The organism is Halomonas kalidii (assembly GCF_030010475.1).
GTDB classification, from domain to species: domain Bacteria; phylum Pseudomonadota; class Gammaproteobacteria; order Pseudomonadales; family Halomonadaceae; genus Halomonas; species Halomonas heilongjiangensis.
In genome coordinates, this window is record NZ_JASCQN010000008.1 from 1 (window position 1) to 57141 (window position 57141).

The 57141-nt window shown below is 66.9% G+C and carries 49 protein-coding genes and 1 pseudogene (1 of these 50 only partly in view); 18 read left to right on the forward strand and 32 right to left on the reverse strand.

Going from position 1 to position 57141, the window contains the following annotated elements:
• Positions 1-454 (reverse strand): LysR family transcriptional regulator (locus tag QLQ85_RS00565; protein WP_282737239.1); only part of this gene is annotated, 454 nt, incomplete at its 3' end.
• A gap of 105 nt (positions 455-559) precedes the next feature.
• Here QLQ85_RS00565 and QLQ85_RS00570 point away from each other — a divergent pair.
• A complete protein-coding gene (locus tag QLQ85_RS00570; RefSeq protein WP_282737240.1) occupies positions 560-1357 on the forward strand; it encodes a TraX family protein in 798 nt (265 codons plus the stop codon).
• 2 nt (positions 1358-1359) lie between these two features.
• On the opposite strand, the gene QLQ85_RS00575 is transcribed toward QLQ85_RS00570, so the two are convergent.
• On the reverse strand, positions 1360-3723 hold the full coding sequence (locus tag QLQ85_RS00575) for an EAL domain-containing protein (protein WP_282737241.1): 2364 nt from the start codon (positions 3721-3723) through the stop codon (positions 1360-1362).
• Between the two features lie 336 nt (positions 3724-4059).
• On the opposite strand from QLQ85_RS00575, the gene QLQ85_RS00580 reads away from it, so the two are divergent.
• From QLQ85_RS00580 to QLQ85_RS00590, 3 genes are all read left to right on the forward strand, one after another.
• The gene (locus QLQ85_RS00580) at positions 4060-5499 is read left to right on the forward strand and encodes an ethylbenzene dehydrogenase-related protein (protein ID WP_282737242.1); all 1440 of its coding nucleotides are present in this window, start codon (positions 4060-4062) and stop codon (positions 5497-5499) included.
• Positions 5496-6047, forward strand: a complete 552-nt coding sequence (locus QLQ85_RS00585) for a hypothetical protein (protein WP_282737243.1) — start codon at positions 5496-5498, stop codon at positions 6045-6047. Before QLQ85_RS00580 ends, QLQ85_RS00585 begins: the two co-directional genes overlap by 4 nt.
• Positions 6048-6224: 177 nt before the next feature.
• The gene (locus tag QLQ85_RS00590) at positions 6225-8249 is read left to right on the forward strand and encodes a PhoX family protein (RefSeq protein WP_282737244.1); all 2025 of its coding nucleotides are present in this window, start codon (positions 6225-6227) and stop codon (positions 8247-8249) included.
• 87 nt (positions 8250-8336) lie between these two features.
• Here QLQ85_RS00590 and QLQ85_RS00595 read toward each other — a convergent pair whose 3' ends face one another.
• A complete protein-coding gene (locus QLQ85_RS00595; protein ID WP_282737245.1) occupies positions 8337-9449 on the reverse strand; it encodes a 5-(carboxyamino)imidazole ribonucleotide synthase in 1113 nt (370 codons plus the stop codon).
• A gap of 22 nt (positions 9450-9471) precedes the next feature.
• A complete protein-coding gene (gene purE / locus QLQ85_RS00600) occupies positions 9472-9984 on the reverse strand; it encodes a 5-(carboxyamino)imidazole ribonucleotide mutase (protein WP_282720262.1) in 513 nt (170 codons plus the stop codon).
• 251 nt (positions 9985-10235) lie between these two features.
• Here purE and QLQ85_RS00605 point away from each other — a divergent pair, with 251 nt between their 5' ends.
• On the forward strand, positions 10236-10661 hold the full coding sequence (locus QLQ85_RS00605; RefSeq protein WP_282737246.1) for a hypothetical protein: 426 nt from the start codon (positions 10236-10238) through the stop codon (positions 10659-10661).
• Between the two features lie 72 nt (positions 10662-10733).
• On the opposite strand, the gene QLQ85_RS00610 is transcribed toward QLQ85_RS00605, so the two are convergent.
• The 3 genes from QLQ85_RS00610 to QLQ85_RS00620 are packed head-to-tail and all read right to left on the reverse strand — an operon-like array spanning position 10734 to position 14351.
• Positions 10734-12743, reverse strand: a complete 2010-nt coding sequence (locus QLQ85_RS00610; RefSeq protein ID WP_282737247.1) for a TRAP transporter permease — start codon at positions 12741-12743, stop codon at positions 10734-10736.
• 11 nt (positions 12744-12754) lie between these two features.
• Positions 12755-13363 (reverse strand): DUF1850 domain-containing protein, encoded by a 609-nt coding sequence (locus QLQ85_RS00615; RefSeq protein WP_326521362.1) that lies wholly within the window; start codon positions 13361-13363, stop codon positions 12755-12757.
• A 28-nt stretch (positions 13364-13391) separates the two neighbouring features.
• A complete protein-coding gene (locus QLQ85_RS00620) occupies positions 13392-14351 on the reverse strand; it encodes a TAXI family TRAP transporter solute-binding subunit (RefSeq protein WP_282737248.1) in 960 nt (319 codons plus the stop codon).
• A 436-nt stretch (positions 14352-14787) separates the two neighbouring features.
• On the opposite strand from QLQ85_RS00620, the gene ybaL reads away from it, so the two are divergent.
• Positions 14788-16515 carry a YbaL family putative K(+) efflux transporter gene (ybaL, locus tag QLQ85_RS00625; RefSeq protein WP_282737249.1) on the forward strand — a complete coding sequence of 576 codons (1728 nt, stop codon included), beginning with the start codon at positions 14788-14790 and terminating at the stop codon, positions 16513-16515.
• Positions 16516-16630: 115 nt separating this feature from the next.
• On the opposite strand, the gene lhgO is transcribed toward ybaL, so the two are convergent.
• The 3 genes from lhgO to QLQ85_RS00640 form a co-directional block, all read right to left on the reverse strand.
• Complete coding sequence (gene lhgO / locus QLQ85_RS00630) at positions 16631-17827, reverse strand: L-2-hydroxyglutarate oxidase (protein ID WP_282737250.1); 1197 nt, start codon at positions 17825-17827, stop codon at positions 16631-16633.
• 101 nt (positions 17828-17928) lie between these two features.
• The gene (gene glaH / locus QLQ85_RS00635) at positions 17929-18909 is read right to left on the reverse strand and encodes a glutarate dioxygenase GlaH (RefSeq protein ID WP_282737251.1); all 981 of its coding nucleotides are present in this window, start codon (positions 18907-18909) and stop codon (positions 17929-17931) included.
• Positions 18910-19061: 152 nt separating this feature from the next.
• Positions 19062-20501, reverse strand: coding sequence for an APC family permease (locus QLQ85_RS00640; protein ID WP_282737252.1), 1440 nt, complete (start codon positions 20499-20501; stop codon positions 19062-19064).
• 407 nt (positions 20502-20908) lie between these two features.
• On the opposite strand from QLQ85_RS00640, the gene QLQ85_RS00645 reads away from it, so the two are divergent.
• Positions 20909-21187, forward strand: coding sequence for an XRE family transcriptional regulator (locus tag QLQ85_RS00645; RefSeq protein WP_282737253.1), 279 nt, complete (start codon positions 20909-20911; stop codon positions 21185-21187).
• 96 nt (positions 21188-21283) lie between these two features.
• Here the strand turns inward: QLQ85_RS00645 and egtD are convergent, their stop codons facing one another.
• Complete coding sequence (egtD, locus tag QLQ85_RS00650) at positions 21284-22246, reverse strand: L-histidine N(alpha)-methyltransferase (protein WP_282737254.1); 963 nt, start codon at positions 22244-22246, stop codon at positions 21284-21286.
• Between the two features lie 97 nt (positions 22247-22343).
• Between egtD and selD the strand changes: the two genes are divergently transcribed.
• The gene (gene selD / locus QLQ85_RS00655; protein ID WP_282737255.1) at positions 22344-24641 is read left to right on the forward strand and encodes a selenide, water dikinase SelD; all 2298 of its coding nucleotides are present in this window, start codon (positions 22344-22346) and stop codon (positions 24639-24641) included.
• Positions 24642-24649: 8 nt separating this feature from the next.
• On the opposite strand, the gene senB is transcribed toward selD, so the two are convergent.
• Complete coding sequence (gene senB, locus QLQ85_RS00660; protein ID WP_282737256.1) at positions 24650-25642, reverse strand: selenoneine biosynthesis selenosugar synthase SenB; 993 nt, start codon at positions 25640-25642, stop codon at positions 24650-24652.
• Between the two features lie 43 nt (positions 25643-25685).
• Here senB and senA point away from each other — a divergent pair, with 43 nt between their 5' ends.
• From senA to QLQ85_RS00680, 4 genes are all read left to right on the forward strand, one after another.
• Positions 25686-27035, forward strand: a complete 1350-nt coding sequence (gene senA / locus QLQ85_RS00665) for a selenoneine synthase SenA (RefSeq protein ID WP_282737257.1) — start codon at positions 25686-25688, stop codon at positions 27033-27035.
• Positions 27036-27138: 103 nt separating this feature from the next.
• Positions 27139-28011: a putative selenate ABC transporter substrate-binding protein gene (locus tag QLQ85_RS00670; RefSeq protein ID WP_282737258.1), complete on the forward strand. Its 873-nt coding sequence runs from the start codon at positions 27139-27141 to the stop codon at positions 28009-28011.
• 5 nt (positions 28012-28016) lie between these two features.
• Positions 28017-28664: an ATP-binding cassette domain-containing protein gene (locus QLQ85_RS00675; protein ID WP_282737259.1), complete on the forward strand. Its 648-nt coding sequence runs from the start codon at positions 28017-28019 to the stop codon at positions 28662-28664.
• Between the two features lie 2 nt (positions 28665-28666).
• Positions 28667-30154 (forward strand): PhnE/PtxC family ABC transporter permease, encoded by a 1488-nt coding sequence (locus tag QLQ85_RS00680; RefSeq protein WP_282737260.1) that lies wholly within the window; start codon positions 28667-28669, stop codon positions 30152-30154.
• A gap of 78 nt (positions 30155-30232) precedes the next feature.
• On the opposite strand, the gene ilvD is transcribed toward QLQ85_RS00680, so the two are convergent.
• From ilvD to QLQ85_RS00695, 3 genes are all read right to left on the reverse strand, one after another.
• On the reverse strand, positions 30233-31921 hold the full coding sequence (gene ilvD, locus QLQ85_RS00685; protein WP_282737261.1) for a dihydroxy-acid dehydratase: 1689 nt from the start codon (positions 31919-31921) through the stop codon (positions 30233-30235).
• 115 nt (positions 31922-32036) lie between these two features.
• On the reverse strand, positions 32037-32732 hold the full coding sequence (locus tag QLQ85_RS00690; RefSeq protein ID WP_282737262.1) for a TenA family protein: 696 nt from the start codon (positions 32730-32732) through the stop codon (positions 32037-32039).
• The gene (locus QLQ85_RS00695; protein ID WP_282737263.1) at positions 32729-34135 is read right to left on the reverse strand and encodes a sodium:solute symporter family transporter; all 1407 of its coding nucleotides are present in this window, start codon (positions 34133-34135) and stop codon (positions 32729-32731) included. The genes QLQ85_RS00690 and QLQ85_RS00695 overlap by 4 nt, the downstream gene beginning before the upstream one ends.
• A gap of 227 nt (positions 34136-34362) precedes the next feature.
• Between QLQ85_RS00695 and QLQ85_RS00700 the strand changes: the two genes are divergently transcribed.
• A complete protein-coding gene (locus QLQ85_RS00700; RefSeq protein ID WP_282737264.1) occupies positions 34363-35043 on the forward strand; it encodes a hypothetical protein in 681 nt (226 codons plus the stop codon).
• 24 nt (positions 35044-35067) lie between these two features.
• Entirely contained in the window at positions 35068-36009 is a 942-nt protein-coding gene (locus tag QLQ85_RS00705) for an HNH endonuclease (RefSeq protein WP_282737265.1), read from the forward strand.
• 6 nt (positions 36010-36015) lie between these two features.
• Here QLQ85_RS00705 and QLQ85_RS22840 read toward each other — a convergent pair.
• The 5 genes and pseudogenes from QLQ85_RS22840 to QLQ85_RS00730 all read right to left on the reverse strand — a co-directional run.
• A pseudogene (locus tag QLQ85_RS22840) lies at positions 36016-36159 on the reverse strand (peroxidase-related enzyme); the annotation flags it as partial.
• Positions 36160-36434: 275 nt separating this feature from the next.
• On the reverse strand, positions 36435-37013 hold the full coding sequence (locus QLQ85_RS00715) for an antibiotic biosynthesis monooxygenase (RefSeq protein WP_102627182.1): 579 nt from the start codon (positions 37011-37013) through the stop codon (positions 36435-36437).
• A 38-nt stretch (positions 37014-37051) separates the two neighbouring features.
• Positions 37052-37993 (reverse strand): pirin family protein, encoded by a 942-nt coding sequence (locus tag QLQ85_RS00720; RefSeq protein WP_282737267.1) that lies wholly within the window; start codon positions 37991-37993, stop codon positions 37052-37054.
• A gap of 104 nt (positions 37994-38097) precedes the next feature.
• Positions 38098-38721 (reverse strand): isochorismate family cysteine hydrolase YcaC, encoded by a 624-nt coding sequence (ycaC, locus tag QLQ85_RS00725; RefSeq protein WP_240567032.1) that lies wholly within the window; start codon positions 38719-38721, stop codon positions 38098-38100.
• A gap of 77 nt (positions 38722-38798) precedes the next feature.
• Entirely contained in the window at positions 38799-39668 is an 870-nt protein-coding gene (locus QLQ85_RS00730) for a pirin family protein (RefSeq protein ID WP_282737268.1), read from the reverse strand.
• Between the two features lie 122 nt (positions 39669-39790).
• Here QLQ85_RS00730 and QLQ85_RS00735 point away from each other — a divergent pair, with 122 nt between their 5' ends.
• Complete coding sequence (locus QLQ85_RS00735) at positions 39791-40747, forward strand: LysR substrate-binding domain-containing protein (RefSeq protein WP_282720287.1); 957 nt, start codon at positions 39791-39793, stop codon at positions 40745-40747.
• A 28-nt stretch (positions 40748-40775) separates the two neighbouring features.
• Here the strand turns inward: QLQ85_RS00735 and QLQ85_RS00740 are convergent, their stop codons facing one another.
• From QLQ85_RS00740 to QLQ85_RS00780, 9 genes are all read right to left on the reverse strand, one after another.
• Positions 40776-41366, reverse strand: coding sequence for a malonic semialdehyde reductase (locus QLQ85_RS00740; protein WP_282737269.1), 591 nt, complete (start codon positions 41364-41366; stop codon positions 40776-40778).
• Between the two features lie 140 nt (positions 41367-41506).
• On the reverse strand, positions 41507-43012 hold the full coding sequence (locus QLQ85_RS00745) for a CoA-acylating methylmalonate-semialdehyde dehydrogenase (RefSeq protein WP_282737270.1): 1506 nt from the start codon (positions 43010-43012) through the stop codon (positions 41507-41509).
• Positions 43013-43135: 123 nt separating this feature from the next.
• The gene (locus tag QLQ85_RS00750; RefSeq protein WP_282737271.1) at positions 43136-43993 is read right to left on the reverse strand and encodes a hypothetical protein; all 858 of its coding nucleotides are present in this window, start codon (positions 43991-43993) and stop codon (positions 43136-43138) included.
• A 90-nt stretch (positions 43994-44083) separates the two neighbouring features.
• Entirely contained in the window at positions 44084-44482 is a 399-nt protein-coding gene (locus QLQ85_RS00755; RefSeq protein ID WP_282737272.1) for a YciI family protein, read from the reverse strand.
• Positions 44483-44513: 31 nt separating this feature from the next.
• A complete protein-coding gene (locus QLQ85_RS00760) occupies positions 44514-45833 on the reverse strand; it encodes a TRAP transporter large permease (RefSeq protein WP_282737273.1) in 1320 nt (439 codons plus the stop codon).
• A gap of 3 nt (positions 45834-45836) precedes the next feature.
• A complete protein-coding gene (locus QLQ85_RS00765) occupies positions 45837-46373 on the reverse strand; it encodes a TRAP transporter small permease subunit (protein ID WP_282737274.1) in 537 nt (178 codons plus the stop codon).
• Between the two features lie 200 nt (positions 46374-46573).
• Positions 46574-47659 carry a C4-dicarboxylate TRAP transporter substrate-binding protein gene (locus QLQ85_RS00770; protein WP_282737275.1) on the reverse strand — a complete coding sequence of 362 codons (1086 nt, stop codon included), beginning with the start codon at positions 47657-47659 and terminating at the stop codon, positions 46574-46576.
• 125 nt (positions 47660-47784) lie between these two features.
• Positions 47785-48723 carry a 2,4,5-trihydroxytoluene oxygenase gene (locus QLQ85_RS00775; protein WP_282737276.1) on the reverse strand — a complete coding sequence of 313 codons (939 nt, stop codon included), beginning with the start codon at positions 48721-48723 and terminating at the stop codon, positions 47785-47787.
• A 188-nt stretch (positions 48724-48911) separates the two neighbouring features.
• On the reverse strand, positions 48912-49763 hold the full coding sequence (locus QLQ85_RS00780) for a fumarylacetoacetate hydrolase family protein (protein ID WP_282737277.1): 852 nt from the start codon (positions 49761-49763) through the stop codon (positions 48912-48914).
• A 324-nt stretch (positions 49764-50087) separates the two neighbouring features.
• Here QLQ85_RS00780 and QLQ85_RS00785 point away from each other — a divergent pair, with 324 nt between their 5' ends.
• Complete coding sequence (locus QLQ85_RS00785) at positions 50088-50711, forward strand: TetR/AcrR family transcriptional regulator (RefSeq protein WP_282737278.1); 624 nt, start codon at positions 50088-50090, stop codon at positions 50709-50711.
• 141 nt (positions 50712-50852) lie between these two features.
• Here the strand turns inward: QLQ85_RS00785 and QLQ85_RS00790 are convergent, their stop codons facing one another.
• From QLQ85_RS00790 to QLQ85_RS00800, 3 genes are all read right to left on the reverse strand, one after another.
• Positions 50853-51440 (reverse strand): peroxidase-related enzyme, encoded by a 588-nt coding sequence (locus tag QLQ85_RS00790; protein ID WP_282737279.1) that lies wholly within the window; start codon positions 51438-51440, stop codon positions 50853-50855.
• Between the two features lie 101 nt (positions 51441-51541).
• A complete protein-coding gene (locus QLQ85_RS00795) occupies positions 51542-53398 on the reverse strand; it encodes a diguanylate cyclase (protein ID WP_282737280.1) in 1857 nt (618 codons plus the stop codon).
• 131 nt (positions 53399-53529) lie between these two features.
• Positions 53530-55029 carry a CoA-acylating methylmalonate-semialdehyde dehydrogenase gene (locus QLQ85_RS00800; protein WP_282720300.1) on the reverse strand — a complete coding sequence of 500 codons (1500 nt, stop codon included), beginning with the start codon at positions 55027-55029 and terminating at the stop codon, positions 53530-53532.
• Between the two features lie 206 nt (positions 55030-55235).
• On the opposite strand from QLQ85_RS00800, the gene QLQ85_RS00805 reads away from it, so the two are divergent.
• A complete protein-coding gene (locus QLQ85_RS00805; protein WP_282737281.1) occupies positions 55236-56177 on the forward strand; it encodes a LysR family transcriptional regulator in 942 nt (313 codons plus the stop codon).
• Between the two features lie 228 nt (positions 56178-56405).
• A protein-coding gene (katG, locus tag QLQ85_RS00810; RefSeq protein WP_282737282.1) for a catalase/peroxidase HPI crosses the window boundary here: on the forward strand, positions 56406-57141 show its 5' end (the start). 1433 nt of this gene lie beyond the right edge of the window; 736 of the gene's 2169 nt are visible here — the first part of the coding sequence; it begins with the start codon at positions 56406-56408; its stop codon lies off the right edge, out of view.

Genomic DNA, 57141 nt, shown 5'->3' on the forward strand with positions numbered 1-57141 from the left:
CGTCGGAGATGATGATGTCGACATGTCGCGTCAGCAGCGAGTGGCCATGCATATGGGAGAGCCCGGTGGTCAGCGTATAGTCGCCGGTATGGCGCCTGATGACCTCGATCAGCGGCTGCCCCACCGCGGTGGCCAGCGAGTCGACCAGCGCCATGCGTACCTGGTGGAGCTGGCCGAAGGCGCCCGACACCAGTTCGCGACGGGTGGAGCGGGCATCGTCGAGCAGGTGCCTGGCCCGGTCGTAGAAGAAGCGCCCCGCGCCGGTCGGCTCGAGCGGCCGTGAATGGCGCTTGAACAGCGCCACGCCCAGCGCCTGTTCGAGGTTGGCCAGGCTCTGCGAGACCGACGACTGCTTGAGTCCCAGGCTGCGCGCCGCGGCACTCTGGCTGCCCTGCTCGAGCGTCTCGACGAAGATCTCCATGCTGCGCAGGTCGAATCCGAAACCGTTCCGCATCGACGCTCTCCCGCTCGAGCCACGGCCGCCGGCAGGGAACTCCTGCCCCGGCCCTCGGTCCACCGTCACTGTCGTCACCACTGTCATCACCACATGGAGGTCACGATGACCGCCCAGGCCGCCGCTGCCACCGCCGACCGCCCCTCCTCGACCTGGACCGGCTGGGGACAATGGCTGGCACTCGTCACCATGACCATCGACCACCTGACCCGCTATGCGCTGCCCACCGGCTGGGAGCTCGACTGGGCCGGGGCCTCGATCGGACGCATCGCCTTCCCGCTGTTCGCCGCCATGGTCGCCTGGCACGGGCTCTTCAACACCCGCAACCCGCTGCGCTACGCCCGGCGCATCCTGGTGATCGGCCTGGTCGCCCAGTTGCCCTACATGATGATGCCCCGGGCTTCGGATGCGTTCATTCTCAACGTCTGCTTCACCCTGGCCACGGGGCTGGCCTGGGGCGCCTGGCTACACGACCTGCTAGCCCGCCAGCGCCGTGGCGAGCTCGAGGCCTACTGGTTCGTGCTCGGCGTCGCGGTCTCGCTGGCAGTCTGGCAGCTGCTCGGTCACTGGGTCGAGTACGGTCACCGCGGCCTGCTGCTGATCCCCCTGTTCATGCTCGCCATGCACTGCTTGCACCAGGCCGGCGACACCCTGACCGAGCGCCTGACGGCGGTGGCCTTCACGCTACCGGTGCTGGTGGTGGCCGGGCTGATGAACAGTTCCGACATGGCCAAGTCGTTCACCGTCGCCACCTGCCTGGTGATCCTATGGCTGGCCGCCGGGGCCCATCGCCTGACCCCCGGGGTACCGAGCGCCATGCCGAGACGGCTATGGCTTGCCTGGTACCCGGGCCACTTCGCGCTGATCGCGCTGTGGCTGTGGGCCAGCGGCGCCATCGGATGAACTCAGGCCGGCGGTGGCACCTGCACCCGCTCGCCCAACAGGCGTGCCAGCGCCGGCTCCGGCATCGGCCGGTAAAAGTGGAAGCCCTGGAAACAGCGACAGCCTCGCGCCGCCAGGAAGGTGAGCTGGGCCGCGTTCTCGACCCCCTCGGCCACCACCGCGAGCTTCAGGTGACGGGCCATGGCCAGCACCGTCTCGACGATGGCGGCGTCGCTGGCGTCGGTCTCGATGTCGCTGACGAAGCTGCGGTCGATCTTGAGCTCGTCCAGCGGCAACCGTTTCAGGTAGCTGAGCGACGAGAAGCCGGTGCCGAAGTCGTCCAGCGCGATGCGCGCTCCCAGCGCCTTGAGCGCCCGCATGCGCTCGGCGGCGGCGTCCAGGCTGTCGATCATGATGCTCTCGGTGAGCTCCACGGTCAGCCGCCCGGGGTCGACCCGATGGGCCTCGAACAGGCGCATCAGGGTCTCGACGAATTCCGGCTGGGCGAAGTGCCGGGCGCTGATGTTCACCGAGAGCCGCGGCAGGCACGCCTCGGGCTGGCGGGCCAGCAGGGCACAGCAGGTATCGAGCATCCAGGTCTCGAGCTCGACGATCAGGTCGCTCTCCTCGGCAATGGCGATGAACACCCCCGGCGAGACGACACCGTGGTCCGGATGGGTCCAGCGCATCAGCGCCTCGACCCCGACCAGGTGCTCCCGTTCGTCCACCTGGGGCTGGTAGTGGAGGGCCAGTTCTCCCGCCAGCAGCGCCCGGCGCAGGGCCTGCTCCATCTCGAGCCGCCAGGCCACCCGCGCCTGCATGGCCGGCTCGAAGTGGCAGATCCGTGCCCGCCCCAGGGCCTTCGCCTGGTACATGGCGGTATCGGCGTGGCGCAACACGTCGCCCACCGCCTCATCGCCGAAGGGAAACAGCGTGTAGCCGATGCTGGGGGTCACGCTGATCCGGCGGCCATCCAGGTCGTAGGGCTGACGCACCGCCGCCAGCAGATCACTGGCGCGCGCCTCGGCCAGGGCCAGCAGGCCGGCCCCGTCACCAGCCGGATCGGCGCGTGAGAGCCGCGGCACCAGCACCACGAACTCGTCGCCGCTGAGCCGGGCCGCCATGTCGTCCTCCTCGAGGCAGGCCCGGAGCCTGGCGGCCACCTGGCGCAGCAGTTCGTCGCCGATCGCATGGCCCAGGGAGTCGTTGATCATCTTGAAGCGATCGAGGTCGAGGAAGATCACCAGCCCCTGCCCCGCCGACCCGCGACGGGTGGCGATGGCCGTCTCCAGCGACTCGATCAGCAGGCGGCGGTTGGGCAGGTCGGTGAGGGGGTCGAAATAGGCCTGGCGGTGAATGGTCGCCTCGGCCCGCTTGCGCTCGGTGAAGTCCTCGATGATCGCCACCCCGCCGGTCACCCTGTCGTCGGCGTCCCGCATGGCGTTGTAGAAGGCGCGCAACGGCGTGGTCTTGCCACTCGCCAGGGCGCGGTATTCGCCCTCGAAGACACCGGAACCGTTCTCCAGGGCATCGCTCACCGCACGGACGACCCGGGGATCCTCCACTTGCTCGAGCAGGTTGAGGCCCAGCAGGCGGGAACGACGGATGCCGAGAATCGCCAGGCAACGGGCGTTGCAGTCGAGCACCCGGCCATGGCGGTCGAAGTGCATCACCCCCAGCGGCGAATGACGGAAGATGGTGCGATAGCGGCTCTCGCTCTCGCGCAGCTGCTGCTCCCGGGAGGCCATGGTAAGGCGCAGCTCGAGGTTGTCGGAGATGAAGCGATACAGACGGTTGCTGATCACCATCACCAGCACCAGGAAGAGCACCACCAGCACCGCCAGCAACCAGGCCAGCGGAGTGCCCTGCAGCAGGAACTGCACCAGCAGCGGCAACATGGTCGGCAGCACGAAGGCCGGTGCCACCCACCAGACGGCCGAGAGGGTGGTGACACCGCCGGCGGCGATGCCGGTCAGCACGATGGTCAGGGCCGCCAGCTGGCCGTGGTGCTCCATGGTGAACATCACCAGGCCGGCGATGCCCCATACCCCACCGGCGACCAGGGTGCCGAGGGCGAAGCGCCACAGCCAGCGACGCTGGCGGCGGCGCCAGCCGGGCAGTTCCTGGAAACGCCGGGCCAGCCAGAGGCGCAGCCCCGACACCACCAGCACGGCCCCCAGCCAGCCCAGCAACGGCTCGGCCGGCAGCACCGGCCACATGGCCGTCACCAGCAGGACAGCCGCCAGCACGCTGCAGAGCACCGGCTGCCACAGTCGCTCGTAGAGCATATGGACCTGTTCGCCCACCAGCAGATGGGCACGCTCGACGTCCGTGGCGGCGACGCGATCGCTGTCGCCTGCGGCGGCGGGCCTGGGTGGCGTGGACATGCGGGAGTTCCCGGCCGTGGTTGTCGTTGTTGATCCAGTACCTTTACCGCATATCCTGCCCGATGGCGAGCCTCCCCATCCTGACCCGGATCAGGGCCAGCTGTAGACACCGCGGTCGAGGCCGTCGCGAATCGCCGGGATCCTCGATGCCGATGCGCAGCAGCGTGTCATCGGGCCCCGCCTCTCGCCTGCCGCTCATTGTTGCGGATCGGCCGGCACATTCAACCGATGTGGCGGATTGTCACGCCCGACTTGATCTGTGTCAGGTCGTTCATGCGTGCGTGGTCCACACTGACACCAGGACACATCCGTTTACCCCATGATGCAGGAGATCACATGGCGAGTCATGACAAGGGCGCCGGCCCGTGGCTGGTCCTCGGCCTGCCGATTGCCCTCGGACTGGCCTGGGTCACCCAGGGCACCGGGGTGGTCGGCAACGACCTCGAGCGCAACATCTGGATTCCCGACGACCTGACCATGCCGCTGCAGGTACAGGCCGCCTATAATGGCGAGCGGATCTTCTTCCGCTACCGCTGGCCCGCCGAGCGCGCCCACGTCTATCACGACATGTTGCGCTTCGAGGATGGCGAATGGATCCGTCACGGCAACTCCCGAGCCGGCCCCGATCCCGACGGCACCTACGAGGACCGGGTAGCCATGCTGGTCGACGACGGAGGCGTGCCGGACTTCGGCCGCTACGGCGGCTACGTCACCGTCGGCGACCGAATGCGCTTCTTCAGCGACTCGGCCTCGCCGGCCGAGGTCACCGCCCATCCGCACCTGGGCGAGCGGCTCGGCCAGAGCGACGTGCGCAAGTACCTGCCGGGCACGCGGTCGGACCAGCACGACTGGCGCAGCGTGGAGGATGCCGAGACGCTCGCCGCCCAGCGCGAGGCCGGCTACTTCCTCGACCTCTGGCACTGGCGCGCCGGACGCTCCAACCCCATCGGCGCCTCCGACGACCAGTGGATCGGCGAGTATCGCAACAGCGACGCCGGCACCGGCCCCTACACCACCAACTGGGACGCCGACAACAACCGCCCACTGTGGATGCTCGACCCCGAGCAGACCGGCCAGCGCGCCCTGCGCTGGGAGGACGTGACGTCCGGCCAGGTCGACTTCGACGGCCTCTACTACCTGTCCGAGGCCAACCGCACCGACTTCGACCCCGATCACGACTGGCAGAACGGCGACGTGATCCCACGCCGCCTGCTGCGTGAGCCACAGGGTTCCCGGGGAACCATCGCCGTCCATGGCGACGCACGCTGGCAAGACGGCTACTGGGACGTGACCCTGGTGCGCGACATGGATACCGGAAGCCCACTGGACGACAAGGCCTTCCGCGAACAGGGCGTCTACGACATCGCCATCGCCGTGTATCGCAATGCCACCGGCAGTCGCTGGCACTACGTCTCGCATCCCCATTCGCTGGGGCTCGGCCGCCACGCCGACATCCTGGCCCAACGCATCGACGGCGACTCACCGGACTGGAGCGACGACTGGTTCGAGATGACCCTGTTCTACCCCGGCCAAGTGGACTGGCCGCTGCTGACCAGCCGCGCACACGCCGGGGCCGAGGACATCGCCGCCGGCAAGCCGGTCCGGCCCCGTCACAGCGAGAAGCAGCTGGCGCTCTACGGCGTGGAGAGGGAGTTCAACGACGCCATCACCACCCGCTGGTGGATGACCCTGATCGCCGGCCTGCTCGCCATGCTAGGCGTGACCCTCGCCCTGCTGCCCAGCTTCCGCCCGACTCGCCGAGGAGACCGCTCATGACCGGTATGCATCATATGCTCGTCCATTTCCCGGAGGCGTTCTGGGCGCTGGCCACCCTGATGATCCTGATCGGCGCCCTGCTGCCCGGCCGCCTGGCCGAGCTCAGCCGCGCCGCCCTGCTGCCGGTGCTGGTGCTCAGCCTGCTCGGCGCCCTGGCTGCCATCGTCACCGGCAGCCTGGTCTGGCCGCTGGAGGCCAACCTGGCAAGCCCGATGGTACGCAACCATGTCCTGATGGCGCTGTGGACGCTGGGCCTCTACACCATGCTCACCGTGCTGGTGTGGCGTGCCGGCGCGGCCGCCTTCGACGGGGGCCGGCGCTGGGTGCTGGTGATCCTGGCACTGACGGGCGGGCTGCTGTTCGCCACCACCGGCACCCTGGGAGGCCACCTGGCCGGCGCGACGACCCGGTTCTCCGAACTGCTGCGGCTCACCGGCTGGGAGGTCTACACCACCTTCTACAGCCCGCTCTGGGTCATCGCCGTGATGGTGCTCATCGGCCTGGCCTGCGCCGCCCTGGGCATCATGACTCGACGCCAGGCCCGCTGACGCTTCGGCCGACACGCTCCGGCAGTACGCCGAAGGTCCCACACGCGGGGCCTTCGGCATTTCGGTCGTCTCTCGACGTGACACCGGGCCGTCACGATATCGACTCTATTCGTTCATGCCGATGCAATATCCCCTGCCGACCATGGAGCTCCCCGTGACGTCATGTGAGGCAGCAAGATGAAACAGCCCCGGTACATCGGCACCACCGACCCGATTCTCGCCGCCGGCGACGAACCCGCGAGCAACACATCGCCCAATGCCTACTTCGGCGACATCCTCGACGCGCGCGTCAGCCGTCGGGCCCTGCTGCGCGGCAGCCTGGCCGCCGCCGTGGCCGGCGCCATGGCCACCAACCTGCCCTTCGGCGGCGCCTTCGCCGCCACCGGTGGTCGCGCCACCGCGCCGAGCCTCGGTTTCAAGGCGATCCCCGTGAGCGCCGCCGACAGTGTGGTGGTGCCGGAAGGCTACCGGGTTCAGGCCTTCATACCCTGGGGCACGCCGATCAGCGGCGACATGCCGGCCTTCTCGCTGGACACCAGCGGCGAGGACCAGGCCCAGCAGATCGGCAGCCACCACGACGGCATGCACTTCTTCCCCCTCGACGGCAGCTCCCGCGACGGCCTGCTGGTGCTCAACCACGAGTACGTCGAGCCGCGCTACCTGCACGGCGCCGCCCGGGGCCTGGCGCTCGACTCGGAGGGCTTTCCACAGCACGAGGACGGTTCCCGCGACCCCGACCAGGTGCTCAAGGAACTCAATGCCCATGGCGTCTCCGTGGTTCGCGTGCGACAGGGCGCCGACGGCCACTGGCAGGTGGTCGAGGACGCCCACAACCGTCGCATCACCGGCCTCACGCCGATGCGCCTGGCCGGACCGGTGGCCGGCACCGAGCACGTGGTGACGAAGTTCAGCCCCGACGGCACCATGACCCGTGGCACCCTCAACAACTGCTCCAGCGGCGTCACCCCCTGGAACACCTATCTGGCCGCCGAGGAGAACTGGGCCGGCTACTTCGTCAACCAGGACACCGAGATCGACCGCCGCCAGGCCCGCTACGGCATCCAGACTCGCGACACCGGCCGCTACCAGTGGCACCGGGCAACGGGCGGCGCCGACGAGACCCTGCGCTTCGATGCCAGCTCCCGCGGCGCCTCGGCCCGCGAGGACTATCGCAACGAGCCCCACGCCTTCGGCTGGATGGTCGAGATCGACCCCATGGACCCGCAATCGATGCCGGTCAAGCGCACCCACCTGGGGCGCTTCGCCCACGAGGGGGTGATCTTCGCCCCCGCCGTAGAGGGCCAGCCGGTGGTCTGCTACTCCGGCGATGACGCCCGCTTCGAGTACATCTACAAGTTCGTCTCGGCCCGGCCCTATCAGGCCGCCAGCGCGGACGGCTCGCTGCTCGACGAGGGTACGCTCTACGTGGCCAGGTTCAACGAGGACGGCAGCGGCGAGTGGCTGGCCCTGGCCCCGGGCGAGAACGGCCTGACCCCGGAGAACGGCTTCGCGGATCTGGCCGACATCCTGGTCAACACCCGCAGCGCCGCCGACCATGTCGGCGCCACCAGGATGGATCGCCCCGAGTGGGGCGCCGTGGACCCGGTCACCGGCCAGGTCTACTTCACCCTGACCAACAACACCCGCCGGGAGCCGGGCCAGGAACACGCCGCCAACCCGCGGTCCGACAACGGCTTCGGTCATATCATCCGCTGGCAGGAGGACGGCTCCCACGCCGGCACGCACTTCGCCTGGGATCTCTTCGCACTGGGCGGCGACCGGGAGCACGGCCGCAACCTGGCCGGCGAGGCCCTGAGCGAGGATGCCATCTTCGCCAGCCCGGACGGCCTGTGGATCGACCCGGACTGCCGCGTCTGGATCCAGACCGACATCAGCGAGTCGGTGATGAACAACGGCATCTTTGATGTATTCGGCAACAACCAGATGCTGGCCGCCAATCCCGAGACCGGCGAGATCAAGCGCTTCCTCACCGGCCCCGTGGGCCAGGAGATCACCGGCATCGCCATGACGCCCGACCAACGCACCCTGTTCGTCAACGTCCAGCACCCCGGCGCCACCACCGGGGCCGAGGCCTTCGCCGCCGGCGACTTCGCCAGCCACTGGCCAGAGGGCGGCAGCGCCGTTCCCCGCTCCGCCACCCTGGTGATCACCCGCGAGGACGGCGGCATCGTCGGTGCCTGAGCGCGACCCCGCTACTGACCGGCAAGACCACGAAGGCCCCGCCATGGCGGGGCCTTCGTCGTCGAGGGCAGTACCGGGCAGCGTTCGCTATTCGAAACTGAAGCGCGGCTCGGGCGCCTCGGGCAGCAGCGCCGCACAGGCGCGCACCTTGTCGAGCAGCGCCTCGTGAGTCGGCGCCAGCAGGTTGACGTGGGCCAGCTTGCGGCCGGGGCGCTCGGCCTTGTCGTAGCGATGCAGGTGGGCGTCCTGCACCGCCAGGATCGCGGCCGGATCGCCCTCGCGCCCGATCACGTTGACCATGCAGGTGGGCATCCGCGCCGCGGTATCGCCCAGCGGCAGGCCCTGGATGGCCCGCAGGTGGTTCTCGAACTGGCTGGTCACCGCCCCGTCCATGCTCCAGTGGCCGGAGTTGTGCACCCGCGGGGCCATCTCGTTGGCCAGCAACCCGCCGTCGCGGGTCTGGAACAACTCCAGGGTCAGCACGCCGACGTAGTCGAGCTCGTCGAGCAGCGCACGGATGTAGTCGTCGGCGACCCGCTGCACGCTGTCGTCAAGATCCGGCATCGGCGCCAGGGAATAGCGCAGGATGCCGTCGACGTGGACGTTCTCGGCCATGGGATAGAAGACCACCTCGCCATCGCGGCCGCGCACGGCGATGATCGACACCTCGCGCACGAAGTCGACGAAGGCCTCGACGATCAACCGAGGGTGATTGATCGCGCGCCAGGCCTCGGCGGCCTCGGCTGGATCGCGGATCACCGCCTGGCCCTTGCCGTCATAGCCCTCGGTCACCGACTTGGCCACCACCGGGCAGCCCAGCTCGCGAGCGGCGGCCTCCAGCTCGTCGGCGTGCTCCACCAGCCGGTAGGCCGGGGTCGGGATGCCCAGGCGGTCGAACAGCGCCTTCTCCTCGGCACGGTTCTGGCACACCCGAATCGCCTCGCTGGAGGGATAGACGGGCTTGACCTCCTCGATGGCCTGGACCAGCGCCACCGGCAGGTGCTCGAACTCGTAGGTGACCAGGTCGACCTTGGCCAGGAAGTCGTCGAGATGGTGCTGATCCGTATACACCATGACATCGCCGATGCCCGCGCTGGGGTGGCCGGTGGTGTCGAGAAACGTGAACCGATTGGCCAGCGGATAGCCCGCCAGGGCCAGCATGCGGCCGAGCTGGCCGGCTCCCAGTACGCCGATGTTCATGTCGCTTTCTCCTCTCGCTGGCTCATTCGGCCGCGGGGCGCGGATCGGGGTTGTCGAGCACCGTGCGGGTCTGCTCGGCGCGAAAGGCCTCCACGGCGGCACGCACATCGTCATCCTGCAGGCCGACGATCTGGGCCGCCAGCAGGCCGGCATTGGTCGCGCCGGCCTTGCCGATGGCCAGGGTGCCCACGGCGATGCCGCCGGGCATCTGCACGATGGAGAGCAGCGAATCGAGACCCTTCAGCGCCTTGGACTCCACCGGCACACCGAGGACCGGCAGCGGCGTCTGGGAGGCCACCATGCCCGGCAGATGCGCCGCCCCGCCGGCACCGGCGATGATCACCTGCAGGCCGCGCTCGGCGGCGGACTTGGCGTAGTCGAACAGCAGGTCCGGAGTGCGGTGGGCCGAGACCACGCGAGTCTCGTGGGGCACGCCGAGACGCTCGAGCATCGCCACGGCGTGCTCCATGACCGGCCAGTCGGATTTCGATCCCATGATCACGCCAACCCGTGGCGCTTGGTGCGACGACTGCATGGACAACTCCCCCGGTGATGATGTCGCGACACGCAACGACGGCCCGACGCTACAAGCGTAGCCGCCCGAAAACCGCGCAGCATACCGCCTCCCGCGGGTCGTGGAAAGCCTCGCCGCCCGCCACTGTCGCTGACGGGCGACAACGATTGCATCCTTGTTGCGCTCTGTCAGGACGGCTATCCCTTAGTCTTGGGTAATGAAACGACGCTCGTGACACCTCACGAGCCTTATCCCGGGAAGGAGACAACACCATGACGCGTTCCATGATCCTGATCGCTGCACTCGCCGGCACCCTGGCGCTGGCTGGCTGCGACAACGCCGACGAAGAGACGATGGACACCACCGACCAGGCCACCGAGACCACGGCCGACGAGCAGACCACCACGGCCGGCGACGACGAGGCCGAGATGCCGGAGGACGAGGCGATGGCCGGCGACGACGACACCGAGGCGCCGGAGGACGAGGCTCTCCAGGACTCCCAGGAGACCATGCTGCAGGAAGAAGCCGAAGCGGGCGCCGGATCCTCCGATACCGCCGTCGACACCGAGGCCGATGCCACCGAGACCGACGAGATCCCCGAGGAGGACGCCGCCATGGACGCTGAGGACGAGCCCATGGCAGACGACGCGGAGACGTCCGCCGAGGACGCAGACGCGACCGAGGACGACGACCAGTAACGGCCACACCGACAGCAGTCCCCGAGGCCCGGCAGGCCATGCCTGCCGGGCCTTCCCTGTTCGAGGGCCGTGTCAGCCGTGGACCACCGCCTCGCGCCGGCTGGCCAGCCAGTTGCCACCCATGGCCAGCGTCATCACCGCCACCCCGGCCACTTCCACCATCAGGTTCGGGTAGAAGGCCGCGGCGATCGCCGGCAGCAGCACCAGGCGCAGCGGCCAGGACATCCACGTGAAGAGATACCCCTCCAGGGCCGTGGCAAAGGCCCCCAGGGCCAGGAAGCCGATGAACGCGGTCCATACCAGCACCGGCAGCGGCCCGCCCGTGATGATTTCCGGGTTATAGACCATGAAGAGCGGGATCAGGTAGAGCCCCTTGGCGAACTTCCAGGCCTGGAAGCCGGTCTCCATGGGCTTGCTGCCGGCGATCGCCGCCCCGGCGAAGCCGGCCAGGGCGATCGGTGGCGTGACGTTGGAGTCCTGGGAGTACCAGAACACCACCAGGTGGGCGATCAGCAGCGGCACGCCGAACTCGGAGGTCAGTGCCGGCCCCACCAGCACGATCAGCACGATGTAGCTGGCGGTGACCGGCAGGCCCATGCCCAGCACCAGGCTGGCCAGCAGCACCATGACCAGGGCCAGCAACAGGTTGCCGCCCGAGAATGCCATCATCATCGAGGAGAACTTGAGCCCCAGCCCGGTCAGGCCGACCACGCCGACGATGATGCCGGCGACGGCACAGGCCATGGAGACCGCCACGGCATTGCGCGCCCCGAGTTCGAGCCCCTCGACCAGCTTCGCCAGCCCGGCCCAGATCACCCGGCGAATGCTCGCCAGTGTCACCTTCTTGCCTTCGCGTGGCGCGATGAACAGGAACCAGAACGTGTAGCGCAGCACCGCCACGACGACCATGGTCACCACCGCATAGAAGCCCACGCGCATCGGCGACATGTTCATCACCAGCAGCCACACCAGCACCCCCAGTGGCAGCAGGAAGTGCCAGCCCGCGCGCATCACGTCGCGCATCTGCGGCAGCTCGCTTCTGGCCATGCCCTGCATGCCCTGCTTGAGCGCGATGATGTGCACGAAGAGGTAGACGGTCGCGAAGTACATGATCGCCGGCAGCACGCTGACCTTGACCACATCCAGGTAGGGCGTGTTGGTGTATTCGGCGATCAGGAAGGCCCCTGCCCCCATCAGCGGCGGCATGATCTGGCCACCGGTGGAGGCCGCGGCCTCGATGCCGCCGGCCTGGTGCGGCTTGTAGCCCAGGCGCTTCATCAACGGGATGGTGAAGGCCCCCGTGGTCACCACGTTGGCGATGGCGCTACCGGAGATCGACCCCATGCCCGCCGAGGCGAGCACCGCCGCCTTCGCCGGGCCACCGCGCTGGCGACCGGTGGCCGCGTAGGCCATGTCGATGAAGAACTTGCCGGCGCCGGTGCTCTCGAGGAAGGCCCCGAACAGCACGAAGATGAAGATATAGGTGGCCGCCACGCCCAGCGGCAGGCCGAAGATGCCCTCCTGCCCCAGGTAGAGCTGGCCGGCCACGCGATCCAGGCCGTAGCCGCGATGACTCATGATGCCGGGCATCCAGTCGGCCAGCCAGGGCAGTTCGCCGCGCGGCCCGGCGAAGGCGTAGACGATGGCCAAGGCACCGATCACGGTCATGCCCAGCCCCACCGCGCGCCGGCTCGCCTCCAGCACCGTCACGGTGGCGATGATGGCGACGCGGATATCGGTCTCGCTCCAGAAGCCGGCGCGACTGATGATCTCGTCCAGGTAGAGGACCAGGTAGCCCCCGGTGATCACCGCACCGCTGAAGAAGACGATATCGATCAGCCAGCCGATCGGGCCGCGCTTGCGGTGGGGGCCGAATACCGGAAACATCAGGAAGGCCAGCATCATGATCAGCGCCAGGTGAATGCCGCGCTGATAGAACAGGCCCAGCGGCTGGACACCCGCCGAGTAGAGCTGGAACAGGGACAGCCCCACCGCCACGATGGTGATCAGCCATAACACGAAGCGCGGCTGAATGGCATTGCCCCCGGGCATGGTCACGGGCGGGCTGTTGGATTCGTTCATCGGGCTCCTCGTCAGACATCGTCAGGCTTGCGTAGGGCTTCGGGCTTGATGAGGTGCAGGGTGACGCGCTCGCCGGCGGCCAGCTCGCTCAGGCTGACCCGGTGCTCGTCCCCGGCGGCCTGCCAGAGCAGGCGATGGTCGACGGTTGGCGAACCGACCCGCAACGTATAACGGTCACCGGGGACGGGCTCGTCGATATTCTCTATCCAGTAGCCTCCCCGCCCGTCGGAAACCTGTTCGCCACGCCCCGGGGTATGCCCCAGGCCCGCGGCGAAATCGGGCTGATGGCTGCGCTCCAGCACCATCCGCCCCTGTTGGTAGCGATAGCAGTCGAGCACCGGGAACTTCCTGACCGAGTGATTCCAGCCCAGGCACCAGCGCATGCCGGGCTCGAGGGGAACCTCGACCAGGGTCTGTCCCGATGCATCGAGTACGGCCAGCTTCGCCCCGTCGATGGCGTCGGCCGCCAGGGCGCCCAGGCCGAGCCACCCGGCGATGGCGCCCGCCAGCAGGCGGCGCAGCGAGATGCGGGATGCCCGGCAACACGACGGCAGGGCGGGCGTCTTCGCCCACCCTGCCATGCGCTTGCCTGCCGAGCGCGACAGTGATGCGACGTTCATGCGTCACATCCCGTGTCGCGGTTCCCTATCACGGGCGCAGCTTGTCGGGGATCTCGGCGTCGACCTCTTCGTAGTAGCGGACCGCCCCGGGATGCAGCGGCACCGGCGTGGACCCCATGGTGAACTCGACGGTGGTGTCGTTGGCGGCCGGGTGTACGGCGATCAGGTCGTCGATGCGTTCATAGAGCAGCTTGGTCAGGTTATAGGCCAGCTCTTCGTCCATGTCGGCATTCACGACCAGCACGTTGGGGATGCTGATGGTCTGCACCGCCTCGTCCATGCCCTCGTACATGCCGGCCTTGAGCTCGTAGGAGGCGAACACCGGTTCGTTCTCCCGGGCGTTGGCGACCTCCTCGTCGGAGAGGCCGATCAGGCGAATGTCGCGGGTGGCCGCCAGGTTGAGAATCGAGCTGGTGGGCGGACCCACGCTCCAGAAGCCGGCGTCGATGTCACCGTCGCGGATGGCGTCGGCGGTCTCGTTGAAGTTGAGGCGCTGGGGCGTGAAGTCATCGTAGCTGATGCCGTTGGCTTCCAGCAGGGCACGGGCATTGAGCTCGGTGCCGCTGCCCGGCGCCCCCACCGAGACGCGCTTGCCCTCCAGGTCGGCGAGTGACTCGATGTCGGAGTCCGCCAGGGTGACGAGCTGCACGGCGTTGGGGTACACGGATGCCAGGGCGCGGGTGTTCTCGATCTGGCGACCCTCGAAGTCGCCGCTGCCCTCATAGGCCTGCAGGGCGGTATCGGCCAGCACCAGGGCCAGGTCGGCATCGCCGCGCATGATCAGGCCCATGTTCTCCACCGAGGCGCCGGTGACCTCGGCGGTCGCCTCGTAGCCTTCGAGGTGCTCGTTGATGATCTCGGCGAAGCCGCCGCCGATGGGGTAGTAGACACCACCGGTACCGCCGGTGGCGATGGAGAGCTGCTGCGCCGCGGCCAGCGGGGCCGTGGCGATCAGCGAGGCAGCGACGGCGTACTTGACGATTTGCATGGAACTCCTCCGGTCCTGGAACCAGGTTGTTGTGTGATTGTCGACGGCGCTCGGGAGGACTGGGCGCCTGCCGGAAAGCTAGCACGCCCCCTGCGTGATAGGCCAATGGCACTAGTTCTACGTTTTCAGGGATTTTCGGCAATTCCCCGATGGTCGACCGCCGGCCAGGCCCCCTCCCTACCCCGCGACCTGCGCCTTCACCCTGTCGACGATATGGGCGCCGATGGGGACCGCCACCATCGTCCAGGGTCAGGCTCGGGCAGTACTCGCGTGCGATCGCGATGTCGGAGAACCCTGCTTGTAGCGCGAGCCCCGGAGCGACTCGTCGTCGAAGGCGGCGCCGGAGGTTGGGTCATATACTGGGTCCAGCCTGGGCATTTGAAGACATGGTTTGAGTTGACATCCAGCCAATAGCTATCACAGCGATACAAGATCCATGCCGCACGACACGACACTCATCACAACGGTAGCCGCAGGCTTCGGCCTCGCCCTGGTTCTCGGCATCCTCGCCGAAAAATTGAAGCTTCCCGCTCTCGTGGGTTATCTCTTGGCGGGCATCGCCATCGGGCCGGCCACGCCGGGTTACGTGGCCGACATGGGGACCGCGACCCAACTGGCCGAGTTGGGAGTCATGCTGCTGATGTTCGGCGTGGGCCTGCGCTTCTCACTGGATAATCTGCTCTCGGTCAAGCGTGTTGCGCTGCCTGGCGCCATTGCCCAGATGACAGTAGCGACGCTCCTGGGCATGGCCATCGCGGGGTCGTGGGGCTGGGGTCTCGGCAGCAGCCTGGTGTTCGGCCTTTCGCTGTCGGTAGCCAGTACGGTGGTGCTGCTCAAGGCGCTGGAAGCCCGAGGGATCCTCGAGTCGATGAATGGATACATCGCGGTCGGCTGGCTGGTCGTGGAAGACCTGGCCATGGTGGTGGTGCTGGTGCTGCTGCCTCCCCTGGCCGGGATACTCGGCGGGACCGAGACAGACGGCACCTTCCAGCCTCCCCTCTGGCGGACACTGGGTCTGACGCTCCTGCAGGTCGGCGCCTTCGTGGCATTGATGTTGATCGTGGGGCGCCGCGTCATGCCCTGGATGCTGTGGCAGGTGGCCCGGACAGGATCACGGGAGCTGTTTACGCTTGCGGTCATTGCGGCGGCGATCACCATCGCATTCGGTGCCGCCGAACTGTTCGGCGTTTCCTTTGCGCTCGGCGCCTTCTTCGCCGGCATGGTCATGCGAGAGTCGACGTTCAGCCACCGGGCGGCTGAAGAATCCTTGCCTCTGCGGGACGCTTTCGCGGTGCTGTTCTTCGTCTCCGTGGGCATGCTGTTCGAGCCTGGCGTGCTCATCGAGAACCCACTCAGACTGATCGGTGTAGTGGCCATCATCATCATCGGCAAGTCCGTCGCTGCTGCCGTACTCGTCATCGCCTTTCACTATCCGCTGAGCACGGCCTTCACGGTGGCGGCGAGCCTCGCCCAGATCGGGGAGTTTTCCTTCATCCTGGCCGGTCTCGGCATGTCACTGGGTCTGCTCACGGCGGAAGGGCAGAGCCTGATCCTGGCCGGAGCCCTGATTTCGATCGCACTCAACCCCATGATTTTCGGCCTGATCGAGCCGTTGCGTAGCAAGGTGCTGGAGAACTCCAGCCTTGCCCGCCAACTGGATCGACGCCGGGATCCCTTCGCCGAGCTCCCCGCGTCGACCGAAGAGCGCTACCTCGAGGGGCAAGTGGTCCTGGTCGGTTATGGCCGCGTCGGACAGCAGATCGGTGAAGCGCTGCGCGGACACGCTATCCCCTTCGTCGTGGTCGAACACAACCGGGAGTTGGTGGAATCGCTGCGCAAGCAGGATATCGCGGCCGTCTCGGGAAACGCCGCCGAGCCATCCGTGCTGATACAGGCACACATCGCCCGTGCTGCCATGCTGGTCGTCGCCATTCCCGATACCCTCGACGTGCATAAGATGACCGAGACGGCGAGAACGCTGAACCCCGACATCGAAGTGGCGGTGCGTGCCCAGAGCGAAGACGACGCCAGGCTGCTGGCCAGGGAAGCGGTCGATCGCGTCTTCTTCGGTGATGATGAGCTGGCGAAGGGGATGGCCAACCATATCCTGAAGCGCTTTGCTCCCCCGCCAGGCAAAGGAGCGAACGCCGTGGCTCGGCGGTAACTGCGGGCACTCGCGACGGACGCCCTGCCCGCCGAGCGCGCCCAGGCGGCATCTGCCGCGAAGTTGCCGGCAATGTCGAGAAAGTGTCGGAAAACTCTCAACAACCGACCCCGACTCAGTCCTCGACCTGCGCCTTCACCGTGCCGACGATATGGGCGCCGATCGGAATCGCCGAGGTCGCCGCGGGCGAGGGCGCGTTGCCGACGTTCACCGTGCGCGGCGTGTTGACGAACAGGAAGTCGTCCACCAGCTTGCCGTCACGCGATACCGCCTGGGCACGCACCCCGGACGGATAGGCACCGAGGTCGTCCAGGGTCAGGCTCGGGCAGTACTTGCGCACCAGGTCCAGATAGCCCTTGCGGTAGAGCGAGTTCTTCATCTCGACGAGCCCCGGACGCAGGTTCCTGCCCAGCACCTTGAGAATGGCAGGGTCGGTGAACATCTGCACCATGTCGCCCAGCGAGATGTCCCGCTTGCGATAGCCCTCGCGCTTCATCGCCAGCACGGCATTGGGCCCCACGGTCACGCCGCCATCGATCATCCGGGTCAGGTGGACCCCGAGGAACGGCATGGAGGGGTCGGGGATCGGGTAGATCAGATGAGTGACGATCCGGTCGTGCTGCTCGGGCAGCCGATAGTACTCGCCGCGGAAAGGGCAGATGGTGAAGCCCGGGTCCAGGCCGAGCATGCGGATCACCCGGTCGGCCATCAGCCCGGAGCAGGAGACCAGGTAGCGACCGCTGAAGGTGTCCCGGGAGGTGGTCACCACCACCTCCTGGCGGCGCTCCTCGAGGGCCGTGACCTCGCTGCCGTAGTGGATCTCGCCGCCCAGTCGCTCGAACTCGGCGGCCATGGCACGGGTCACCTCGGCGTAGTCGACGATGCCGCTGGAGGGCACGAGGATGCCACCGATGCCGGTGATATTGGGCTCCCGTTCCTTGAGCGCGCCCTCGGGGAGCCATTCGCGCTCCAGGCCATTGGCCGCGGTGCGCTCCCACAACGCCTGCATGCGCTGCATTTCCAGGCCGTTGGTGGCCACCAGCAGCTTGCCGCAGGTGTCATAGCGAACCCCGTGGGCATCGCAGAACTCGCGGGTCGCCTGGTTGCCGGCCAGACAGAAGCGCGCCTTGAGGCTGCCCGGCGTATAGTAGACCCCGGCGTGGATCACGCCGCTGTTGTGGCCGGTCTGGTGGCGTGCCGGGCCGGACTCCTTCTCGACCAGCAACATGCGACGATCCGGATATTCGCGCTGGAGCTGCATGGCGGTGGACATGCCCAGGATGCCTCCGCCGACAATGATGAAATCGTACATGCCGTTCCTCTTGCGTGCCGCTAGGCGGGATGGACAGATGCCACGCCGGACCCGGCGTGGCATGTCGTGATCACTTCATGTGGCGGGATGCGGTAACGGCATCATGCCTGGCAAGGATGGCGCAGCGTCCTGGCATGGGTGAAATAGCCGCGCTGCCGCATCAACTCACGGCGCAGTTGCGGGTGCGGCGTGAAGCGATCCCGCCCGTGCAACCAGAAATGGTTGTTGATCAGCAGGAAGCTGCCCACCGGATTGGGCAGCGAGACGATGGCCGGGCTGCTCTCCAGCGACTCGGAGAGGTCGGCGAGCCAGTTGCCCTCCTCGAAGTCCTTCGGCTGCACGAACTGGTCGATATAGGCCATGATCGGGCGACCTTCGATATCCACGTCGAACACGGCGTGATGGACATCCCGTGACACCTTCTTGCTGGGCGGCGCGGTCCAGCGCATCTCGCGGCGCGCCATGGGGTGGGCGTAGAAACGCTCGAGGTCTGCCCAGTCATCGAGGTGCAGCAGCAGTGAATTGCCCCCCTCCATGTGCTGCTCGTCGAGCTTCATCATCAACACATAGTCGGTGTCCTGCTCGACGAAGGTGCCATCGTTGTGCAGCTCCATGACCCGGTGGGGCTGGCGCAGGTAGCTGTCGGAGTCGTCGACGTTCTTGACCACGAAGCGCGCATAGTACTGGCCGCTCATGGCATCGAAGTTGGAGCGCCCCATCAGGTGCGCCACGGCGGTGGCGAACTTGACCATCTCCTCGGCCTGCTCCACCCGATCCAGCCCTTCCGCCGTGACCTGCAGGCCACCGGTCGCGCGGTCGACCAGGGTATTGATCAGCACCGGCTGCAGGGTGTTGTCGCACAGCTCGTCGAGCACCTTCGCCACACGGAAACGCAGCATGGACTTGTACTCCAGCGCCTGCACGGGCCACTCGCTCACGGCCTCGAGGAAGGCCGCCACCACCTCGCGAGACACGGTCAGTTGCAGCAGGCGTGACGACTGGGGCGACGGCGCCAGGGTGAAGCCACGCAGATCGGTGGGCAGGGGCATGGCGATGTCGGGAAGCTGTGTCAGCACGGTCATGTCACGGGTCTCCTGGAATAATGATGACGCTTCATAAAAATATCTACATTTTTATATTTCGTCAAACATCCTACGCCCCCCCTGGCAATCTGCCACGCCCCCAACGACACAGCCCCGGCCGGGGCCGGGGCTGTGAGACGGGCGGGAAGGGCTCAGCGACCCGGGTAGGGCTCGGAACCGGCCAGCTCGCGGTGCATCATCCGATCGCTGTAGTCGGTGCCGTAGCGCATGCGCGACCAGGCATAGAGCGCCAGGCCGATCAGCATCCAGCCGGCGAACATCGCCCACTCGACCGGCGCCAGCGCCGAGGGGCTGCCCGGCAGGTACATGGCGATCAGGCCCAGCGAGAGGGCCACCGAGAGGAACCCGACCAGCTTGCCGTGGCGAACGCGGAAGGGGCGCGGCATGTCGGGCTCCCGGCGGCGCAACATCACGAAGGAGAGCGCCACGAACAGGTAGGCGATGACGATCCCCAGCCCACCGGCCACCACCAGCCACACCAGCGCCGGACGGCCGAAGAAGGGGGCGATGCACGACAGGATGCCCATCACCAGGATGGCACTGGTGGGCGTGCGGTGCGTCGGGTGCAACCTGGCGAGGAAGGCCGGCAGCATGCCCGAGTGGGCCAGGGCATAGATGGCCCGCGAACCGCCGACATAGAAGGCGTTCCAGCTGGTGATGATCCCCGCGATACCGGCCAGGATCATCAGGTTGCCGGCCCAGGGCGCCCGGAAGACCGCCTGCATGGCATCCGGCACGGCCAGGGAGCTTGCCGCCAGGGCCTGCGGGTTCAGCATCAGCGAGGTGCCCAGGATGATGAAGGAGTACCAGAACACCGCCAGGATCACCGAGATCATCAGCACCCGGCCGATCTCACGAAACGGCAGGTTGATCTCCTCGGCCGCCTGGGGGATCACGTCGAAGCCGACGAACATGAAGGGCACCATGATGAGCACCATCATGATGCCACCGACGACCCCCTCGCTGACATTGAACAGCGGGTCCATGGTCGCCCGCTCGCCCTCGAACAGTGCCCCGGTGATGAACATGATGCCCACCACCAGGATCAACAGGGTCACCACCTTCTGCAGCAGCGCCGCGGTGCGGATGCCAACGTAGTTGACCCACATCATCGCCACCGACCCGGCGACGCCGACGGCCACCCAGGTGGCCTTGACCTCCCAGCCGGCGATGGTCCAGAGGTGCCCCACCGCATAGTCGGGGAACAGATGCTCCACCACCGTGGGCAGGGCGACGGCCTCGAAGGCCACCACGCTCACGTACCCCAGGGTGATCGCCCAGGTGCAGAGGAAGGAGGCGAAGTGACCCATGGCCCGGTAACTGTAGACGTGCTCGCCGCCGACCTGGGGCATCGCCGAGGCCAGTTCGGCATAGGTCAACCCGACCAGCACGATGATCAGGCCGCCGATCAGGAAGGCGGTGATGGCCCCCAGGCTGCCGGCCGACTGGATCCAGCTGCCGGTCAGCACGATCCAGCCCCAGCCGATCATGGCGCCGAAGGCCAGGGCCAGCACATCCTTGCGCGCCAGGACTCGCGTCAGTTGGCCCTGTGTCGAAGCGTCGTTGCTCATGGTCATCCTCTCATCGGTGGCATCTTGTAGTAGTGGGAAATCGCCCTGAAACGTCGCTAAAAATAGTGAATAACCGACAGTCTCACAAGCCATCCTTGTCAAATATCGCCAAACTTTCGTCGCAGACTCACCCGCCCCCTGACCATACCAGGCCGCAGATATTCGTAAAAAAAGTCATTAAAATACCCATTAAAACAGACAGATAACGTAAAAACACAGGGAGCAACACGCATCGACGCGCGATCCCGGGCGGCCAGACCAAGCGTTCGATATCTTGCACGACCGCACCGACCCTCGCCCCCGTCGCCCCCCGTTGTACCCGGCAGCCAAACATCAACGAATCCACACTGGCAAAAAACGCGCGAAGCCCCCATGATGTACTCGTCGCCATCGTTATCTGGAGCATCATGAGTACGGCACGTCATACCGCCCACGCGGAACCGATCGATCCTCCGCGAAGCAGCCCTGACCTCGACGTCAGGGACCTGGAACAACGTACACGCCTCATGCGCATCATCACCCGGTTGATCGCTGTGTCCGATCTCGGCAGTCGCGAGATCGCCCGCCGCGCCGGGTTGCCGATGCAGAAGATCAGCGATCTGCTGGCCGGCCGCCTCGAGCACCTCTCGATCGACGAGTTGCGCCAGCTCTATCGCACCATCGACACCCAGGCCTCGCCACACTAGTCGCCCTGGTTCGCCCGAACACCGAACGTCCCGCCATCCGGCGGGACGTTGCTGTCAGGGCGCCCCTGCCGAGGCACCGCCTCAGCCACTCGAGAGTCAGTCACTCGAGAGATAATGCACGCTGAACAACCCCTCGGCGTCACTCCACACCACACTCGACCGATAACCGGCTCGCCCGGCCAACGCCTGGAACCCCTCGCGACTGTACTTGCAGGAATTCTCGGTATGCAGCGTCTCGCCCCGGGCGAAGGCGAAGCGGTGCTCATCGACGACGAGGGTCTGCGGGCACTGACTGACCAGGTGCATCTCGATGCGGGAGGCCGCCGCATCGAAGAAGGCCCGATGCCGGAAGTTGCCGGGCTCCACCGAGGCACCCAGTTCCCGGCGCATGCGCTCCAGCAGGTTCAGGTTGAACGCCGCCGTGACGCCCGCGGCATCGTTGTAGGCCGCCTCGAGAACGCGCCGGTCCTTGACCAGGTCGACACCGATCAGCACGCCGCTGCCCGGGGGCAGGGCCTGGCGCAGCCGGGCGAGGAAGGCCTCGGCCTCGGCCGGCGCGAAGTTGCCGATGCTCGAGCCGGGAAAGAAGGCCACCGCCCGCCGGCCCTCGACACCCGCCGGCACCCGCAGCCGCTCCGAGAAATCCGCCCAGGCCGCGTGCACCTCGAGCCAGGGGTAGTCGGCCGCCAGGCGACGGGTGCTCTGCAGCAGGAAGTCGCGGGAGATATCCACCCCCAGGTAACGACTCGGGCGCATCGCCTCCAGCAGCAGGCGCACCTTGCGACTGGCCCCGCTGCCCAGCTCGACCAACAGCGACTCCGGCCCGACCAGCGCCGCGATCTCCTCGGCGGCCGCGGCCAGGATGCCCTCCTCGGTCCGGGTCAGGTAGTACTCGGGCTGGCGGCAGATGGCCTCGAAGAGCCGGGAGCCCCGCTCATCGTAGAAGTACTTGGGCGAGAGACGCTTGCGCTCGAGGCTCAGTCCGGCGATCACGTCGTCGCGAAACGACGGCCCCGCCGCGTCGACATGCTGGTCATGGAAACGCACTGCACTGGACATCGAACCCCCTCGCTGGCGACTGGATGGCATCCCGTCGGCGGAATCCGGCTAGACTGGGCCGACGACATGCATGCCCCTCAACTCTAGAGCGAGCCCCATGATGCAACAACTGCAGCAACCCCTGGGGTTACAAGTGCTGCGGGATATCGTACTGGTCGGTGGCGGCCACTCCCACGTCGGCGTCCTCAAGCGTTTCGCCATGCGCCCGGAACCCGGCGTCAGGCTCACCCTGATCTGCCGCGATACGCAGACCCCCTACTCGGGCATGCTGCCGGGGTATATCGCCGGGCATTACACCTACGACGAGGTGCATATCGACCTGCGCCGGCTGGCGGAGTACGCCGGGGCGCGCTTCTTCGGCGACGAGGTCGTCGGCATCGACCACGATGCCCGCCAGGTGCTCTGTCGCTCGCGCCCCCGGGTGCCCTACGACCAGCTGTCGATCAACATCGGCTCTACGCCCCGCGTGGACTCGGTGACCGGCGCCGGCGATCACGCCGTGCCGGTCAAGCCCATCCATCGCTTCAACGACCGCTGGCAGTCGCTGCTCGAACGCGTCAAGCGCCACGCGGGCCGCACCCGGGTGGCGGTGGTCGGCGGCGGCGCCGGCGGGGTCGAACTGCTGCTGGCCATGCAGTACCGGCTGGGCAGGGAGCTGGCGGCCCTGGGGCGCGACCCCGGCGAGCTGACCTTTGCCCTGTTCACCCGCGGCGAGCGGATCCTGCCCACCCACAACGCCCGCGTGCGCGCGCATTTCCTCGCCACCCTGGCCAGGCACCGTGTCGAGGTCCATACCGCCACCGACGTCGTCGGCGTCGAGGCGGGTCGCCTGCAGGCCGCCGACGGCAGCTGGCACGCCGCCGACGAGATCGCCTGGGTCACCGACGCCGGCGGTGCCGCCTGGCTGCGCGAGACCCGCCTGGAACTCGACGACGACGGCTTCATCAGGGTCGACGACACCCTGCGGTCGCTGTCGGATCCGCGGGTCTTCGCCGCCGGCGACATCGCCAGCCAGGTCGCTCACCCCCGCGAGAAGGCCGGGGTCTTCGCCGTGCGCCAGGGACGCCCGCTGGCCGACAACCTGCGCGCCGCCGTGACCGGCCGCCCCCTGAAGCCCTACCGCCCCCAGGCGAAGTGGCTGGCCCTGATCAGCACCGGCGACCGGCACGCCGTGGCGTCACGCGGCGGGCTCTGCCTGGCCGGCGATTGGGTATGGCGCTGGAAGGACGCCATCGACAGACGCTTCATGGCCAAATTCAACGAGCTGCCGCCGATGGCGGAAGGTGCCATGCCGGCGCCCCGGACCAGCAAGGTGGCCCTCGACGAGGAGGAGAACGCCCAGGCGATCTCGGCCATCGCCATGCGCTGCGGCGGTTGCGGGGCCAAGGTCGGTGCCTCGGTGCTGTCCCGGGCGCTGGCGACTCTCCAGCCGGTGGACCGGGGCGAGGTGCTGGTGGGCCTGCACGCCCCGGACGACGCCGCCGTGGTGCGGGTGCCGCCGGGCAAGGCCATGGTGCATACCGTGGACTTCTTCCGCGCCTTCATCGACGACCCCTATGTGTTCGGCAAGGTCGCCGCCAACCACGCCCTGGGCGACATCTTCGCCATGGGCGCCGAGGCACAGACCGCCACCGCCGTGGCCACGGTGCCCCAGGGGCTCGAGGCCAAGGTCGAGGACACCGTCTTCCAGATGATGAGCGGTGCCCTGGAGGTGCTCAACGCCGCCGACTGCGCCCTGGTCGGCGGGCACACCGGCGAGGGTGCCGAGCTGGCCCTGGGCTTCGCCGTCAACGGCCTGATCGATGCCGACGGCGATAGCGCCCTGACGAAAGGCGGCCTGCGCCCGGGCCAGGTGCTGATCCTGACCAAGCCCATCGGCACCGGCACCCTGTTCGCCGCCCACGCCCGGCTGGGCGCCCGAGGGCGCTGGATCGATGCGGCGCTGGCGAGCATGTGCCAGTCCAGCCGCGAGGCCGCGGCCTGCCTGCGCGAGCACGGCGCCACCGCCTGCACCGATCTCACCGGCTTCGGCCTGCTGGGGCACCTGGTCGAGATGACGCGCCCCTCGGGCGTGGATGCCGAACTCGACCTGGCGGCGCTGCCGCTGCTCGAGGGTGCCGAGGAAACCGTTGCCGCCGGCATCCTGAGCTCCCTGCAGCCCGCCAACGTGCGCCTGCGTCGGGCCATCCGCAACCAGGCGGCCTGGGTCGAGCACCCCCGCTACCCGCTGCTGTTCGATCCCCAGACCGCCGGCGGCCTGCTGGCCAGCGTGCCCGCCGGGCGCGCCGCGGCCTGCCTGGAGGCCCTGCACGCCCTGGGCTACGCCCGGGCCGCCGTCATCGGCCGCGTCCTCGAGGCCGGCGAGGCGCTGGAGCCCATCCACCTACAGGGTTGAGGTCGGTGTCAGGGAGTGAGCCCGCAGGCGGCGATAACCCGCGCCAGCCCCTCCCGCTCGGCCTCGGGGCGGAACAGCGGCGCGCGCGCCAGCACCTGACGGCGCAGCCGGTCGACGAACGCCGGCTCGGCCTCGGCGCGGCGCAGCAGGTCCCTCAGGGCCGCGGTGTCGGCCACCGGGAAATAGCCGGCGTAGTCCTCGCCCAGCAGGCCGCGATTGCCGGGGATCGCCGTGGCCAGCACCGGCAGGCCGGCCACGCAGGCCTCGCTGACCACATTGGCGCCCCCTTCCATGCGCGAGCTGATCACCATCAGCCGGGCCCGGGCCATCCACTGGCGCACCCGCCAGCGGGGCAGGTCGCCGAGCCAGCGGTAACGCGGATTGCCTGCCATCTCGTCGCGGGCGGCGTCGGCCCAGTCGGGGCTGTGGGCGCCGCCGAGCTGCACCACGCGCAGCCGCGACGCCGACGGCAGCTCGCGAACGGCCAGGGCCGCGCGCAGCGAGTCCTTCTCCTCGCGCAGGTGGCCGGCGACCAGCACCTCGAACCGGCGCCGGCCGGGCCGCGGGGCCCGGGGCGGCAGGGGCCTCGCCGACTGGTGGACGACATGCAGGCGCGGCAGGACGCGCGGCGGGAGGTCCTCGGCCAGGCAATCATGCAGGCCGATCAGGGCATCGCTCGCGGCGAGGCTATCGAGGAACGCCTCGGGGTGGCTGTGCTGGAAGCGGTAGACGTCGGTCCCGGTCAGCACCACCACCAGCGGACACTCCGGAAAGGCGGCGCGACAGGCGCGAATGGCCGCGTGGCTGCGAACGGCATGCAGCGCCAGCACCAGGTCCGGTGGCTGGCCGGCCAGGCGGCAGGCATCGGGGCCATCCTCGGACCCGGCGAGGCGGACGCGGCAGCCCAGCTCCTGCAGCAGCCCCGCCCAGCGGGTCGCCGTGGCCCGGTTGCCGGCGTGCGACCCTCGACCCGCCGGTGTGATCAGGGCTACCTTCAACACTATCCACACTCCCTCACCGTCCCACTCCATCCACGAGGTCGGCATGATCCAGACGCCTCCGACACCCCCCAGGGCCGCCGACGAACTGGCGGCGATGCTCACCGACGCCCGCGAACGCAGCCTGGCGCTGATGCGAGACATCCTCGAGGCCCGCGAACTCGGCCCGCGGCTGGCGATCGTCAATCCCCCCCTGTGGGAACTCGGCCACCTGGGCTACTTCCACGACCACTTCGCCCTGCGCGGTCTCTATGGCCTGCCCGACTACCGCCTCGCCGATGCCGACCGGCTGTTCGATTCCAGCAGCATCGCCCATGACGACCGTTGGTCGCTACCGCTGCCGTCACGCGAGGCCACCCTGGACTACCTGTCACGGGTACAGCAGGCCATGCTCGAGCGCCTGCCCGACGGCGATGCCAGTGCCGCCCAGAGCTATGTCTATCAGCTCACCACGCTGCACGAGGACATGCACGGCGAGGCCTTCCTCTACACGCGCCAGACCCTGGGCGACCCGCCCCCCGCGCTGGGCACGCCACCCCGGGGCCATCTCACCACTGCGCCCGCCACCGAGACGCCCGCCGGGGCACTGCCCGGGGATGTCGACATCCCCGGCGGGCGCCATCGGCTGGGCTCCGACGCGACCCTGCCCTTCCGGTTCGACAACGAGAAGCCGCCCATGGAGGTCGAGGTGGCGCCCTTCTCGATCGCCCGGGCGCCGGTCACCAACGCCGACTTCGCCGCCTTCGTCGACGACGAGGGCTATCGGCGACGCGAGCTGTGGAGCGAGGCCGGCTGGCAGTGGCGCGAGCAGCAGGGCCTGCAGGCGCCCGTCTACTGGCGCCGCGCCGACGTCGGCCATTGGGAAGAGCGTGCCTTCGATCGCTGGCGGCCGCTGGCCCCCCATCAGCCGGTCGTGCATGTCAGCTGGTTCGAGGCCGATGCCTGGTGTCGCTGGGCCGGGCGCCGCCTGCCCAGCGAGGCCGAATGGGAGGTCGCCGCCAGCCGGGCGCCGAGTGCCGACGGCCGCGCCCTGGCGCCGGGCAAGCGCCGCTACCCCTGGGGCGACACGCCGCCGGAGGCCGGCCTGGCCAACCTGGATGGCTGGCGCCTGGGACGCCTCGACGTGGCGGCGCTTGCCGACGGCGACAGCGCCTTCGGCTGCCGACAGATGCTGGGCAACGTCTGGGAATGGACGGCCTCGCCCTTCGGTCCCTTCCCGGGATTCGAGCCCGAGCTCTACCGTGACTACTCGGCCCCCTGGTTCAAGGAAGGGCGCTACGTACTGCGCGGCGGTGCCTGGGCCACGCGATCACGGCTGATCCACACCGGCTACCGCAACTTCTTCACCCCGGACCGTAACGACACCCTGGCGGGGTTTCGCACTTGCGCCGCCTGAGTGTCCGACACGGGATGCCTCGGCAATTTTCGGTATCATGCCCCTTCCAGCTGCCTCGGGTGCCGCTGGCCACTTTCAACGTTCCACAAGGGCTACTCTCCCCATGCTCAGACACCTGCCCCTTGCGCTGGCCGTCCTGCTCGTCACTCTCGTTACCCCGCCCCTGGCCGCCGCCCAGCCCCTGGTGTTCACCGCCATTCCCGACGAGGATGAGACGCGCCTGCAGCAGCGCTTCCAGGCCGTGGCCGACTACCTCGCCGAGGCGCTCGATGTCGAGGTGCGCTTCATTCCGGTCACCTCCTACGCCGCCTCGGTCACCGCCTTCCGCAACAACCAGGTGCAACTGGCCTGGTTCGGCGGCTTCACCGGCGTCCAGGCACGCCAGCTGGTGCCGGGCTCCCGGGCCATCGCCCAGGGCGTGGAGGATCCCGAGTACAAGAGCTACGTCATCGCCAACCGGGCCACCGGCCTCGAGCCCCATGACGGCGACAGCGCCCCCGAGGGGCTGCGCGGCCTGACCTTCAGCTTCGGCTCCCGGAGCTCGACCTCCGGGCGCCTGATGCCGGAATACTTCCTGCGCCGGGACCTCGGGGCGTCGCCCGAGGAGCTGTTCGAGCGGGTCGGCTTCAGCGGCAACCACAGCCGCACCATCGCGGTGGTGCAGTCCGGCGCCTACCAGGCCGGGGTGGTCAGCTACAAGGCCTGGGAGAACGAGGTGGCGAGCGGCAGCGTCGATGACGAGCGCGTCCGGGTGATCTGGGAGACACCGCCCTACCCCGACTACCAGTGGACGGTCCGCGGCGATGTCGACGAGCGCTTCGGCGACGGCTTCACCGACCGCCTGCAGCAGGCGCTGCTCGACATGGATGATCCCGAGCTGCTGGCCAGCTTCCCGCGCTCGGGCTTCGTCCCGGCCGAGAACGACGACTACCGGGAAATCCTCGAGGTCGCGCAGTCCCTGGGGCTGCTCGACTGATGACCATGCTGGCGCTGCATGATGCCGTCGCCGCCTATGGCGAGACCCGCGTGCTCGGCCCGCTGAGCCTGACGCTGGCGCGTGGCGAGCGCGTGGCGCTGGTCGGCCGCAGCGGTGCCGGCAAGTCGACGCTGCTGTCGGTGATGTATGACCGCTGGCGCGACCAGGGGGCCGCCCTGATGCCCCAGGACCTCGGCCTGGTGGCCACACTCTCGGTGTTCCACAACGTCTACATGGGCCGGCTCGACCGCCACTCCTGGTGGCGCAACCTACTGACCCTGGTGCGCCCGCGGCCAGCCGACGTGGCGGAGATCGACGCCCTGCTCATCCGGCTCGGCCTCGATCCCAAGCTCTGGACCCCCTGCGGCGAACTCTCCGGCGGGCAACGCCAGCGCGTCGCCGTAGCGCGGGTCATCCATCAGGGCGGCGGGATGCTGCTCGCCGACGAGCCGGTCTCGGCCCTGGATGGGCCCCTCTCCGAGGTGGTCCTGAGCGCCCTGACCGAGGCCTATCCGACCGCGGTGCTGGCCATGCACGACGTGGAACTGGCGCTGCGCTACTGCACCCGGGTGATCGGCATCCAGGATGGCGCCATCGCCATCGACCAGCCCAGCCAACGCCTGGCCGCCACCGACCTCCTGACGCTCTACTGATCATGCCGCTGACCGCCACCCGCCGCGTCACCCTGGGGCTGATCCTGCTGGCCGGGGTGTGTCTGCTGTTCGGCGACTTCGAGATCAGTACCCACGACCCCTGGCAGGCGCTGGGTCGCCTGTTCATGGGGCTGATCCAGCCCGACTTCTCCCGCGTCGACCTCCTCGGCGAGGCCCTGCTGCGGACCCTGGCCTTCGCCTTCGTCGGCGTGGGGCTCGGCGCGGCGGCGGGCATGCTGCTGGCCCTGTTCTTCGGGCATGTCTGGGTGCGCACCTTCTGCGCCTTCATCCGCGCCATCCATGAGCTGTTCTGGGCGCTGATCTTCCTGCAGAGCTTCGGCCTGCACCCGATCACCGGCGTACTGGCCATCGCCATCCCCTACGCCGGCACCTTCGCCAAGGTCTATGCCGAGATCCTCGACGAGGGCGATCCGCAGCCGGAACGCACCCTGCCGCGGCGCGCCGGGCGGCTCTCGGCGCTGGTCTACGCCCGCATCAGTCAGGCCTGGCCGCACCTGGTCAGCTATACGGCCTACCGGCTCGAGTGCGGCCTGCGCTCCAGCGCAGTGCTCGGCTTCGTCGGCATGCCTACCCTGGGGTTTCACCTCGCGGGCGCCTTCGCCCAGGGCCACTACGGCACGGTGGGCGCGCTGCTGCTGCTGTTCTACGCCCTCATCGCCTCCCTGCGGCTGTGGGTGCGGCCACGGCTGCTGCCCCTCTACCTGCTGGCCTCCCCCTTCCTGCTGGGCACCGGGCTGCCGATCCTGTGGAGCAACGTCTCGCGCTTCTTCACCGAGGACATCGTGCCTGCCCCGCTGCGCCACGGCGAGGGGCTCGACGGCCTGCTGCCCTGGCTGGGCGAGCTGCTCGTCCACCAGGCCCTGCCCGGCATCTGGAATACCCTGCTGCTGACCCAGATCGCCATGGTGCTCACCGGCGCGCTGGCGATGACGCTCTTCCCGCTCGTCTCTCATCATTTCACGGGGCGCCACTTCACCGGCCGGGTGCGCGGCGCCCTCGGGCATGGGGTATTGGTGGTGATGCGCTCCACCCCGGAGTACCTGCTGGCCTTCATCCTGCTGCAGCTGTGGGGACCCTCGATGCTGCCGGCGGTGGTCGCCCTGGCGCTGCACAACGGCGGCATCATCGGCCACCTGGTCGGGCGCCGCAGCAACGAGCTCCACCTGCGCCAGGACGCCCCCGGCGGCATGAACCGCTACGTCTACGAGGTGGCGCCGCGGGTCTACGGCCCCTTCCTGGCGCTGCTCTTCTACCGCTGGGAGATCATCATGCGCGAGACGGCGATACTCGGCATCCTCGGCATCACCACCCTGGGCTTCTACGTCGACAGCGCCATCCAGGAGCTGCGCTTCGACCGCGCCCTGGTGCTCATCGTGATCACCGCCCTGCTCAACATCGGCGTGGATATTCTCGCCCGGCGGCTACGCGCCCGCCTGCGCCTGAGCCACACCGCCCAGAGCGAGCCGTAACCGGCCCGGCGATCCGAGAGACAAACGCCCCTGCCGGCAAGCCGGCAGGGGCGTCTCTCGATGGGACTCGGGACAGGATCAGTCCGGCAGATCGGTCACCGCGCCGGTGGAGGCGGAACTCACCGCCCTGGCGTACTTGGCCAGCACGCCACGGGTGTAGCGCGGCGCGGGCTGCCGCCAGGCGGCGCGGCGACGCATCAGCTCCTCGTTGGAAAGCCCCACCTCGATGGTGTCGGCCTCGGCGTCGATGGTGATCACGTCGCCGTCCTCCACCAGCGCCAGCGGGCCGCCGTCGAAGGCCTCGGGCGAGATATGGCCGACCACGAAGCCGTGGCTGCCACCGGAGAAGCGCCCGTCGGTGATCAGCGCCACGTCGTTGCCGAGCCCCCGGCCCATGATCGCCGAGGTCGGGGTGAGCATCTCGCGCATGCCCGGCCCGCCCTTCGGCCCCTCGTAGCGGATCACCACCACGTCGCCGGCCACCACGCTGCCGTCGTTGATGCGCGCCTGGGCCTCCTCCTCGGAGCCGAAGACCCGTGCCGTGCCCGAGAACCGGGTGCCCTCCTTGCCGGTGATCTTGGCCACCGCCCCTTCCGGCGCCAGGTTGCCGTAGAGGATCCGCAGGTGGCTCTCGGCCTTGAGCGGCGCCTCCAGCGGGGCGATGATCGCCTGCCCCTCGGGATAGGGCGCCACGCCTGCCAGGTTCTCGGCGAGCGTCCGGCCGGTGACCGTCAGGCAGTCGCCGTGCAAGAGGCCGGCGTCGAGCAGCGTCTTCATCAGCGGCTGGATGCCGCCGATCTCGACCAGCTCGCTCATCATGTAGTGGCCGCTGGGGCGCAGGTCGGCGAGCACCGGCACCCGCTTGCCGAGGGTGGTGAAGTCATCGAGGGAGAGCTCGACCCCGATGGTGCTGGCCATGGCGATCAGGTGCAGCACCGCGTTGGTCGACCCCCCCAGGGCGATCACCACGGTGATGGCGTTCTCGAAGGCCTCGCGGGTCATGATGTCCGACGGCTTGATGTCGCGCTCGAGCAGCTCGAGCACCGCGGCCCCGGCGGCTTCGCAGTCGTCGCGTTTCGCCTGCGACACCGCGTTCTGCGCCGAGCTGCCCGGCAGGCTCATGCCCAGCGCCTCGATGGCCGAGGCCATGGTGTTGGCGGTGTACATGCCGCCGCAGGAGCCGGGGCCCGGAATCGCCGTCTCCTCGATCTGCTTCACCTCGATCAGGTCGAGATCGTCGCGGCTATAGGCGCCCATGGCCTCGAACACCGAGACGATATCGGTGTGCCCGGCACCGGGCAGGATGGTGCCGCCGTAGACGAAGACGCTGGGCCGGTTCAGCCGCGCCAGGCCCATCAGGCAACCCGGCATGTTCTTGTCGCAGCCGCCGATCGCCACCAGGCCGTCGAAGCCCTCGCAGCCCGCCACCGTCTCGATGGAATCGGCGATCACCTCCCGCGACACCAGCGAGTACTTCATGCCCTCGGTGCCGTTGGCGATGCCGTCGGAGATGGTGATGGTGTTGAAGATCACCCCCTTGCCCCCGGCCCCGTCGGCACCGGCGCTGGCGCGCTCGGCCAGCTCGTCGATATGGCTGTTGCAGGGGGTGAGGTTGCTCCAGGTCGAGGCGATGCCCACCTGGGGCTTCACGAAATCCTCGTCGGTGAAGCCCACCGCGCGCAGCATGGCACGGCTGGCCGCCTTGCCGGGGCCATCCACCACCGTGGCGGAGTGGCGGCGGCGGGGATCCTTCGGCGTATCGCTCATGGCAGGGCCTCCTCTGGTCGATCGAGATTGACCTTCAGAGGGTGGCTGGCGCAGGCCGGCCTGGCAACCCGCCCGGGGCGACGGCCCCGCCCCTGCTGCCCTGCCGGCGATGGCCTCAGCGGGAATGCACGGCGTCGTGGAAGGCCCGCTCCCTGGCCACCGTCTCGCGGAAGCGCTCGGCCATGCGCGCGAAGCCGGCCTCGTCCAGCCGTGCCGCCTCCTCGTCCAGGCGCCGGCGCAGCCAGGCGACGAAGTCCCGGAAGGCCGGGTTGTCATGCAGGTCGATCCACTCCCCCATCAGCGGGTGCAGACCCTCGACGCGTGTCACGCGCAGGGCCCATTCCAGGTAGAGCCACTCGGTGACCACCAGCACCGCCAGCATCTCGGCGTAGCTGCCGTGCATCCCGGTGTCGTGCAGCAGGCCGCGGAAGTCCCGGGTAGGCGCCAGGTAGTCGGGCGCCAGGCGAACCTGCTCCGGTACCCCGAAGGCATCGAAGGTGCGCTGGAAGGTGCTGTTCTCGTCGCTGGTCAGCATGCCCATGAACTGGCCCAGCACCACGCGGTCGGCCATGCCCGGTGCATGGCCGATGGCATGGCCGATCAGCGCGGTGAAGGGGTCGACGAAGCCGTAGTCCTGCACCATGTAGGCGGCGAAGGCCTCGCCGGAGAGCCGCCCCTCGGCCAGGGCATCGAACAGCGGGTGGGCCACCGTGGCCGTCCAGTCGGGCTCGCTGATCTCACGCAGCCAGTCGGTGAGGCGTGGCGCTTCGCGGCCGGCGGCCCAGGCGTTCCAGGTCGAGCGGGTGGTCATCGGGCGTCTCCTTCGCGTGCCAGGGGGAAGCGGGAAGCCGGCCGGCGCCAGGCGATCAACAGGCTGACCAGGGTCGATGCCAGCAGCGCGCCGAGGAACGGCGGCAGGGTCGGGATGCTGTCCGGGAAGCTGGCCACCAGCACCCCGCCGGCCAGGCTGCCCTGGGCCACCCAGCCGGGCAGGACGGCGCCGAGCATCCCCGCTACCCCGCCGGCCACCGCGGACAGCGGGCTCATGCGCCGCCACAGGCCCAGCAACACCGGCACCACGATGGCGGCACACAGCAGGTCGGCGATCAGGAACAGGCGCAGCACCGAGAGCCCCTGCAGCGCCACCCACACCACCGGCACCATCAGCACCACCGTGGCCAGACGCGCCGCCCCGACGGAGAGCCCGCGCCGGCCGGCGCTGGCCACCGCCAGCGAGGCAATGGCGTTCTGCAGGGTATCCACGCTGGAGGCCACCAGGGTCACCGCCAGCACCAGGGCCGGCAGGCCCAGCCACGCCGGCGCGGCGGACAGCAGCGCGAAGAAGGGAATCGGCGGCTCGCCCAGCGGCAGCCCGCTCATGGCCGCCAGCATGCCCAGGGCCCCGATCGCCAGGATCACCAGCAGGGTGCTGACCCCGCCCAGCAGGGCGCCACGGCCCAGCGCCCGATCGTTCTCGGCCGCCCAGATGCGCTGCCAGTAGCCTTGATGAAAGAGGTTGGCCGCGGTCACCGCGATCACCAGCGTCAGCGCCACGCTCAGGGCACTGCCCATCGGCACCGAGGGCAGCCCCGCCCCCACCGGCATCTCCGGCAACCGCCATACCGCCACCCCACCGACCAGTGCCAGCAGGGCCAGCAGCAGCCATGCCTGCCAGCGGTCGGTGGCCAGGCTGGCGCGCAGCCCCCCCAGCACCGTATAGACCAGGGTGACCACCGCCACGCCGATCACCACCAGCGCCGGTGGCACCTCGGAGAGCAGCGCGGCGATGGCACCGATGGCGGTCAGTTCCGCCGCCAGGAAGCAGGCCATGTAGAGAATCGAGACCAGCGACACCCAACGGCGCACCCCGGGACCGTAGCAGGCCTCGGCAAATTCGCCGATGCTGCGGCCTTCCGGCAGGTGGCGGCGGATCGCCGGTCCGTAGAGCCCCAGCACGAGGAACGGCAGCGATGAGCCGATGGCGTAGCCGGCCAGGGCCACCGGGCCGACAAAGGCGCCGATCTCCGGCGGGGCGAAGAGAATCCAGGCGCCCATGCTCGAGGCCAGGAACGACAGCCCCAGGGTCGAGGCGGTCTGGGAGTTGCGGGCGGTGACATAGTCGTCGAGGGGGCCGCCGGCCCGGCGGGCCCTGAAACCGAGAACGGCAAAACAGAACAGCGCCGCGCCGAGCACGGCAGACGTCAGGTAGGGCATGTCGCGCTTCCTCCGCCGGTGTGAACCGGGTCAGGTTCCAGGGTCGGTGCCATGTGGCGCCCTCTCAGCCCCGCCCCGAGCAACGCGGCGGGACTCCCCTGGCGACAGTGGATGTAAAATCGTGAACGAACCTCAAGTTATGGCCGCAAGGGCCGACATAACGTTCGACCCACTAGAATGACACAACCACACCGGATTTCGAACGTCACCCTCGCAGGAAACCGCGCATGCCGTTTACCGAAGCCAAGGAACACGCCCCCGGGCGCCTGCACGCGATCTTCGCCGATCCCTACTCCGCCTTCGACAACCTCGTCCCCGAACGCCATCTGCACCTGCGCGTGGCCGTCGAGGCGCTGGTCGGCCAGCCCATGGCCGACGACCGGCTGCTCCTGCGCGTGATCCATGGCTGGGTGAACGGCTACTTCGAGCCCACCGACCTCAAGCACAGCGACCACCGGATCGGCTCGCTGGACGACCTGCGCGATGTCGCCACCCGCTATCACCGGGCCTTCGAGGCCCAGGCGCCCCTGCCTCGCGACGACGCCTCGCTGCTGGCCGGACCGCTGGCCGCCGCCATCGCCGCCGCCGAAGCCCGGGGCCAGGCGCTGGACGGCGAGACCCGCACCAGCCCCGCCCGCTGGCCCGCCTTCGAGCGGGGGCTCATGCTCTACACCTTCTTCAAGGTCTACCACCGCCTCACCTACGGCGAGGACGACGCCTACCGCTCCATCCACTGCGAGACGCCCGACGGCCCCCGTGAGATCCACGAATTCCACCTGGAGGAAGGCGAGTTCGCCGTAGTTGCCCCCATCGAGGGCGAGGCCGGCGACAGCGTGCTGCTGCTGCACGAGAGCCAGCTCATGCCAGTGCTGCAGCTCCTGGAGGAGTGTCAAAACCAGTCTGCTTGATTAGCATGTGGGTATAGATAGGTCATGATTACATGGGAGGCTGCTTTGCTGAATATCGATACCCGGATTCGACAAGCAGCGTTCCAGCGCTTGAAAACCATCGCCAACGAGTACGCTGGCGATGTCCCTTGGGAGGCTCTCGCTGAGCCTGTTCCACTCGACACAGATTCATTTTTCCTGGCAAGCCGGGCAATTGGCATCTTCAAGCCCAAGCAGATGCCCAACGGTATCCTGAGCATTAAGACGGTCGTACCGAAGAAGGGGCGCGTGAATATCTATTCGGATGGCACCAGCGACGAGGGAGGCTTCTGGTACTCTCTTGAGTCAGGAGGACTCGCGAAACCAGCGAATCGTCAGCTGGTGATCAGCTACGAACGAAAAGATCCAATCATTTACCTTATGGGAGTCGCGCCTGGCCGATATTTTCCTTTGTGGCCTTGCTATATCGATAGCGTCGACACTGCTCGGGAAATGTGTCACATCAGCATGCATGACCAAATCGGCGTCATGCGAAATGTAGCTGAGCCAACAGCAGCATACCAAGTTGATAACCTTGAGAAACGTTACATCATCCGTGAGGTTAAGGCCCGAGTACACCAAGCGGAATTTCGTGCCAGAGTCATGCAAGCTTACTCCAATCGCTGTGCCATGACGGGGTTGCCCGTACCTCAGTTGCTTGAGGCTGCCCATATCATTCCCGACAACCATCAGGCCAGTACTGTCGAGGTCAGTAACGGGATTTCGCTTACTCGCCTTCACCACCGGGCCTATGATGCCGGCTTGGTCGGTATCGATACAGACTATAGAATCCATCTCAATGGGGAGCTGCTGGCAACCAAAGATGGCCCACTACTTGAAAGCATGAAGCAGCTCAATGGCCAGAAAATCTCACTTCCCCGTAGCCCGGAGCAAAGGCCCAACAGAGAAGCCCTTGAGCTGCGTTACCATCAGTTCCTCATGAAGTAGGGTGCCTCACTTCTCCCTTGGCACCCGGCCCATCAGGTAGAACTCCTCGTTGGGCGGGGTGCCGGCGAGGGTGACCAGGCGGTTGGACATGCCGAAGAAGGCGGCGATGCCGCCGATGTCCCAGATGTCGTCGAGGGTGAAGCCGGCCTCGACGGGATCGCCAGCGAATACCCTCCCAATTCCCAACAACGCCGGTGCGGCCGGACGCTGCTGCCGGGGCTGACCGGTGCCTATGGCTACCTGCACTGACTGGTGGTTGATGGCCGGCGCCGGTGGAGCCGGCTTCGTGCCGATCGTCGCCCATCACGCCGCCATCTTCTCGAAAGTCGCGGGGAGACCTCAGGGGCTCCCCCTTGCCTGACCATTGCCTGCGCTCGCCCATCCAGCGTTAGTCACCGACTGATGGAGGGGCGCCCGCCCGAGCGCTACTTGAACATCCAGCTTGCCACCAGCCGCACCACTCGCGGCATGACCACATACACCACCAACGCCACGATGGTGGCGGCGATGATCCCGTGCCGTAGCCCCCAGGTATCGAGCAGCGGAAAGAGGGAGAACAGCGGCTGCCAGAGCAGCGGCACCACGAGGGTCAGCGGCCAGATGACGCCCGTGGTGACCAGCCACTGCTTCCAGCGTACGGGCTGCTTGCTGGTGGCAGTCGGCGGCGTGAACCAGTAGTCGATGCCGCTGAGGATCTCGACGGCTTCATCCTGCTGCAGGGCGTCGCGGATGTCGTCCATCAGCTCGCGGCGGTCGTCGGACGAGCGCCAGCGCTCGGCCTGGGCCTCGGAGGCGAAGCGCACCGCGATCTCGTAGTCCTGGCCGCCCTCGTGGGGTCTCAGGATATGCACACCCTGGTGACCGGCATAACGAGAGGCGGCCTCGATGATCTGACGCAGCCAGGTCTCGTAACGGTCCTTGGCATCGGGGCGGACCCGGTGATGGATGCGGATGGTGACGCCATCGCCGCCCGACAATGGCGCTGCGGATTGGAGTTCGGTCATGCGATGTCCTTCGCGGTGGGGGAAACCTTGGCGTCTCGCTATGCCTGCCAGGGCAGTGGCGGCGGCATCAGCGGTTCACCGTCGTAGTCGGGGATGCTGCCGAAGCGCGCGCTGCCGACTTCCCAGTCCCGCTGCGCCTCGGCGATCTCGGCCTTGCTGTGGCCGACGAAGTTCCACCAGATCAGGATCTCCTCGTCCAGCGGCTCGCCCCCCACCAGGATGGCCCGGCCACCCGCCGGGAGGGACAGGGTGACGGCCTCGCGCCCGCAACCCAGATAGGCCAGCTCGTTGGGCAGGAAGGTGTCGCCCTCGATGTCCAGTTCGCCCTCCAGGGGCAGCACGCCGTACTCGAAGTCTTCCCGCAGCGTCAGCCGCAGGGGGCTCGCCTCCCGGCTGACGAGATCCAGGCCCACCAGCGGCGAGAAGGCCAGGGTCGGTGCCCGCCGTCCCGCGAATTCGCCGGTCAGCAGGGTGAAGTCCACCCCCGCCTCCTGCCAGCGCGGCAGCTCCGGGTAGTGGTCGAAGCGCGGGTCGGTGCGGCGGTCGGCCTCCGGCAGGGCGATCCACAGTTGGGCGGCATGCAGGTGCGTCTCGCCGGTCACCGACTCCTCGGTATGGCTGATGCCGCGTCCGGCGGTCATCAGGTTGACCTGCCCGGGACGGATCACCTGCTGGTTGCCCAGGCTGTCACGGTGCAGCACTTCGCCCTCGATCATCCAGGTGAAGGTCTGCAGGCCGATATGCGGATGCGGGCCGACGCGCAGCCCACGGGAATCGCCCTTGAAGACGGCCGGTCCGGCATGGTCGAGGAAGCACCAGGCGCCCACCAGGCGACGGTGGCGGGAGGGCAAGACCCGATTGACGGGAATCCCGCCCACATCGGCGGTACGGGGCGCGACATGCTGGACCTGGCGCTTGCCCTCGACGACCGGGCAGTCGCGGGACGAGGCCAGGTCGCGATCATCGACGAGAGTGCTCATGGGGGTATCCTTCCGAAACTGGCGAATGGGGCTCGGCCCTCGAGGGGGCCGCCTTCAGAATAGGCGCCCCCCTGAACCATTGCTCGGGACCGAGCCGACCGCACTTAGCCCTGAGTCTGCTGGTTGTAGCTTTGAATCAGGTTGGCGTAGGCCGGTAGGTGGCCAGCCAGCAGGCCGCCGAAGCCTTCGATGTCGTTGCGCCAGTCACGGTGCAGCTCGCAGCCGACACCGAACCAGGTCATCAGCTGGGCACCGGCCTGGGACATGCGATCCCAGGCGGCCTCCCGGGTGGTCTGGTTGAAGGTACCGGAGGCGTCGGTGACCACGAAGACCTCGTAGCCTTCCTCCAGGGCGGAGAGCACCGGGAAGGCCACGCAGACCTCGGTGACCACGCCAGCGACCAGTAGCTGCTTCTTGCCGGTGGCCTTGATGGCGGCGACGAACTCCTCGTTGTCCCAGGCGTTGATCTGGCCCGGACGGGCGAGGTAGGGCGCCTGGGGGAACATCTCCTTGAGTTCCGGCACGATGGGGCCGTTGGGGCCGGTCTCGAAGCTGGTGGTGAGGATGGTGGGGATATCGAAGAACTTGGCGATATCTGCCAGTGCCAGCACGTTGTTCTTGAAGTCGTCCGGACTGTAGTCGCGCACCAGGGACAGCAGGCCGGCCTGGTGGTCGACCATCAACAGGGCCACGTCATCCTTGTCCAGGCGGTTGTAGGTAAAGGACATGGTGGTACTCCTTTCGTCAGGTTGGAATGGCCCGGCAGCACGGCTGCCGGGCAAGCACGCCAGCGGAAATCCCCCCGCTAGTCGTTCAGGGCGCCGTACTTCCCGCGTTGGAAGTCGGCGAAGGCTTGGTGGATCTCCTCCACTCTGTTCATCACGAAGGGCCCGTGGCCGACGACCGGCTCCTCGATGGGCTCGCCGCTCAGCAGCAGCAACTTGGCGTCGTTGTTGGCCTCCAGGTGCAGCTCCTCGCCGCGACGCTCGAAGCTCACCACGGCCTCGTCGCGCACGATGGTCTCGCCATTGACCTGGACGGTGCCCCCCAGCACCACCAACAGGGTGGTGTGGTCCTCCGGCACCGGCAGGGTGGCATGCCTGCCAGAGGCCAACCGCACGTCCCACATGTTGATCGGCGTGAAGGTACTGGCCGGTCCCTCATGTCCAAGGTAGCTACCTGCCACCACCCGTACCCGGCCGGCCTCGTCGTCCAGCGGCACGCTGGGAATGTCGGCATCGAGCAGCGTCTGGTAGGCTGCCGGGGTATCCTTGTCGCGAGCGGGCAGGTTGACCCAGAGCTGCACCATTTCCAGCTTGCCACCGCGCTCCGTGAAGGCCCGGGAGTGGTACTCCTCGTGGATGATGCCGGCACCGGCGGTCATCCACTGCACGTCCCCCTCGCCGATCTTGCCGCCGCTGCCGGTGGAATCGCGGTGCTCCAGCTCCCCTTCGTAGACCAGGGTCACGGTCTCGAAGCCGCGGTGGGGGTGCTGCCCCACGCCGCGAGGCCGCTTGGCCGGCTTGAAGGTGTAGGGACCGGCGTGATCCAGCATCAGGAAGGGGCTGATGTGCTCGGCCCCCATGCGCTCATAGGTGAACAGGGAACGCACGGGAAAGCCGTCACCGACCCAGTGACCGCGGGGGGCGCCGTATACCGCTTGGATCTTCTTCATCGTCGGGCTCCTGAGTGTTGTAGGGAGGCCGGTAGCCTCGATGACAAGAAGCCTATTAAATGAACGACGAACCCACTAGACGGCACATCCGGCACAGACCGTTGCATTAATAGGACAATAGAATGCAGGACCTCAATGACCTCTATTACTTCGTGCAGGTAGTGGATCACGGGGGGTTCGCACCGGCCGGTCGCGCCCTGGGGATCCCCAAGTCGAAGCTGAGTCGTCGCATCGGCCAGCTGGAGGAGCGCCTGGAAACTCGGCTGGTGAATCGCTCGACGCGCCATTTTTCGGTGACCGAGATCGGCCAGGCCTATTACCGGCATTGCGTGGCGATGCTGGTGGAGGCGGAAGCGGCTGATGAACTGATCCAGCTTAATCGCGCCGAGCCCCGGGGCGTGATACGACTGAGCTGTTCGCCGAGCGTGCTGCATTACCTGATCACCCCCCTGCTGGTCCGCTTCATGGCCCGGTACCCCAAGGTCGATATCCAGGTGGAGGCCACCAGTCGCCGGGTGGACGTGGTCAAGGAAGGCTTCGACATGGCGATCCGGATCCGTTTCCCGCCCCTGGAAGACAGCGACCTGACCATGAAGATCCTGTCGCGCAGCCCCCAGCGGCTAGTGGCGGCCCCCGGCCTGTTCGAGGACCACTCGCTGCCCCGCACGCCCGCCGACCTGTGCCAGCTACCCAGCCTGGATTTCGACCAGCCCGACAAGCAGCATCGCTGGGATCTGGTCGGCCCCGACGGGGTCACCGCCCAGATCCCTCATCGCCCCCGCCTGGTGACGGACAGCGCCGAAACGCTGCATGAGGCGGCCCTGGCCGGGATGGGCGTGGTCAAGCTGGCCCTACTGGTCGCCGGGCGCGACCTCCAGGCCGGCCGGTTGGTCGATGTGCTGCCGGGCTGGGTGCCACGCGGCGGGATCCTGCATGCCGTCTTCCCCTCCCGGCGCTGCCTGCTGCCTTCGGTCCGGGCCCTGCTGGACTTCCTCGCCGAGGAAATCGCGGAGGAAGACGTCGCGACCCGGGACGTCATCCTGGCGACCGAACGGACCAGCGCCTCCCTGGATGACTGACCGCCCGGGAAGAACGGGCGACCGTGGCCTACAGGCACCCGCAGGCCTCGTCGAAGGCGAAGCGCTCGCCCCGGGGGAAGAGCGCCGAGGCATCCCCGAACCCCAGGTTGCACAGGAAGTTGCTCTTCACCCTGCCGTCCGGCCAGAACTCCTGGTCGACGAGGCGATGGTCGAAACCGGACATGGGCCCCACGTCCAGCCCCAGGGCACGAGCCGCCAGGATGAAGTAACCGCCCTGGATGGAGCTGTTCCGGAAGGCCGTGACATCGGCGAACGCCGGGTCCTCCTCGAAGATCGCCTTGGCCCCGGGGCTGTGGGCGAACGTCCGCGGCAGGTGCTCATAGAAGGCGGTATCGTAGCCCAGCACCGCGACCACCGGCGCCGTCATGGCCTTCTCCACGTTACCGGGCAACAGCGCCGGCTTGAGGCGTTGCTTGGCCGCCGGACTCCTGAGAAAGAGAATCCTCAACGGCTGACAGTTCATGGAAGTGGGACAGTGCTGCATGAGGTGATAGAGCTCGCGAAGCGTCTCCTCGCGGATGTCCAAGTCGTACCAGACATTGTGGGTACGGGCTTCCGTGAAGAGCGTTTCGACGGCTCGGGCATCGATGGCAGCCATGAGATGACTCCTTGACTGGGGCGCTCGACGCAGCGGGCGCCCTTGACTCGACTGGCGGCAGGGTCCTGCCCCACCGCCTCGCATGAGGCCGGACCCCGCCGCCGGCGACGCCATGGCCGGGCGGGGGGATCCGGCGCCGGCTACTCCATGGTCGGCATGACGTAGTCGGCGCCGGCCCGGATGCCGGTGGGCCAGCGGGAGGTGATGGTCTTCAGGCGGGTATAGAAGCGCACGCCTTCGGGGCCATGCAGATGGTGATCGCCGAACAGCGAGTTGCGCCAGCCACCGAAGCTATGGAAGGCCATCGGCACGGGAATGGGTACGTTGACGCCTACCATGCCCACCTCGATCCGGTGGGCGAAGCGCCGGGCCGCATCACCATCGCGAGTGAAGATGGCCGTCCCGTTGGCATACTCATGGGCATTGATCAGGTCGAGCGCCTCTTCCCAGCTGTCGACGCGCACGATGCCCAGCACGGGGCCGAAGATCTCTTCCCGGTAGATGCGCATCTGGGGGGTGACATGGTCGAACAGACTCCCCCCGAGGAAGAAGCCTTCCTCATGTCCGGGCGAGGCGATGGCGACGTCGCGCCCATCGACCACCAGCCCGGCCCCCTCCTCCACGCCGATGCCGATGTAGGAGGCCACCTTGTCCCGGTGCGCCGCGGTGATCAACGGTCCCATCTCGGCGGTCTCGTCGCTGCTGGGCCCCACCTTGAGGGTGCGAACGCGAGGCGCCAGGCGCTCGACCAGGGCATCGGCGACCTCGTCCCCCACGACCACCGCCACCGAGATCGCCATGCAACGCTCGCCGGCCGAGCCGTAGGCGGCGCCCATCAGTGCATCCGCCGCCTTGTCCAGGTCGGCGTCGGGCATGACGACCATGTGGTTCTTGGCGCCACCCAGGGCCTGCACTCGCTTGCCGTTGGCACAGCCGGTGGCATAGACGTAGCGGGCGATCGGCGTGGAGCCGACGAAGCTCACCGCCTGGACGTCGGGATGCGCGAGGAGCGCATCCACCGCCTCCTTGTCGCCGTTGATGACATTGAAGACGCCATCGGGCAGCCCCGCCCGCTCCAGCAGCTCCGCCAGGAAGAGAGCGGCCGACGGATCGCGCTCCGAAGGCTTGAGCACGAAGGTGTTGCCGCACACCAGGGCGACGGGGAACATCCACAGCGACACCATGGCGGGGAAGTTGAACGGCGTGATACCGGCAACGACTCCCAGGGGCTGGCGCAGCGAGAGGGAGTCGATGTCCGTGCCGATGTTCTCGGTGACCTCCCCCTTGAGCAGATGAGGCCCCCCGCAGGCGAACTCCACCACCTCGATCCCTCGCCGCACCTCGCCCATGGCATCCGAATGCACCTTGCCATGCTCCATGGAGATGATGCGGGCGAGCTCATCGGCATGCTCGTCCAGCAGCGCCTTGAAGCGGCTCATGACCCGGGCACGGCGCAAGGGGGTCATGGCGGACCAGGACGGGAAGGCACGCTTCGCCGCGGCGACGGCCTGGGCCACCTCGGCTTCATCGGCCAGGGGCAGGCGTGCCGTCACCTGGCCGGTCGCCGGATCGTACACATCGTGAAAGCGATTCCCCTGGCCGGCGAGCCTTTCGCCGTCAACAAAGTGATGCAAGGTATTATTCATATTCACCTCGAAGTAGTGTTTAGATCTCAGAAAGCCCCGAGAAAACTGGCTTAACATCCACCAACTTTCCCCGCGAATTGCTACGCAATTGACAGGGCCAACGAACCAGAAAACCATCAGGCTCTAGAAGTGCCACTCGGCATTGAAGGTGACGGCATCAACATCGACGCCTGGCTTGCCGTGGTTTCCGAATTTGTTCCTCCATAACTCATACCCGACACCTACCCATAGGTTATTGCTGCTTCCCCAGGCGAGCTCACCTGCATCGAGCATGAGCGAGGTACGGGAAAGTTGCTCCGGCTTCGTCGCCACACCAAAGTAATCTCCCCCCTTTTCGGTATTGTAATTAAAAAAACCCTGAAATTTCATCGAAAGGCTTCCGGCTTCGAAAGGAACTCCCCATGCCAGGCTGAACTGATAGTAGGGATCAAAATCGATGCTGTCCTGGTTACCTTCGAGGCGACAGATATCGAGGCCACAGTGATTCCATTCACGAGCTAGCAAGACACTCAGATCGACAAACCCTCTTGGCAGATCGAACTTGAGCGTTGGCCCCAATAACAGCATCCGTTTACGGGATGCAAAGCTACTGTTCTTGTGACTCAGGTCGAATCCAGCCGTCAAGGCCACATCCCTGACGGGGCCGAAACTCAACGGCTCTCCGAACAGCTTTCCGTAATGCAATTGATGACGATAGACCGAGTAAACATTAATGGCCCCGGAACCACCACCGTTGATTGCATCATTCCGGTCAGACTGAATGAAATCCACATTGAAGTAATTGGATCCGTACTTATAGCCACTGACATGGGAAAACTGCACGATATGCTGTTCAATCTCTTCCTCGATGCCAGGCTCGTGAAACTGAGTGCCATATCGGTAGCCGAGGAAGGTGTCACTCCAGCTTGCGGCTTGCGCTTCGGCCAGCATCATGCTGCCAAGCATGGCGACAGAGAGCCAAAACATATGTTTTTTATTCATTATGTATCACTTTTAATTTGAAGTGTTGTCGTTGTTAGTCGCGCATCGGGTCATCCGGCCGCCCCATCCATGGGAGCGACGCCAGGTTGTTTAAACCACCTCAACGCTACCGTCGGAATAGTTCACCCGGATCTGGATCGAGCCTTCATTCATCAGCCAGGGGCGAACGGTGAAGTTGCGTGCCCCGCTGCGATGCATCGGGTCGGCGCCGGCGATGTCACGGGCCTCATCCAGAGAATCCGCCCGAATGACGACCATCCCTTCGCCATGCCATGACTGGCCATCTTCCGAGAACACGGGTCCCGCGGAAAACATGATGCCTCGCCTTTCCAGCTCTACCTGATAGGCGAGATGCTCCTCGAGGTTCTCCAGAATCTTGTCCATGTCCCCCGCGGAGGTGGTCGAGACGACATACATCTGCTTGGCGAGAAAGCCCTTCTCCTTGCAGACACCGACGATGAAATCCTTGGTCAGGGTATCGTTACTCATGATCGACTCCGATTCTTGTAATGGTCGATAATCAGCGAGCCAGCACCAGGCTCAGCCAGGGAAATGCCGCCAGAATCAGCAGCACGCACAACATGCAAAGGACGAAGGGGATCACGCCCACGAAGACTTCCTTCAGGGCCACGCTCTGATCATCCAGCGAGGCCTTGACCGTATAGACGGACAACCCGAAGGGTGGGGTGATCAAGCCGATCTCCACGGCCACCACGGTGATGATGCCGAACCAGGTCGGGTCCATCCCGAAGCTAGCGGAGATGGGCAGCGCGATGGGCACCATGATCAACAGGATGGAGACCGAGTCGAGCACGCAGCCGAGGAGCAGGATGACCAGCAGGTACATGAGGACGAACCCGACCGCCCCCAGCCCGGAGCCGATCATCAGGTGGGTGATCTGCTCGGGCACGCCGCTCATCGCCAGCATCCTGCTGTAGAGACTCGCGGCGATGATGAGAAAGAGAACGGAGACAGAGACATGCCCGGTTTCCACCAGCACCTTCCAGAACCTGCTCGGCGTCAACTTCCCCCGCAGCAGCGTCATGATGAAGGCACCCAGGGCCCCCACGGCACCGGCCTCCATCGGCGTGAAGAGGCCCGAGTAGATGCCGCCCAGCACCAGGACGATCAGGGCCAGGATGGGGACGCCCTTCTTGAGCAGGGACGCTAGGGTTTCCGCCCTTTCCTCATCGGGGTGCTGCTGCAGACTGTCGGCATTGCCCACGAAGTCGGGGAAGTACCTCGCCAGCACCACGATCAGCAGGCAGAAGCAGCCCGCGAGCAGCAACCCCGGAATGACCCCCGCGATGAAGAGCCGGCCGATCGACTCCTCGGCGAGCACCCCGTAGATGATCAGCAGCAGGCTGGGGGGAATCAGCATCCCGAGCACCGAACTGGCGGCGACGACGCCCACCGAGAAGCGGCTGGTATGCCCGTGGCGCATCATCTCGGGTACGGCGATCTTGCTGAAGACGGCGGCGGAGGCGATGCTGACGCCGGTGATGGCGGCGAAGGCGGCATTCGAACCGACGGTGGCCATGCCGAGCCCTCCCCGGATCTTCCTCAGCAACCAGCCGGCCACATCGAAGGTGTCCCGCCCGACGCCACAGACCGAGACGAAGAGCCCCATCAACACGAAGAGCGGGACCACGCCATAGAGGCTGTCCTGGATCGCGTCATTGGCGGCGGAAGCCACCATCCGCAGGGCGAGGGACGGGTCCAGCATCAGCCAGAGACTGACGAAGGAGATCAGTATCAGGGCGATGGCGATGTGAACGCCCAGATAGATGGCAATCAGCATCGAGGCGATCGCTATCAGCCCAATGATCATGGCGGACATGGCTCAGCCCCCCTTCCGTTCTTTGTAGTGGTCGCTTGCGGAAGCCAGGTCCTGCAGCGCATCGATGAGGTACTGGATTCCGGTGGCACTGCCACCGATCAGGATGACGGTCTTCACCGGCCAGGTGGGCACGGTGAGCAGGCCCTGGACGCCGATGTACTCATTGGCGTGCCATGCCTGCGCCCATAGCGGGTAGGTGCCGTAGACGATCAGGGCACTGGCCAGGATGCCGCCCAGGCTGAACACGGCACTCAGGACATGTCCCGCCACGGGGGACGTCGTGATGAACTTCTCGATGAAGATATCCGCCTTCGCCATGCGTCGATGCCTCAACGTGCTGGCCATCTGCAGGAAGACGATCGCCACGATGGACAGCGACATCAGCTCCGTGACGCCATAGATGGGTTGATTGAGCAGAGACCTGGACGCCACGTCCGCGCACACCAGGACCATCATCGCGAATATCAGCAGCGACCCCACGGCATTGAGCCCATCGACGACACGGCCGAACCATTCATTCATCATTCTTGTATTGCTCATTTTCCGACCTCCTTTCACTCTCTCGGCGCCTCGGTGGCATCGAGCGCAGCCAAGTTCATTGGAGACGACATGAATGCAAGGGGCTCGATGAAGGCGTTTCCGCCGGCGACACCCGAAGAAGTCGCGTCGTCGATGAACGTCCCTGTGCGAGATCCATCGATACCCATTCCCGGGCAGCCTCTTCACCGAGGTTTCCACCACTAGATTTCCTGGTCCCAGGCACGCATGGGCTCGATGCCCCGCTTGCGTATCGCGTCCATATAGGCCTGGAGGACTTCCCCGGCAGGCAGACCTTTGGCGCGATTGTCCTCGACCCATTCCTTCGCCAGGTTCGGCAGGTTATCGATCCACTCCCGGGTCTGCTCGTCCGACCAGGTGAGGATGGTGACCTCGGGGTTCTCCTCCATCGCCGCCATTCCCTCGTCGTAGATGCCCATCGCCCCTGTCCCGACGTTCTCGGAGTAGACACCCCCGGCCTCCAGCAGGATCTTCTGGATCTCGGCAGGCAGACCCTCGAAGGTATCCTTGTTGATGGCCAGCCCACCGAAATAGGTGGACCCCAGGTTCACCTTCGTCAGGTAAGGCGCCACCTCGTGGAGCTTGATGCTGAAGGCACCGGACGGCAGCACCAGGCTGCCATTGGAGACGCCCGTCTGAACCTGCATGTAGAAATCGGGCAAGGCCCCTTGCACCCCCACGGCGCCCGTCCCGCGCAGCCAGGAAGACAGCACCCCCGCCGCCGAGATCTTCTGGCCCTGCAGGTCATCCAGGGAGTCGAGGGGGAAGGCCGTGAAGATCTGGAAGGGATCGCTGGCGGTTGCGCCGAGGAAGACCGTGTTATTGCCTTCCCATTCGGCCTTCAACGCCGGCACGGAGCGATTCAGCTCGTTGAAGACATCCATCATGATCGCCGGGTCATCCGTAACGCCCGGCGTATAGGCCGTGACCTGCGTCAAGGGCTGTCGGGAACCCTCCAGGGTGCTGAACACCCAGCCGATATCCACGATGCCCTGCGACACCGAACTGAGGGTCGCGTTGGCCTTGTACAGCTTGCCCCCGTAGGACTCCTGCCAGTTGATCCGGTAGCCCAGATCCAGCTCGGCGATTCGGCGGTCGACCTCGGGGATGAAGTGATCGGAAATGGCGCCCACCCATGGCAGGGATTCCGGATGGCTGGCCCCGACCCTGAGATTGATCGTCTCCATGGCCTGGGCGGATTCTTCGCCGCAGCCGGAGAGTACCAGGGGGAGTGCCAGGGCAAGGGGGGAAATCAGCTTGAGGTTCATCGTCTGACTCCTGAACTTGTTGTGTATTGTTGGAGTGTCGAGCGGAGGGGGACGGGGCTGTTGTCGTCGAGGGTTATCGCCCACGCCCCTTTCTCGTCCTGGTCAGGCTGCGAGCGGGTTCACCGTCACTCATGACCGAGGAAGTCCTCGATCGCCATGTCGGGTCCCCATTGGTAGAGGGTGTTGCTTCCTCCCTCCACGTAGCCGGTTCGCGACTCGCGGTTGTAAAGGTCGCCGTCGGTGAAGTGCTCGACGATGTTGCCCGAGGTGTCGTACCAGTAGTCGAACACCTGACTGCCGAGCAGGTGTCGGCCTACCCCCCAGAAGGGCGTCCATGCCCGCTGCGTCAACCACTGGTTGCCGAGATACTGGGAGTCCACATCCTGAACCTCGAACGAGGAGTGATGGACGTGATCTCTGGGGGCACCGAAGAGGGCGACGGTGTGATGGTCCGTCCAGTCATCGCCGCGGTCGATCCGCAGGAAGACGGCATGCGGGTTATCCCGCTGTTCTTCGACCACCATGTCGGACGGCAACATGCCCAGGACGGTCGTATACCACTGGAGGTTCTCGTGGAGATCCTGGACGCCCAAGGCGATATGCCCGAGCCGGAGGATCTGGGCGGGGCCCGGTTCTGGTCGTTGCGTATCACCGAACCGCTGCTTGCTGTCGGCGGTGTTGTAGGTCAGGGCGGGTCGCATCGGCAGCGGCGCCACTGTCGAGATGCCATGGACGATATCGACCTGACGGCCGGCGGGGTCGTGGAGTATCACCCGCTCCCCGCCGCCTGGCCTGTCGAGCGCCTGCACCTCGGAGGCGCCCTCCAGGGCGGCGGCTTTCAGCAGGTCGTCGCGACTCTCGACCTCGAAGGCAATGCTGCCGAAGGATGGCGTCTCGGCACGCTCGGCGATATAGATGTAGGGGGCCGAGCAGGCGCCCCGGAAGAACACCCGATCGTCGTCCCTGGACGCCACCACCATGCCGAAGTCGCCGAGGAAGGCTTCGAGCGCTTCCAGGTCGGCGTGGCGATACACCACATGATGGATATCTTTGACCCTAAGCATATTCGCTCCATTTCTTCGCTGTTATCGTTATTCACCGATAGGAGGTACTGCCAAGGAAACACGGATTCTTGTCTTGCTTCCCGCCGCGGAGGAGCGACTCCCCTTCGGCCCATGTCCTGATCTATCTCCCTGGATTCCGCTCTCCCTTCCCTCCACGGCTTCGAAATCGCTGGTGTGCGGTCAGAGGATTATCTGGACACCGGGTTTATCAGGGTCCCCAGCCCCTCGACTTCGACGCTGCAGACATCGCCTTCCTGCATGTAGAGCGGCGGGGTCCTGGCGAAACCGACGCCGGCGGGCGTGCCAGTGACCAGCACGTCGCCGGGCTCCAGGGTCAGCACTTCACTGATGATGGAGATCAGGTCTGCCACATCGAAGATCAGGTCATCGGTATTGGCCTGCTGGACGACCTCCCCGTTGAGCAGGGTCCTGAGCTGCAGACCCTTCCCACCCAGTGGCAACTCCTCGGCGGTGACGAAGGCGGGACCGAAGGCGCCCGTGGCATCGAAGTTCTTGCCCATGGTCCATTGGGGTGACTTGAACTGGTAATCCCGCACTGAGGCATCGTTGAAGATCGAATAGCCGGCGACATGATCCAGCGCTCGGACCCGCGATATGTTGCGCCCACCGGTGCCGATGATGACGGCCATCTCGCCTTCGTAGTCGAGCTGCTCTGAGCCTGCAGGACGGATGATCGGCGCATTGTGGCCGATCAAGCTGGACGCGAAGCGCGTGAAGACCGTCGGGTAATCGGGCTGGTCATAGGGGCTCTCCTTGGTATGATCGGCATAGTTAAGTCCCACGCAGATGATCTTCGCGGGTCGCGGCAAAGGGGGCAGAAAACGGATCGACTCGCCCTCGAGGGAGCGGCCCCCACCGAGCCGTCGATGCGCCTTCTGCAGCGTCGCTTCGCCCTCTTTCAGCAACTGCGCAAGGTCCCCTGGATAGCCGGCGTCGTTCACTGTCAGCCCTCGCAGCCCCTCCTGCTCCTCGATCGCCAGGCCCTGATGCCCATCCTGTTCGAAGGTCACGAATCGCATGTCTTCCTCCTGCTGGTTGGATTTGTTTTAACTACGGTACGGTACTGTACCGTACCTGACTGGATCAAAGATCGCCCACGGACTCCTCGCTGTCAAACGATTTCTCGATCGGGATGCCCTACCTTCGTCGAAGGCGGCACCTGCAGGGCGGCCACATCAGCGGGAAGCGCCGGGCTGGGCCTCGAGCCCGTGCTCGAGCCATGATGCCTACCTCAAGCCCCTGACCCGTCATCGACCGACGCGGCTGGGCCGTCGGTTTGCTATCCGACGGCCCCGGGTAGTATGGTACTTCCAGGTATCTTTTCCGTATCGCCGAGGGAACGCATGGCACGCCCATCACAAGCGAAGAAGCGTGAAGCCATTCTCGATGCCGCAACCGAGCTCTTCCTGGAAAGCGGTTACTCACGCGTCAGCGTCGACGCCATCGTCGCCAAGGTGGGGGGATCGAAGCGCACCATCTATGCCTACTTCGGCGACAAGGATGGGCTCTTCTCGGCGCTGATTTCCCACCTGTGTCAGAAGATCGTCACCCCCATGGTGTCGCTCGATCTCATCGGGTTGGCGCCGGATCGGGCACTGCGCAAGATGGCCGACGCCTTCTTCGACGTGCTGCTGGCCCCGAACACCCTGGAGCTCCATCGACTGGTGGTGGCCGAGAGCCCGCATTTCCCGGACGCGGGCCGGGCCTTCTTCTCCGCCGCCCCCTCCATCTCGTACCGCTGCCTCTCGGACTACTTCGCCTGGGCCGAGAACGAGGGCCTGATCAAGTCGGGCAGTCCCTACAACCGTGCGCGGCTGTTCCTCGACTCCCTCACCGGGGATATCCAGCTGCGCTGCCTGTTGGGCCTCGTCGATGAGCCGGACAAGGAGAAACTGCGGGCGCTGTCCGACGAGGCGATCGACATCTTCCTCGATGGCATCGGCTACCGAAGGGCCAGCCTCCCTTGAGGCGTCATGACCGGCGCCCGGCCTCGTGACGCTTGCACGAGAGCCAGCTCATGCCGGTGCTGCAGCTACTGGAGGAATGTCAGACTATCTCCCACTACTGACTGCACGGGGTTTGTATTCAGCCGGCCACGTAAACGAGACCTACTTCTCCCGCGGCACCCGCCCCATCAGGTAGAACTCCTCGTTGGGCGGCGTGCCGGCGAGGGTGACCAGGCGGTTGGACATGCCGAAGAAGGCGGCGATGGCGCCGATGTCCCAGATGTCGTCGAGGGTGAAGCCGGCCTCGAGCAGGCGGGCCTGCCACGCGTCGGTGAGCTCGCCCACCTCCAGGCCCGTGTGGAAGGCGAAGTCGAGCATCACCCGGTGGCGCTCGCTCAGGTCGGCGACGCGGTGGTTGACGGCGACCTGGTCGGCGAGCAGCGGGTCCTTGCTGTAGATGCGCACCAGGGCGCCGTGGGCGACCACGCAGTAGAGGCAGCGGTTGCGGGCACTGGTGGCCACCACGATCATCTCCTTCTCGGCCTTGGTCAGGGTGTCGGACTCGCGCTCCATCAGGGCGTCGTGGTAGGCGAAGAAGGCGCGGAACTCGGCCGGGCGATGGGCCAGCATCAGGAAGACATTGGGCACGAAGCCGGCCTTCTCCTGCACCGCCAGCATGGCGTCACGGATGTCGGCGGGCAGGTCGTGGATCGACTCGGGAACGGGAAAGCGGCTGATGGGGGCGGACATGGCGGCTCCTGGGTGACGTCGTAGTCGGATAGGTGAACGCGATACCTCCAGTTAACGTCAACGTCATCTTGTTGTCCATGCCCGCGTCGGACTGCCGGCGCTCAGGCACCGAAGGCCAGGTGGCGCGTCACGATGCGGTTGCGTTCCCGGTCCTTGGCCTCGTACATCGCCTGGTCCGCCTGGACATAGAGCGCCTGGGTATCCGGAACCCTGTCGAAATCCTCGCAGGCGACCAGCCCGAAGGACGCCGTGACCACGCCATGCCCGGAGCCGGCGTGGGGAATCCCCAGCCCCTCGATGGCCTCGCGGAACTGCTCCAGGGCCTGGAGGCCGGCCACCAGGGTGTCGGCCTCGAGCATCAGGCCGAACTCCTCCCCGCCCAGCCGGAACAGCCGATCGCCGGCGCGCCGAAAATGTCTCTCGAGCAGCGCCGCGACCCTCACCAGCACCTCGTCGCCCGCCTGGTGGCCATAGGTGTCGTTGTAGGCCTTGAAGGCATCGATATCCATCACCGCGAACAGCAGCGGCCGGCCGAGGCGACGGCGACGCTGCAGCTCGTCGTCGACCAGGGCATGGAACTGGCGGCGGTTGAGCAGTCCGGTGAGCGGGTCGGTGCGCGACAGGGCGACGAGCTGCCGGTTGGCCGCCTCGAGATCACTGGTGCGCGCCCGGACCTGCTCCTCCAGCTGCTGGTTGAGGGTCCGCTGCATCTCGTGAGTGGCGCGCTCGGCCGCGAGCTTCTCGTTCTTGAGCCGATTGATCTTCCAGGCCAGCCCCAGGGCCAGCAGCAGGAACTCGAGCCCCGAGCCCGCCTGGACGGCATACTCGGTGACGGCGTTGTAGGGCAGCACCCCGGCCACCCGCAGGAAGTAGAGCGAGACGCCGACCAGCAGCACGCTCCACGCCACCAGGAAGATCCTGGCCAGGACGTCCCCCCGCCAGCTCAGCCAGGCGGCCACGCCGAGCAGCAGCGTGGAGAGCACGATGGCCGCGGGAATCATCAGGCGAAAGATAGGTGCATAGTGCCCCAGCAACGCCGGCAAGGCGCTCACCAGGCAGACGCCAGCCACCCCGTACAGTGCCCGGGCCACTCCCGGCGCCTGCCGCTGCAGGCTGAGATAGTGGCTGCTGAAGATGGCCTGCGTGACGGCGAACAGGCCAATGTTCAGCGGGACCATCTGGTTGTTGAACGTCGGCAGGGTCGGCCACCAGTACTGGAAGGCAAAGCCCCGTGCGGCAAACATCAGCACGAAGAAGGTGCCGAGATAGATCACGTACAGCAGCAGGGAGCGCTCGCGGGTGGCGACGTAGAGCAGCAGGTTGTAGATGAGCAGCGCCAGCAGCGCCCCGAAGTAGAGGCTGAAGGCCATCAGCTCCCGCTGGGTCTTGGCCAGGAAGCTGGCATCGTCCATCAGGTAGAGCGGCGTGGCATCGAAGAGCCCGTCGTGGGTGTCCAGCCGCAGGATCACGCGGCGCGTCTCGCCGGGCGGCAGCGCGATCGGCAGCACGAAGGTACGGTGCGCCACCGGGCGCGAGTCGAAGTCGCGGCGATTGCCGGTCTGCCACGCCTGGACCACCTCCCCGCGCTCGTCGACCAGCCAGGCATCGAGATAGTCGTGCAGCGGCATGGCCAGCTCCAGCAGCCGGCGCTCGGGCGCCGCGGAGGCATTCGCCAGGTCGACCTCAAGCCACCAGGCCGACGACGAGAAGCTGAAGTTGAGGGTGTCCTGGTCGGAGGCCCGCCAGGGCAGCCGGTCGCGGCGGGCGAGCAGCGACGCGATGTCGAGCTCGCGATCGGGGTCCTCGAGCACCGCCACCCGCGGCCCGAGGTTGAGCTCGCCCGGCATCCCGGTGACCTCGATGGCGGCCTGGGCCGGCAGCGCCAGCAGGCAGAGCAGGGCCAAAGCCCAGCACAGCCGGCGGGCCACCGACGAGAACGGCGAAGTGTGACGAGTCAAATGAGCTCCGGCATCGTATCCATACGATAACGGGACTCTACCAGCTTTCCCGACCGGCCAGGCAGGCATCGTCAACGCAAGGCGGCCCCGCCTCTCGCGAGACGGGGCCGCGTTTCACGCTCCTGGCGGTATCAGTGCAGCGAGATGGTGCTGTTGATGCCGCTGGAGACGTTCTCGGGCTCGAACCAGCGCGCGGTGACGGTCTTGGTCTGGGTCCAGAACTGGATCGCCTGCTTGCCGTTGGGGCCCAGGTCGCCGAGCTTGGAGCCCCGCGAGCCGGTGAAGCTGAAGTAGGCCACCGGCACCGGGATCGGCACGTTGATGCCGACCTGGCCGACGTCGATGTCGGTCTCGAAGCGGCGCGCCACCCAGCCGGAGTTGGTGAAGATCGAGGTGCCGTTGCCATTGGGGTTGGCATTGATGAATTCGATCGCCTCGTCCAGGGTGTCGACGCTGACCACGCAGAGCACCGGGCCGAAGATCTCCTCGCGGTAGATGGTCATCTCCGCGGTCACGTCGGCGAAGACGGTGGGGCCGACGAAGTTGCCGTGGGGGTAGCCGGCCACCTCGTAGCCGCGACCGTCGACCAGCAGCCTGGCGCCCTCCTGCTCGCCGGCGTCGATCAGGCGGATCACGCGCTCACGCGCCGCCGGGGAGACCAGCGGGCCCAGGTCGGCATCCTTCTGGATACCGGGTCCCACCTTCAGGTTGCGGGCGCCGTCGACGATGTCGTCAAGCCAGGCCCGGGCCTCGCCCACCAGCACCACCACGGAGTTGGCCATGCAGCGCTGGCCGGCGGCGCCGAAGGCGGAGCCCAGCAGGTTGTTGATGGCCTGGCTGCGGTTGGCGTCGGGCATCACCACGCAGTGGTTCTTGGCCCCCATCATCGACTGCATGCGCTTGCCGGCCTCGGCGGCGCGGCGATAGAGCTGCGTGCCCACATGGGTGGAGCCGATAAAGGAGAGCGCCTTGATGTCCGGGTGGTCGGCGATCTGGTTGGCCACGTCCGGGCCGCCGTGCACCACGTTGAGCACGCCGGCCGGGACACCCGCCTCGTGGGCCAGCTCGACCAGGCGCATGGTGGAGCTCGGATCCTGCTCGGAGGGCTTGAGCACGAAGGTGTTGCCGGTGGCGATGGCCAGCGGGAACATGAAGCAGGGCAGCATGATCGGGAAGTTGAAGGCGGTGATGCCGGCGCCCACGCCCAGCGGCTGGTTCAGGGTGTAGACGTCGACTTCATTGGCGGCATTCTCGGCCAGCTCGCCGAGCTGCAGCGAGGTGATCGAGCAGGCGTGCTCGACGACTTCCAGGCCACGCCCCACCTCGCCGGCGGCGTCGGGCAGGGTCTTGCCGTGCTCCTCGGTGATCAGCGCGGCGAGCTCCTCGGTGTGCTCACGAATCAGCGCCTGGAACTTGAGCATGATGCGCTGGCGCTTGGCCAGGGGGGTCTTGCGCCACTCCTTGAAGGCGGCCTTGGCGCTGGCCACGGCACGGTCGACTTCCTCGGCGCTGCAGAACGGCACCCGGGCGACCACGTCCTGGGTGGCCGGGTTGACCACGTCGCGCCACTCCTGGCTCTGGGACGGGACGGCCTGGCCGTCGATATACATGGGGATCTCGCGGATAGGCATGGGGGTGCTCCTCTGTGATTGGGTGGCGTTGCCTTGTTATTCGGCTCTTGCGTTGGACACTGGAAGTCGACATTCGACTTTATGTGCATGACAGCACGGAATGTGATGTCATCGAGTCTATCCAGACGCTCGACGGCATGACAACGGGCACTCGGGCACATTGTTTGTGCATCCACGCACAAACAAGTCAATCAAGGGAGACACCGATGCTGGACTGGCAGGATATCCAGATCTTCCTGGAGGTGGCGCGCAGCCAGCGGCTCACCGACGCCGCCCGGCGCCTGGGGCTGGATCACTCCACGCTGTCGCGGCGCACCCGCCGCTTCGAGCAGAAGCTCAATACCCAGCTCTTCGAGCGTAGCACCCACGGCTACCACCTCACCGAGGCCGGTCAGCGGCTGCTCGCCCACGCCGAGGAGATGGCTCGCCACGCCTTCGAGGCCGGCGAGAGCCTCACCGACCAGAACCACCAGATCGGCGGGCAGATCCGCCTCGGGGTGACCGAAGGCTTCGGCACCTGGGTGATCGCCCCGCTGCTCTCGGCGTTCTGCGAACGCCACCCGGGCGTGACTCTGGACCTGCTCGCCCTGCCCCGGGTGGTCAACCTCAGCCGCCACGAGGCGGACCTGGCGATCACCGTGGAGCGTCCGGTGAGCCCGGGGCTGGTGATCTCGCGGCTCTGCGACTACCGGCTGCGGCTCTACGGCAGCCGCGCCTACCTGCAACGCCACGGCACGCCGGCAAGGCTCGCCGAGCTGGGGGCGCACCGGCTGATCGGCTACGTCGACGACCTGATCTTCAGCGAGCAGCTGAGCTACCTGGAGCCGCTGCTCGATCCCGCGGTGGTCGGCCAGCCGGGACCCCACTTCGCCATGCGCAGCACCAGCGTCACCACCCAGCACGCCGCCGCCCTGCACGGGGCCGGGCTCGCCGTGCTGCCCTGCTTCATGGCGGAAACCACGGCCGAGCTGAGCAGGGTGCTCGACGACGAGGTGGCGATCGACCGCCAGTTCTGGATCACCGCCCGCCAGGAGCAGCGCCGCCTGGCCCGGGTGCGGCTGCTGTGGGACTTCCTGCGCGAGGCGCTCGACGCCAACCGTGCCTTCCTGATGGGTAGCACCGAGACGCTGGTGTTGCCGACCCTCTGACGCCCTCGTCCCCCGAGTCTCGGGTTGATAAAGGCTGGCTATCGAGTCGGTGGATATTCCCGCTTTGTGCTAATAGAGACCGGTGATTAGCTTATAAGGGCGACGACGAGGAACCCGACCGTCAGGCGCCCGAATGGGCATGGTTGATTCGGTTCATTGTCCCATCGGAACGTCATCGTCTATACACAGGTGACAGTTCCCTCAACGCAGCCAAGCTTGGAGAGCGAGATGGGTGATCAGCAGAACGCAGGCAAGTGTCCAGTCATGCACGGTGGCCAGACCGCCACGGGCCGTTCCAACATGGACTGGTGGCCGGAAGCCCTGAACCTGGACATCCTCCATCAGCATGACCGCAAGTCCGACCCGATGGGCGAGGACTTCAACTATCGCGACGAGGTCAGGAAGCTCGACTTCGATGCGCTCAAGCAGGACCTCCACGACCTGATGACCGACAGTCAGGCCTGGTGGCCGGCCGACTGGGGCCACTACGGCGGCCTGATGATCCGCATGTCCTGGCACGCGGCCGGCACCTACCGCATCGCCGACGGCCGCGGCGGCGGCGGTACCGGCAACCAGCGCTTCGCGCCGATCAGTTCCTGGCCCGACAACGCCAGCCTGGACAAGGCGCGCCGCCTGCTGTGGCCGATCAAGAAGAAGTACGGCAACAAGCTGAGCTGGGCCGACCTGATCATCCTGGCCGGCAACGTGGCCTACGAATCCATGGGCCTGAAGACCTTCGGCTTCTCCTTCGGCCGCGAGGACATCTGGCACCCCGAGAAGGACATCTACTGGGGCGCCGAGAAGGAGTGGCTGGCCCCCTCCGACGAGCGCTACGGCAACGTCGACAAGCCCGACACCATGGAGAACCCTCTGGCCGCGGTGCAGATGGGGCTGATCTACGTCAACCCGGAAGGCGTGAATGGCCAGCCGGATCCGCTCAAGACCGCCGAGCAGGTGCGCGAGA

Excerpts from the sequence above, each read along its gene's own strand:
- QLQ85_RS00570 (WP_282737240.1), top strand. The coding sequence starts at position 560 with ATGACCGCCCAGGCCGCCGCTGCCACCGCCGACCGCCCCTCCTCGACC.
- QLQ85_RS00575 (WP_282737241.1), bottom strand. The coding sequence starts at position 3,723 with ATGTCCACGCCACCCAGGCCCGCCGCCGCAGGCGACAGCGATCGCGTC.
- QLQ85_RS00580 (WP_282737242.1), top strand. The coding sequence starts at position 4,060 with ATGGCGAGTCATGACAAGGGCGCCGGCCCGTGGCTGGTCCTCGGCCTG.
- QLQ85_RS00585 (WP_282737243.1), top strand. The coding sequence starts at position 5,496 with ATGACCGGTATGCATCATATGCTCGTCCATTTCCCGGAGGCGTTCTGG.
- QLQ85_RS00590 (WP_282737244.1), top strand. The coding sequence starts at position 6,225 with ATGAAACAGCCCCGGTACATCGGCACCACCGACCCGATTCTCGCCGCC.
- QLQ85_RS00595 (WP_282737245.1), bottom strand. The coding sequence starts at position 9,449 with ATGAACATCGGCGTACTGGGAGCCGGCCAGCTCGGCCGCATGCTGGCC.
- purE (WP_282720262.1), bottom strand. The coding sequence starts at position 9,984 with ATGCAGTCGTCGCACCAAGCGCCACGGGTTGGCGTGATCATGGGATCG.
- QLQ85_RS00605 (WP_282737246.1), top strand. The coding sequence starts at position 10,236 with ATGACGCGTTCCATGATCCTGATCGCTGCACTCGCCGGCACCCTGGCG.
- QLQ85_RS00610 (WP_282737247.1), bottom strand. The coding sequence starts at position 12,743 with ATGAACGAATCCAACAGCCCGCCCGTGACCATGCCCGGGGGCAATGCC.
- QLQ85_RS00615 (WP_326521362.1), bottom strand. The coding sequence starts at position 13,363 with ATGAACGTCGCATCACTGTCGCGCTCGGCAGGCAAGCGCATGGCAGGG.
- QLQ85_RS00620 (WP_282737248.1), bottom strand. The coding sequence starts at position 14,351 with ATGCAAATCGTCAAGTACGCCGTCGCTGCCTCGCTGATCGCCACGGCC.
- ybaL (WP_282737249.1), top strand. The coding sequence starts at position 14,788 with ATGCCGCACGACACGACACTCATCACAACGGTAGCCGCAGGCTTCGGC.
- lhgO (WP_282737250.1), bottom strand. The coding sequence starts at position 17,827 with ATGTACGATTTCATCATTGTCGGCGGAGGCATCCTGGGCATGTCCACC.
- glaH (WP_282737251.1), bottom strand. The coding sequence starts at position 18,909 with ATGACCGTGCTGACACAGCTTCCCGACATCGCCATGCCCCTGCCCACC.
- QLQ85_RS00640 (WP_282737252.1), bottom strand. The coding sequence starts at position 20,501 with ATGAGCAACGACGCTTCGACACAGGGCCAACTGACGCGAGTCCTGGCG.
- QLQ85_RS00645 (WP_282737253.1), top strand. The coding sequence starts at position 20,909 with ATGAGTACGGCACGTCATACCGCCCACGCGGAACCGATCGATCCTCCG.
- egtD (WP_282737254.1), bottom strand. The coding sequence starts at position 22,246 with ATGTCCAGTGCAGTGCGTTTCCATGACCAGCATGTCGACGCGGCGGGG.
- selD (WP_282737255.1), top strand. The coding sequence starts at position 22,344 with ATGATGCAACAACTGCAGCAACCCCTGGGGTTACAAGTGCTGCGGGAT.
- senA (WP_282737257.1), top strand. The coding sequence starts at position 25,686 with ATGATCCAGACGCCTCCGACACCCCCCAGGGCCGCCGACGAACTGGCG.
- QLQ85_RS00670 (WP_282737258.1), top strand. The coding sequence starts at position 27,139 with ATGCTCAGACACCTGCCCCTTGCGCTGGCCGTCCTGCTCGTCACTCTC.
- QLQ85_RS00675 (WP_282737259.1), top strand. The coding sequence starts at position 28,017 with ATGCTGGCGCTGCATGATGCCGTCGCCGCCTATGGCGAGACCCGCGTG.
- QLQ85_RS00680 (WP_282737260.1), top strand. The coding sequence starts at position 28,667 with ATGCCGCTGACCGCCACCCGCCGCGTCACCCTGGGGCTGATCCTGCTG.
- ilvD (WP_282737261.1), bottom strand. The coding sequence starts at position 31,921 with ATGAGCGATACGCCGAAGGATCCCCGCCGCCGCCACTCCGCCACGGTG.
- QLQ85_RS00690 (WP_282737262.1), bottom strand. The coding sequence starts at position 32,732 with ATGACCACCCGCTCGACCTGGAACGCCTGGGCCGCCGGCCGCGAAGCG.
- QLQ85_RS00695 (WP_282737263.1), bottom strand. The coding sequence starts at position 34,135 with ATGCCCTACCTGACGTCTGCCGTGCTCGGCGCGGCGCTGTTCTGTTTT.
- QLQ85_RS00700 (WP_282737264.1), top strand. The coding sequence starts at position 34,363 with ATGCCGTTTACCGAAGCCAAGGAACACGCCCCCGGGCGCCTGCACGCG.
- QLQ85_RS00705 (WP_282737265.1), top strand. The coding sequence starts at position 35,068 with ATGATTACATGGGAGGCTGCTTTGCTGAATATCGATACCCGGATTCGA.
- QLQ85_RS00715 (WP_102627182.1), bottom strand. The coding sequence starts at position 37,013 with ATGACCGAACTCCAATCCGCAGCGCCATTGTCGGGCGGCGATGGCGTC.
- QLQ85_RS00720 (WP_282737267.1), bottom strand. The coding sequence starts at position 37,993 with ATGAGCACTCTCGTCGATGATCGCGACCTGGCCTCGTCCCGCGACTGC.
- ycaC (WP_240567032.1), bottom strand. The coding sequence starts at position 38,721 with ATGTCCTTTACCTACAACCGCCTGGACAAGGATGACGTGGCCCTGTTG.
- QLQ85_RS00730 (WP_282737268.1), bottom strand. The coding sequence starts at position 39,668 with ATGAAGAAGATCCAAGCGGTATACGGCGCCCCCCGCGGTCACTGGGTC.
- QLQ85_RS00735 (WP_282720287.1), top strand. The coding sequence starts at position 39,791 with ATGCAGGACCTCAATGACCTCTATTACTTCGTGCAGGTAGTGGATCAC.
- QLQ85_RS00740 (WP_282737269.1), bottom strand. The coding sequence starts at position 41,366 with ATGGCTGCCATCGATGCCCGAGCCGTCGAAACGCTCTTCACGGAAGCC.
- QLQ85_RS00745 (WP_282737270.1), bottom strand. The coding sequence starts at position 43,012 with ATGAATAATACCTTGCATCACTTTGTTGACGGCGAAAGGCTCGCCGGC.
- QLQ85_RS00750 (WP_282737271.1), bottom strand. The coding sequence starts at position 43,993 with ATGAATAAAAAACATATGTTTTGGCTCTCTGTCGCCATGCTTGGCAGC.
- QLQ85_RS00755 (WP_282737272.1), bottom strand. The coding sequence starts at position 44,482 with ATGAGTAACGATACCCTGACCAAGGATTTCATCGTCGGTGTCTGCAAG.
- QLQ85_RS00760 (WP_282737273.1), bottom strand. The coding sequence starts at position 45,833 with ATGTCCGCCATGATCATTGGGCTGATAGCGATCGCCTCGATGCTGATT.
- QLQ85_RS00765 (WP_282737274.1), bottom strand. The coding sequence starts at position 46,373 with ATGAGCAATACAAGAATGATGAATGAATGGTTCGGCCGTGTCGTCGAT.
- QLQ85_RS00770 (WP_282737275.1), bottom strand. The coding sequence starts at position 47,659 with ATGAACCTCAAGCTGATTTCCCCCCTTGCCCTGGCACTCCCCCTGGTA.
- QLQ85_RS00775 (WP_282737276.1), bottom strand. The coding sequence starts at position 48,723 with ATGCTTAGGGTCAAAGATATCCATCATGTGGTGTATCGCCACGCCGAC.
- QLQ85_RS00780 (WP_282737277.1), bottom strand. The coding sequence starts at position 49,763 with ATGCGATTCGTGACCTTCGAACAGGATGGGCATCAGGGCCTGGCGATC.
- QLQ85_RS00785 (WP_282737278.1), top strand. The coding sequence starts at position 50,088 with ATGGCACGCCCATCACAAGCGAAGAAGCGTGAAGCCATTCTCGATGCC.
- QLQ85_RS00790 (WP_282737279.1), bottom strand. The coding sequence starts at position 51,440 with ATGTCCGCCCCCATCAGCCGCTTTCCCGTTCCCGAGTCGATCCACGAC.
- QLQ85_RS00800 (WP_282720300.1), bottom strand. The coding sequence starts at position 55,029 with ATGCCTATCCGCGAGATCCCCATGTATATCGACGGCCAGGCCGTCCCG.
- QLQ85_RS00805 (WP_282737281.1), top strand. The coding sequence starts at position 55,236 with ATGCTGGACTGGCAGGATATCCAGATCTTCCTGGAGGTGGCGCGCAGC.